At 63.3% G+C, this 54,824-nt stretch carries 58 protein-coding genes and 1 riboswitch; of the genes, 11 read left to right on the top strand and 47 right to left on the bottom strand.

What is annotated here, in order from left to right:
- Positions 1-8: 8 nt before the first annotated feature.
- From LB559_RS28380 to LB559_RS28335, 10 genes are all read right to left on the bottom strand, one after another.
- On the bottom strand, positions 9-791 hold the full coding sequence (locus LB559_RS28380; RefSeq protein ID WP_224675574.1) for an ATP-binding cassette domain-containing protein: 783 nt from the start codon (positions 789-791) through the stop codon (positions 9-11).
- Positions 788-1,768 (bottom strand): ABC transporter permease, encoded by a 981-nt coding sequence (locus tag LB559_RS28375; RefSeq protein ID WP_224675535.1) that lies wholly within the window; start codon positions 1,766-1,768, stop codon positions 788-790. Before LB559_RS28375 ends, LB559_RS28380 begins: the two co-directional genes overlap by 4 nt.
- An 82-nt stretch (positions 1,769-1,850) precedes the next feature.
- Complete coding sequence (locus tag LB559_RS28370) at positions 1,851-2,795, bottom strand: substrate-binding domain-containing protein (protein ID WP_224675534.1); 945 nt, start codon at positions 2,793-2,795, stop codon at positions 1,851-1,853.
- 64 nt (positions 2,796-2,859) lie between these two features.
- Positions 2,860-3,774: a sugar phosphate isomerase/epimerase family protein gene (locus LB559_RS28365; RefSeq protein WP_013530826.1), complete on the bottom strand. Its 915-nt coding sequence runs from the start codon at positions 3,772-3,774 to the stop codon at positions 2,860-2,862.
- A gap of 55 nt (positions 3,775-3,829) precedes the next feature.
- Positions 3,830-4,915 carry a Gfo/Idh/MocA family protein gene (locus tag LB559_RS28360; protein ID WP_224675533.1) on the bottom strand — a complete coding sequence of 362 codons (1,086 nt, stop codon included), beginning with the start codon at positions 4,913-4,915 and terminating at the stop codon, positions 3,830-3,832.
- Between the two features lie 35 nt (positions 4,916-4,950).
- A complete protein-coding gene (locus LB559_RS28355) occupies positions 4,951-6,012 on the bottom strand; it encodes an ABC transporter ATP-binding protein (protein WP_224675532.1) in 1,062 nt (353 codons plus the stop codon).
- Position 6,013: 1 nt separating this feature from the next.
- Positions 6,014-7,105 (bottom strand): ABC transporter ATP-binding protein, encoded by a 1,092-nt coding sequence (locus LB559_RS28350; protein WP_224675531.1) that lies wholly within the window; start codon positions 7,103-7,105, stop codon positions 6,014-6,016.
- Entirely contained in the window at positions 7,102-8,061 is a 960-nt protein-coding gene (locus tag LB559_RS28345; protein WP_224675530.1) for a carbohydrate ABC transporter permease, read from the bottom strand. Before LB559_RS28345 ends, LB559_RS28350 begins: the two co-directional genes overlap by 4 nt.
- Positions 8,058-8,918, bottom strand: a complete 861-nt coding sequence (locus LB559_RS28340) for a carbohydrate ABC transporter permease (protein ID WP_224675529.1) — start codon at positions 8,916-8,918, stop codon at positions 8,058-8,060. Before LB559_RS28340 ends, LB559_RS28345 begins: the two co-directional genes overlap by 4 nt.
- A gap of 81 nt (positions 8,919-8,999) precedes the next feature.
- Complete coding sequence (locus LB559_RS28335) at positions 9,000-10,613, bottom strand: extracellular solute-binding protein (RefSeq protein ID WP_224675528.1); 1,614 nt, start codon at positions 10,611-10,613, stop codon at positions 9,000-9,002.
- 336 nt (positions 10,614-10,949) lie between these two features.
- Here LB559_RS28335 and LB559_RS28330 point away from each other — a divergent pair, with 336 nt between their 5' ends.
- On the top strand, positions 10,950-11,978 hold the full coding sequence (locus LB559_RS28330) for a LacI family DNA-binding transcriptional regulator (protein ID WP_013530819.1): 1,029 nt from the start codon (positions 10,950-10,952) through the stop codon (positions 11,976-11,978).
- Positions 11,979-12,035: 57 nt separating this feature from the next.
- Here LB559_RS28330 and LB559_RS28325 read toward each other — a convergent pair whose 3' ends face one another.
- From LB559_RS28325 to LB559_RS28295, 7 genes are all read right to left on the bottom strand, one after another.
- The gene (locus LB559_RS28325; protein WP_224675527.1) at positions 12,036-13,055 is read right to left on the bottom strand and encodes an aliphatic sulfonate ABC transporter substrate-binding protein; all 1,020 of its coding nucleotides are present in this window, start codon (positions 13,053-13,055) and stop codon (positions 12,036-12,038) included.
- 35 nt (positions 13,056-13,090) lie between these two features.
- A complete protein-coding gene (locus tag LB559_RS28320) occupies positions 13,091-13,987 on the bottom strand; it encodes an ABC transporter permease (protein ID WP_024501569.1) in 897 nt (298 codons plus the stop codon).
- A 12-nt stretch (positions 13,988-13,999) separates the two neighbouring features.
- Entirely contained in the window at positions 14,000-14,836 is an 837-nt protein-coding gene (locus tag LB559_RS28315; RefSeq protein WP_013530817.1) for an ABC transporter ATP-binding protein, read from the bottom strand.
- A 17-nt stretch (positions 14,837-14,853) separates the two neighbouring features.
- Positions 14,854-15,180: a ferredoxin family protein gene (locus LB559_RS28310; protein ID WP_013530816.1), complete on the bottom strand. Its 327-nt coding sequence runs from the start codon at positions 15,178-15,180 to the stop codon at positions 14,854-14,856.
- Positions 15,177-16,802: an FAD-binding protein gene (locus tag LB559_RS28305; protein WP_024501571.1), complete on the bottom strand. Its 1,626-nt coding sequence runs from the start codon at positions 16,800-16,802 to the stop codon at positions 15,177-15,179. Before LB559_RS28305 ends, LB559_RS28310 begins: the two co-directional genes overlap by 4 nt.
- Before the next feature lie 31 nt (positions 16,803-16,833).
- A complete protein-coding gene (locus LB559_RS28300; protein WP_224675526.1) occupies positions 16,834-17,430 on the bottom strand; it encodes a thioredoxin family protein in 597 nt (198 codons plus the stop codon).
- A 280-nt stretch (positions 17,431-17,710) separates the two neighbouring features.
- Positions 17,711-18,655 carry a hemin ABC transporter substrate-binding protein gene (locus LB559_RS28295; protein ID WP_224675525.1) on the bottom strand — a complete coding sequence of 315 codons (945 nt, stop codon included), beginning with the start codon at positions 18,653-18,655 and terminating at the stop codon, positions 17,711-17,713.
- A gap of 180 nt (positions 18,656-18,835) precedes the next feature.
- On the opposite strand from LB559_RS28295, the gene LB559_RS28290 reads away from it, so the two are divergent.
- Together LB559_RS28290 and LB559_RS28285 are read left to right on the top strand one after the other, a co-directional pair.
- Entirely contained in the window at positions 18,836-20,962 is a 2,127-nt protein-coding gene (locus LB559_RS28290) for a TonB-dependent hemoglobin/transferrin/lactoferrin family receptor (protein WP_224675524.1), read from the top strand.
- A gap of 2 nt (positions 20,963-20,964) precedes the next feature.
- The gene (locus tag LB559_RS28285; RefSeq protein ID WP_224621142.1) at positions 20,965-22,050 is read left to right on the top strand and encodes a siderophore-interacting protein; all 1,086 of its coding nucleotides are present in this window, start codon (positions 20,965-20,967) and stop codon (positions 22,048-22,050) included.
- Here LB559_RS28285 and LB559_RS28280 read toward each other — a convergent pair.
- From LB559_RS28280 to LB559_RS28235, 10 genes are all read right to left on the bottom strand, one after another.
- The gene (locus LB559_RS28280) at positions 22,011-22,469 is read right to left on the bottom strand and encodes an aconitase X swivel domain-containing protein (RefSeq protein ID WP_013530810.1); all 459 of its coding nucleotides are present in this window, start codon (positions 22,467-22,469) and stop codon (positions 22,011-22,013) included. The genes LB559_RS28285 and LB559_RS28280 overlap by 40 nt on opposite strands.
- Entirely contained in the window at positions 22,466-23,716 is a 1,251-nt protein-coding gene (locus LB559_RS28275; protein ID WP_224675523.1) for an aconitase X, read from the bottom strand. The genes LB559_RS28280 and LB559_RS28275 overlap by 4 nt, the downstream gene beginning before the upstream one ends.
- Before the next feature lie 70 nt (positions 23,717-23,786).
- Positions 23,787-24,851, bottom strand: a complete 1,065-nt coding sequence (locus LB559_RS28270; protein ID WP_224675522.1) for an ABC transporter ATP-binding protein — start codon at positions 24,849-24,851, stop codon at positions 23,787-23,789.
- Entirely contained in the window at positions 24,851-25,639 is a 789-nt protein-coding gene (locus LB559_RS28265) for an ABC transporter permease (RefSeq protein ID WP_224675521.1), read from the bottom strand. The genes LB559_RS28270 and LB559_RS28265 overlap by 1 nt, the downstream gene beginning before the upstream one ends.
- Complete coding sequence (locus tag LB559_RS28260) at positions 25,639-26,502, bottom strand: ABC transporter permease (RefSeq protein ID WP_013530806.1); 864 nt, start codon at positions 26,500-26,502, stop codon at positions 25,639-25,641. Before LB559_RS28260 ends, LB559_RS28265 begins: the two co-directional genes overlap by 1 nt.
- 64 nt (positions 26,503-26,566) lie before the next feature.
- Positions 26,567-27,628, bottom strand: coding sequence for an ABC transporter substrate-binding protein (locus LB559_RS28255; RefSeq protein ID WP_224675520.1), 1,062 nt, complete (start codon positions 27,626-27,628; stop codon positions 26,567-26,569).
- A 57-nt stretch (positions 27,629-27,685) separates the two neighbouring features.
- Positions 27,686-28,657 carry a PfkB family carbohydrate kinase gene (locus LB559_RS28250; RefSeq protein ID WP_224675519.1) on the bottom strand — a complete coding sequence of 324 codons (972 nt, stop codon included), beginning with the start codon at positions 28,655-28,657 and terminating at the stop codon, positions 27,686-27,688.
- Positions 28,654-29,694: an ADP-ribosylglycohydrolase family protein gene (locus LB559_RS28245; RefSeq protein ID WP_224675518.1), complete on the bottom strand. Its 1,041-nt coding sequence runs from the start codon at positions 29,692-29,694 to the stop codon at positions 28,654-28,656. Before LB559_RS28245 ends, LB559_RS28250 begins: the two co-directional genes overlap by 4 nt.
- Positions 29,695-29,697: 3 nt before the next feature.
- Positions 29,698-30,423, bottom strand: a complete 726-nt coding sequence (locus LB559_RS28240) for a GntR family transcriptional regulator (protein WP_013530802.1) — start codon at positions 30,421-30,423, stop codon at positions 29,698-29,700.
- Positions 30,424-30,652: 229 nt separating this feature from the next.
- Entirely contained in the window at positions 30,653-30,922 is a 270-nt protein-coding gene (locus LB559_RS28235) for a DUF982 domain-containing protein (protein ID WP_224675517.1), read from the bottom strand.
- A gap of 84 nt (positions 30,923-31,006) precedes the next feature.
- Between LB559_RS28235 and LB559_RS28230 the strand changes: the two genes are divergently transcribed.
- A complete protein-coding gene (locus tag LB559_RS28230) occupies positions 31,007-31,264 on the top strand; it encodes a hypothetical protein (protein WP_013530800.1) in 258 nt (85 codons plus the stop codon).
- 779 nt (positions 31,265-32,043) lie between these two features.
- Here LB559_RS28230 and LB559_RS28225 read toward each other — a convergent pair.
- From LB559_RS28225 to LB559_RS28205, 5 genes are all read right to left on the bottom strand, one after another.
- Complete coding sequence (locus LB559_RS28225; protein WP_224675516.1) at positions 32,044-32,739, bottom strand: methyltransferase family protein; 696 nt, start codon at positions 32,737-32,739, stop codon at positions 32,044-32,046.
- A gap of 172 nt (positions 32,740-32,911) precedes the next feature.
- Complete coding sequence (locus LB559_RS28220) at positions 32,912-33,934, bottom strand: ABC transporter substrate-binding protein (RefSeq protein WP_224675515.1); 1,023 nt, start codon at positions 33,932-33,934, stop codon at positions 32,912-32,914.
- Entirely contained in the window at positions 33,927-34,694 is a 768-nt protein-coding gene (locus LB559_RS28215; protein ID WP_063168554.1) for an ABC transporter ATP-binding protein, read from the bottom strand. The genes LB559_RS28220 and LB559_RS28215 overlap by 8 nt, the downstream gene beginning before the upstream one ends.
- The gene (locus LB559_RS28210) at positions 34,691-35,452 is read right to left on the bottom strand and encodes an ABC transporter permease (RefSeq protein WP_224675573.1); all 762 of its coding nucleotides are present in this window, start codon (positions 35,450-35,452) and stop codon (positions 34,691-34,693) included. Before LB559_RS28210 ends, LB559_RS28215 begins: the two co-directional genes overlap by 4 nt.
- 92 nt (positions 35,453-35,544) lie before the next feature.
- Complete coding sequence (locus LB559_RS28205; RefSeq protein ID WP_164919913.1) at positions 35,545-36,153, bottom strand: YkoF family thiamine/hydroxymethylpyrimidine-binding protein; 609 nt, start codon at positions 36,151-36,153, stop codon at positions 35,545-35,547.
- Positions 36,144-36,257: riboswitch (TPP riboswitch) on the bottom strand. Its footprint overlaps the gene before it by 10 nt.
- A gap of 183 nt (positions 36,258-36,440) precedes the next feature.
- On the opposite strand from LB559_RS28205, the gene LB559_RS28200 reads away from it, so the two are divergent.
- Positions 36,441-36,758 (top strand): hypothetical protein, encoded by a 318-nt coding sequence (locus LB559_RS28200; RefSeq protein WP_224675514.1) that lies wholly within the window; start codon positions 36,441-36,443, stop codon positions 36,756-36,758.
- Between the two features lie 69 nt (positions 36,759-36,827).
- Here LB559_RS28200 and msrA read toward each other — a convergent pair whose 3' ends face one another.
- Both msrA and LB559_RS28190 read right to left on the bottom strand, forming a co-directional pair.
- Positions 36,828-37,346 carry a peptide-methionine (S)-S-oxide reductase MsrA gene (msrA, locus tag LB559_RS28195; RefSeq protein WP_013530793.1) on the bottom strand — a complete coding sequence of 173 codons (519 nt, stop codon included), beginning with the start codon at positions 37,344-37,346 and terminating at the stop codon, positions 36,828-36,830.
- An 82-nt stretch (positions 37,347-37,428) separates the two neighbouring features.
- Positions 37,429-38,976, bottom strand: a complete 1,548-nt coding sequence (locus tag LB559_RS28190) for a glycosyltransferase family 39 protein (protein ID WP_013530792.1) — start codon at positions 38,974-38,976, stop codon at positions 37,429-37,431.
- Positions 38,977-39,275: 299 nt separating this feature from the next.
- Here LB559_RS28190 and LB559_RS28185 point away from each other — a divergent pair, with 299 nt between their 5' ends.
- Positions 39,276-39,983, top strand: coding sequence for a hypothetical protein (locus LB559_RS28185; protein ID WP_224675513.1), 708 nt, complete (start codon positions 39,276-39,278; stop codon positions 39,981-39,983).
- 85 nt (positions 39,984-40,068) lie between these two features.
- Here LB559_RS28185 and LB559_RS28180 read toward each other — a convergent pair whose 3' ends face one another.
- The 3 genes from LB559_RS28180 to LB559_RS28170 form a co-directional block, all read right to left on the bottom strand.
- On the bottom strand, positions 40,069-40,383 hold the full coding sequence (locus LB559_RS28180; protein WP_013530790.1) for a hypothetical protein: 315 nt from the start codon (positions 40,381-40,383) through the stop codon (positions 40,069-40,071).
- A 443-nt stretch (positions 40,384-40,826) separates the two neighbouring features.
- Positions 40,827-41,168, bottom strand: a complete 342-nt coding sequence (locus LB559_RS28175) for a hypothetical protein (RefSeq protein WP_224675512.1) — start codon at positions 41,166-41,168, stop codon at positions 40,827-40,829.
- Between the two features lie 204 nt (positions 41,169-41,372).
- A complete protein-coding gene (locus LB559_RS28170; protein ID WP_224675511.1) occupies positions 41,373-41,945 on the bottom strand; it encodes a hypothetical protein in 573 nt (190 codons plus the stop codon).
- Between the two features lie 255 nt (positions 41,946-42,200).
- On the opposite strand from LB559_RS28170, the gene LB559_RS28165 reads away from it, so the two are divergent.
- Positions 42,201-42,515 (top strand): YMGG-like glycine zipper-containing protein, encoded by a 315-nt coding sequence (locus LB559_RS28165; RefSeq protein ID WP_027040217.1) that lies wholly within the window; start codon positions 42,201-42,203, stop codon positions 42,513-42,515.
- Between the two features lie 268 nt (positions 42,516-42,783).
- On the opposite strand, the gene LB559_RS28160 is transcribed toward LB559_RS28165, so the two are convergent.
- Positions 42,784-43,122, bottom strand: a complete 339-nt coding sequence (locus LB559_RS28160; RefSeq protein ID WP_224675510.1) for a hypothetical protein — start codon at positions 43,120-43,122, stop codon at positions 42,784-42,786.
- 8 nt (positions 43,123-43,130) lie between these two features.
- Complete coding sequence (locus tag LB559_RS28155; protein WP_224675509.1) at positions 43,131-43,700, bottom strand: hypothetical protein; 570 nt, start codon at positions 43,698-43,700, stop codon at positions 43,131-43,133.
- Here LB559_RS28155 and LB559_RS28150 point away from each other — a divergent pair.
- On the top strand, positions 43,687-43,935 hold the full coding sequence (locus LB559_RS28150) for a hypothetical protein (RefSeq protein WP_224675508.1): 249 nt from the start codon (positions 43,687-43,689) through the stop codon (positions 43,933-43,935). The genes LB559_RS28155 and LB559_RS28150 overlap by 14 nt on opposite strands.
- 354 nt (positions 43,936-44,289) lie before the next feature.
- Here the strand turns inward: LB559_RS28150 and LB559_RS28145 are convergent, their stop codons facing one another.
- Positions 44,290-44,610 carry a hypothetical protein gene (locus LB559_RS28145; protein ID WP_224675507.1) on the bottom strand — a complete coding sequence of 107 codons (321 nt, stop codon included), beginning with the start codon at positions 44,608-44,610 and terminating at the stop codon, positions 44,290-44,292.
- On the bottom strand, positions 44,607-46,361 hold the full coding sequence (locus LB559_RS28140) for a portal protein (RefSeq protein ID WP_224675506.1): 1,755 nt from the start codon (positions 46,359-46,361) through the stop codon (positions 44,607-44,609). Before LB559_RS28140 ends, LB559_RS28145 begins: the two co-directional genes overlap by 4 nt.
- A 314-nt stretch (positions 46,362-46,675) precedes the next feature.
- Between LB559_RS28140 and LB559_RS28135 the strand changes: the two genes are divergently transcribed.
- A complete protein-coding gene (locus tag LB559_RS28135; protein WP_224675505.1) occupies positions 46,676-47,287 on the top strand; it encodes a class I SAM-dependent methyltransferase in 612 nt (203 codons plus the stop codon).
- Positions 47,288-47,525: 238 nt separating this feature from the next.
- On the opposite strand, the gene LB559_RS28130 is transcribed toward LB559_RS28135, so the two are convergent.
- Positions 47,526-48,110, bottom strand: coding sequence for a hypothetical protein (locus LB559_RS28130; RefSeq protein WP_224675504.1), 585 nt, complete (start codon positions 48,108-48,110; stop codon positions 47,526-47,528).
- A 430-nt stretch (positions 48,111-48,540) separates the two neighbouring features.
- Positions 48,541-50,607, bottom strand: a complete 2,067-nt coding sequence (locus LB559_RS28125; RefSeq protein WP_224675503.1) for a hypothetical protein — start codon at positions 50,605-50,607, stop codon at positions 48,541-48,543.
- A 189-nt stretch (positions 50,608-50,796) separates the two neighbouring features.
- On the opposite strand from LB559_RS28125, the gene LB559_RS28120 reads away from it, so the two are divergent.
- The gene (locus tag LB559_RS28120) at positions 50,797-51,168 is read left to right on the top strand and encodes a nuclear transport factor 2 family protein (protein WP_224675502.1); all 372 of its coding nucleotides are present in this window, start codon (positions 50,797-50,799) and stop codon (positions 51,166-51,168) included.
- A 650-nt stretch (positions 51,169-51,818) separates the two neighbouring features.
- Here LB559_RS28120 and LB559_RS28115 read toward each other — a convergent pair.
- Positions 51,819-52,574 (bottom strand): terminase large subunit domain-containing protein, encoded by a 756-nt coding sequence (locus LB559_RS28115; protein ID WP_224675501.1) that lies wholly within the window; start codon positions 52,572-52,574, stop codon positions 51,819-51,821.
- 246 nt (positions 52,575-52,820) lie between these two features.
- Between LB559_RS28115 and LB559_RS28110 the strand changes: the two genes are divergently transcribed.
- Positions 52,821-53,084, top strand: coding sequence for a hypothetical protein (locus LB559_RS28110; RefSeq protein ID WP_063172565.1), 264 nt, complete (start codon positions 52,821-52,823; stop codon positions 53,082-53,084).
- A 235-nt stretch (positions 53,085-53,319) separates the two neighbouring features.
- On the opposite strand, the gene LB559_RS28105 is transcribed toward LB559_RS28110, so the two are convergent.
- Genes LB559_RS28105 through LB559_RS28095 form a run of 3 tightly spaced genes read right to left on the bottom strand, consistent with a single transcriptional unit; the run spans position 53,320 to position 54,764 of the window.
- The gene (locus tag LB559_RS28105) at positions 53,320-54,015 is read right to left on the bottom strand and encodes a terminase large subunit domain-containing protein (RefSeq protein WP_224675500.1); all 696 of its coding nucleotides are present in this window, start codon (positions 54,013-54,015) and stop codon (positions 53,320-53,322) included.
- Entirely contained in the window at positions 53,936-54,361 is a 426-nt protein-coding gene (locus LB559_RS28100) for a hypothetical protein (RefSeq protein ID WP_224675499.1), read from the bottom strand. The genes LB559_RS28105 and LB559_RS28100 overlap by 80 nt, the downstream gene beginning before the upstream one ends.
- Positions 54,354-54,764 carry a hypothetical protein gene (locus LB559_RS28095; RefSeq protein WP_224675498.1) on the bottom strand — a complete coding sequence of 137 codons (411 nt, stop codon included), beginning with the start codon at positions 54,762-54,764 and terminating at the stop codon, positions 54,354-54,356. The genes LB559_RS28100 and LB559_RS28095 overlap by 8 nt, the downstream gene beginning before the upstream one ends.
- Positions 54,765-54,824: the final 60 nt, after the last annotated feature.

Below are 54,824 nucleotides of genomic sequence, written 5' to 3'. Positions count from 1 at the left end.
CAACTTCTTCACTTCGCTCTCGTCTCTTTCAGCAGCGCCGACATGTCGGCCCCGGTGATGATGCTTTCCACGGTCAGAAGATCGGTATCGGCAACCGTCTGCTCGGCGACGATCTCGCCGCGGCGCATGACGATGATGCGGTCGGCGACCTGGAACACGTGGTGGATGTTGTGGGTGATCAAGAGCACGGAGTGCCCGGCGTCACGCACCTCCTTGACGAAGCGCAGCACGCCATGGGTTTCCTCGACACCGAGATTGTTGGTCGGTTCGTCGAGGATGATGACCTTGGCGGCGAACTGCATGGCGCGAGAAATCGCGATCGACTGGCGCTCGCCGCCCGATAGCGTCGAGACCAGCGCATCGGCGTCGAGTTTTTTCGAGATGCCGACGCGCTTCAACAGCGCCGACGCCGCGTCTCGCAATTTGGCGAAATCGAGCGGCGCGAACACGCCCAGCCATTTCAGCTTGACCGGCTCGCGCCCAAGGAAAAGATTGCGCGCGATGCTGAGATCCGGCGCAAGAGATGTATCTTGGTGGATGGTCTCGATGCCGAGGTCCATCGCATCGCGTGTCGAACGGATCGAAACCTTTTCACCGCGCACATAGATGTCGCCACGGTCGATCGGAAACACACCGGAAACCGCCTTGATCAGCGTCGATTTGCCGGCGCCGTTGTCGCCGAGCAGGGCCACCACCTCGCCCTCCTTGAGGGCAAAGGACGCATTCTTCAGCGCGCGGACGCTGCCGAAGGATTTTTGCAGATTCTGCAGCCGGAGAACTTCCATCGTCAGCCCCTTGCGGCGTTCTTCTGCAGCAAAGCGTGCAGGATGAGCATGGCGAGGATGATCAGGCCGACGAAGATATTGTAGGCGAGGCCCGGCACGCCGATCAGCACAATGCCGTTACGGATCGCGCGTAGCATCAGCGCACCGACGATGGTGCCGAGGATCGTGCCGCGTCCGCCGGTCAGCGCCGTCCCGCCGACCACCACCATGGCGATCACTTCGAGCTCGTAGCCGGTGCCGGCCACCGGTGAAGCGGCCGAAATGCGGAAGGCGCTGATCATGCCGGCCAGCCCCGCCAGAACCGAAGTCAGGATGAACAGCCACACCTTGACGGCGTCCGCCGGCACGCCACGCGCCACCGCCGCGTTGCGGTTCGAGCCGATGGCGCTGATCCAGTTGCCGAGCTTGGCATAGCGCAGCACGTAGATCGCCAGCAGCGAGAGACCGATGAACCACCACAGCGAGGTGTAGAACCGGAACGAGCCGACATTGAAGCTGCCGGCCAGCAGCGTCACGAAAAAACCCGGCTGGTCCCAGGATTTCAGCGGAAAGCCCTGTGTGATGTAGAGCGCTGCCCCACGCACCACGAGCAGCATCGACAGCGTGACCAGGAAGGACGAAATGCCGATCTTGGTGACGATCAGCCCGTTGATGGCGCCGATGGCGATGCACAGCAGAAGCCCGGCCAGAAGGGCGACACCTATATCCACGCCGCCGTTCTGCACCAGGAGCATGACGACGACCGGCGCCAGCCCGAACACGGCGCCGACCGACAGGTCGAACTCGCCCGCCGTCAACAGCAGCGTCATGCCGAGCGCGATGATGCCGAGCTCGGGCAGGAACGCCATCATGTTGGAGATGTTGAGCGGCGACAGGAAATTGGCATCGGCAATGGCGAACACCGCGAGCAGGACAATGAGGATGACGAGCGAGGAGAATTGCGGCGAGCGCATAAGGCCCGGTCTGCGTTTCCCGACAGGCATTTCGTCTTCTGCGGCGATCATCATGACTGCTTGAACCATGCTTTGAAGAGACGCCCGCGGCTTGCGCCGCGGGCACCGGTTTTCACTTCGTGTCGTAGAGTTTCAGGATCGGTTCGACGCTCGAGGCGTCGTAGAGGCTGAACGTGTGGATGTCGTAGCCGATCGGCTCACCCGAAGCGGCGAGCCCGAGCAGCGCCACCGGCATGAAGCCCTGCGCAGACGGGAACTGCCAGGCGGCCGCGTTGACGAAACCGGATTTGACGGCTTCCGCGGTTTCCTTGGAATTGCCCCAGCCGACGACCGGGATCTTGCCGGCCGGCACGCCGGCGCCGTCGAACACCCGCTTGACGCTGGCCGCGACGGAATCGCCAAGCGCGATGATCGCCGGCGGATTGTTGGCCACCATGTAGTCGGTCATCTTGGCAATGATGCCGGCCGGGTCGGTGCCGCAATCGACCACATCATATTTGATCCCCAACGGATCGAAGACGCTGGCGATGCCTTCGGTCTCCAGCTGCTGATAGCTGGCGCCAGGCACTTCCACCGGCAGGAACACCTTGTCGCCCTGCTTCACCATCTTGTGGTCGACAAGATACTTGGCCCAGATGACGCCCGCCTCCTTGAGATCGGCACCGACATAGGCCTGCCGTCCGGTCACCGGGTCGTCTGTGTTGAAGAACACGATCGGGATGCCGGCTGCCTTGGCCGCCTTCACCTCTTCCGTCCACAAGCCCGGCTGGGCCGACGTGGTGGCGATGCCGTCGGGCTTGGCCGCAAGCGCGGAATTGAAGGCCTCCTTCTGCGCCGCCATGTCGCCGCCGCTGAATGAGATCTTGCACGTCACCTTGAGCTGGTCGCAGGCTTTGGTGGCGCCGGCATTCCAGTCCAGCCAGAACGCATCCGACGGACCGCCATGCGACAGCAGGTAGAACGTCTTCTGGCCATCCTGCGCCATTGCCGGCGCGCTCAACGAGACACCGGCGAGCAGCGTTGCGGCAGCCGCCAGTTTCAATGCGAATTTCAACATTTTTTCTCCTCCCTTACTTTGGAACCGAACCGCGCCGCCGCGAACCAGCGGCGCGAGAAGGCCGTCACAGACCGTTGGCGCGGAACTTCCCGTCGAGGAATTTCTTGGCGCGCGGCACGTCGTCTTCCGAGAGATGCTCGATGATCACCGGGATGTTCGGATGCTTTTCCGCCAGCCGCTGGAGATAGAGGTCGTAGTTCAGCGAACCGAGGCCCGGTGCCGGCAACTCGATCTCACCGACGCCACGGAATGTATGGCTCTCCAGCGCGTCCTCGTCGCCAATATCGGCGTGCTTCTCGGACTTGTCGCCGCCCGAACGCTTGACGTCCTTGGCGTGAGCTATTCTGATCTTGTCGGTCAGCGTGTCGAACACCTGGTTCAGGATCTGGTCCATCCTGTCGATGTTATGCGTCTCGAAATAATTGGTCGGGTCCATCAGCAGACCGAGGCCGGGGTGATCGACCTGCGCGAACATCTTGACCGTCTCCTCGACCGAGCCGACGACGTTGTTGACATAGGTTTCGAGCAGGAAGACCGCGCCGTGGTCATAGGCCGTCTGGGCAAGGTCGGCGACCACTTTGCGGCATTCCTCGAACCCTTCCTCGGTCTTGTTCTTGGGGTGATGCACCCAGTCGGATTCGGTGTTGTAGGTGCCGGTTTCCGAGATCACATACGGGCTGCCGAAATGGCGGGCGTTGCGGATGATCTCCTTGAGGTAGCCGACGCGCTTGTCGCGCTCGGCCTTGTCCGGGTGGATGATATTTGTGTAGCCGGAAATGCAGCACACCGGCAGGTGATGATCGCGGAAGACGTCGCGCACCTTCTTGGCCTTGTCCTTGGTGATCTGCCCGGCCGACAGGTCGACATCCTTGAAGTGGAGGTCGAGTTGCACCGTGTTGAAATCGAGCCCGCGGATCTTCTTCGCCGTCTCTTCGAGGCCGTACGGGAAATAGCCCGTGAAAATACCTGCCTGCATCATGGTGTGAATTCCTCCCTGTAAGCGATTCAGTTGTCTGGTGTTTCAGCTGCGGTGATCAGGTAGCGATTTCGGAAAGCTTGACCGTGCGGCCCTCGTCGATCGAGCGGTAGCCCGCCTCGACCAGCGCCATGGTCTTGACGTTGTCGGCGACCGACAGCGCCGGCGGCGCGCCGGTCTTCACCGCGTGCTGGAGCTGCTCCATCACGCCGATGAAGGCATGCGGGAACCACATCGTGTCCCAGCTCGGGCTGACCCATTCGCCACGGGTCGTCTCGGTCGAGGCGTAAGTCAGCGTCGAGGCAGCGCCCGTCGGCCAGCCGATGGTGCCCTTCGCGACCCCCTTGCTGCCGTCGACGCGCCAGTTGATGTGCTGGTCGTCCTTGTAGCCATCCTGGCGCGGACCCGACCAGACATCCTCCAGCGACACGGCAAGCACGCCGGACGGGAAGCGCAGCGTCGACACGGTGATCCCGTCGGAATGGTCGAATGTCGTGCGCGGATCCTTGCGTGTCAGGGTGGTGATCTCAGAGGGGTCGCCGAACAGGAAGCGCAGCACGTCGAGATGATGCACGCTCATATTGGCGAGCGTCAGCCGGTCATAGTCCTCGAGGAAGCTCTGCCAATGCGGGATGGCGTGCATGTCGATCTGCGCGAAGACGATGTCGCCCAGCGCGCCGCTGTCGATGATCTGCTTCAAGACGCGCATCGATTGGTCGTAGCGCATGTTCTGATTGACCGAGAGGATCTTGCCGGCCTTGGCCGCCTCATCGCGCAGCTTGACCGCTTCGTCGACCGACAAGGCCAACGGCTTCTGCGCCAGGATCGCCTTGATGTGCTTCTGCTTCAGCGCGTGACGGATCAGCGCCGGCTGCAGGTCGGGCGGGAAAGCAAGGTCGATGATCTCGACATTTTCGTCCTCGATCAGTTTTTCCGGTGTGTCGTGGACGGTCGGAATGCCCCAGCGCGTCGCCACCTTCTCGGCGCTGGCCCTGGTGCGCGAGGCGATTGCCACCACCGGGAACCCGGCTTCCTTGTAGGCGGCGAGATGGCACTCGGCCATGATCATGCCTGCGCCGACACAGCCGATCTTGTATTCCTTCGTGCGGACCTTCACGTCCGGCTCGAAGCCTTTGCTTGCCATCTCTTCCTCCCGAAAGTCTTTCCTTGCGGCGGCCGTCATCGTGCCAACGCCCCGCCGCTCTGTTCGAAATAATGCACTCTGGCCGGCTCGCAGGATATCGCCACCATGACATCCGGCCGGATGTCGGGCTGGCCGCGCAGCAACGCCTTCAGCCGCGCCTGCCCGGCAGCGAGCGTCACCACGGTGTAGCCGCCAAGCGGCTCGACCTCGAACACTCGCGCCGGGCGGCCCGGGCCCCCATCCGCCCACGGTCTGACCTTGATGTCCTCCGGCCTCAGCCCGATCTCCACGGCGTCGGCGGGCGCTGTCTTGTCGTCGATGCGGATCGTGCCTTCAGCCGCTTCGACACCGCCATCGCCGCGCGCCGATCTGAGGATGTTCATCATCGGCGAACCAAGCAGCCTTGCCACATAGGTGCTGGTTGGGCGGTCGTAAATCTCTGCCGGCGTACCGATCTGCCTGATCTTGCCGTCCTCCAGGATGGCGATGCGGTCGGCGACCGACATCGCCTCTTCCTGGTCGTGCGTGACGTAGATCAGCGTCTTGCCGAGTTCGCGCTGGATGCGCTTCAGCTCGACGCGCGTTTCTTCGCGCAGCCTGGCGTCGAGCGCCGAGATCGGATCGTCCATCAGATAGGCATTGGGATCGCGCACCAGAGCCCGGGCGATCGCCACGCGCTGCCGCTCCCCGCCCGAAAGCTGTCCCGGCGGCTTGTGCAGGATATGGCCGATATGCAGCTTCGCCGCGACGTCCGTGACCCGCCGCTCGATCTCGGCCTCGGCGACCCGGCGTTCGACCAGGGGAAAGCGGACATTTTCGAGCGCGCTCATATGCGGGAACAGCGCCAGGTTCTGGAACACCATCGCCACGTTGCGCTCGGCCGGCGACATCGCGTTGACCGGCCTGCCTCCGATCAGGATTTCGCCGGTGTCAGGTGCCTCCAGCCCGAGCACCAGGCGCAGGATGGTCGACTTGCCCGACAGCGGCGGACCGAAGAAGCAGAAGAACTCATTGTCGTTGACGGTGAACGAGGCGTCGTCGACGGCGAGTGTATTGCCGTAGCGTTTGGTCACATTACGGAAGACGATATCGGCCATCTCAACCCGCCTTCATCGCAAGGCCGGTAGCGGCGTCGAAGACGCGCACCGACGACGTAGTGGGAGCGACGACAGCGGTATCGCCGATAGCCAGCCCGACATCATTGTCGAACACCGTTTTCACAGCCGCCTCGCCCTGGCCGAGATGGACGATGGTGCGCGCACCGATCCGTTCGACAAAGGTCACCGGCATTGCGAGGCCCTGCCCATTCTGCACCAACGTCGCCTGTTCAGGCCGGAATCCGTAAAGCACCTCGCCGCGTACATCACGCATGGCCGCTGCGAGTTCGCCCGGCAGCGGCGGCGTGACGCCCAACGGTCCGAGATCGACGACCAGTCCGCGGTCGCTCTCCGCCGGCCTGCCCTTGAGCAGATTCATGCCCGGCGCACCGATAAAGCGGGCGACGAAGACATTGGCTGGATCGTTGTAGACCTCGAGCGGCGTGCCGACCTGCTGCAAAACCCCATGATCCATGACCGCGATGCGGTCGGCCATGGTCATCGCCTCGAGCTGGTCGTGGGTGACATAGACCATGGTCTGGCGGAACTGCCGCTGCAGCTGCTTCAGTTCGGTGCGCATGACGGCCCGGAAAGCGGCGTCGACATTGGAGAGCGGCTCGTCGAGCAGGAAGATCGCCGGCTCCATGATCGCCGAGCGGCCGATCGCCACCCGCTGCAATATGTTGACCGACAGCCTGTCGGCCTTGCGGTCGAGCAGCGGCGAAAGCTGCAGCATCTCGGCGACGGCGCCGACGCGACGGTCGATCTCGGCTTTGGCGGCACCCCGCATCCTCGGCCCGTAAGCGAGGTTCTGGCGCACCGTCATATGCGTGAAGATGGCGTAGTTCTGGAAGACGAAGCCGACGCCACGCCGGCCCATCGGCACGCCGGCCATGTCGCGGTCGCCAAACAGGATCTTGCCGCCGGTCGGTTCTTCCATGCCGGCGATCATGTTCATCGTCGTCGACTTGCCGCAGCCCGACGGGCCGAGCAGCGCCATGAACTCGCCATCTGATATTGCCAGGTCCATGGTCTTCAGCGCGGTGAAGTCGCCGAATTTCTTGACCAGGTTTTGCAGGTGGATGGCGCTCATGCCGGAACCTCGCGTGCACGCGCCATGCGCTTCATGGCAAACACCGCGACGATCGACAGCACGACCAAAATGGCCAGCGCGATCGCCGCCACATAGCCCCAGATCAGGTCCTGCGTGGTGAGCTTGTAGATGTAGACCGAGATGGTTTCGGTAGCGACGCCTGGACCGCCGCCGGTCATGATGTAGAGCGTGTCGAAAATCTTGAAGTTCTCGATAACCCGGATCGCCAGCGCGATGATGATGATCGTCTTCATCTTCGGCAGCACGATGGTGACGAAGCGCTGCCACGGATTGGCGCCGAGCAGTGTCGCCGCCTTGATCTGGTCCTCCGGCACGCCAACCAGGCCGGCGAGCAGGATGAGGAACATCAGCGGCGTCCACTGCCAGATGTCGGCGACCATCACCGCGATCAGCGCCAGCGTCGGGTCCGACAGCCAGGCGATGGTGACAGGAGAGCCGGTGAGCGACGACAAGATGTCGTTCACCGGGCCGCCCGACTGGAACAGCATGAAGAACATGTAGCCGGCCACCGCCGGCACCACCATCATCGGCATCAGCAGGATCGAATAGAAGACGCGCTTGCCCGGGAAATCGTCGGCAAACAGTGTCGCCAGCGCCAGCCCAAGCAGGAATTCCGCCGGCACGCAGACGATCATGACGATAGCCGTACGCTTCAGCGCGCTCCAGAAGCGCGCGTCGGCGGCGAGATCGGTGTAGTTGGCAAAGCTGTTCCACATCGACCAGGCGTTCCACCAGCCGGTGCCCGACAGGGGCGACCAGTCGGTGACGCTGATGTAGAGCTGCATCAACAGCGGGAAGGCCGAGATGAACAGCACCAGGATCTGCGCAGGTAATGTCAGCCGGAAACCCAGCCTTGCGCCCTCATCGCGCGAAACCGGCTTTGCTCCGACGGCTTTCACCTCATCCTTGGAAGTCATGACAGTCACCGCGCTCATTGCTTGAGCGCCCCGAATGTCAACCCGCGCACCAGATGGCGTTGGATGGCGATGCCCATGATGACCGGCGGCACGGCCGCGACCAGGCCAAGCGCCGCCTTGGCGCCATAGAGCTGCCCGGTCATCGAGGAGGATAGCGAGGCCATGTAGACCGGGATGGTCACCCATTCGCGCGTCGTCAGAAGCAGCGCGATCAGATAGTCCGACCAGTTGAGGATGAAGACGAAGAGCGCGGCACTGGCCAGCGGCGCGCGCATCATCGGCAGCGTGATGCGGGTGAAGACGCGCAGCCGCGAACAGCCCTCGACAAGCGCTGCCTCCTCGATCTCGCGCGGCATGTCGTCGAAGAAGGTCTTCATCAGCCAGAAGGCGAACGGCAAGGTGACGATGCCGTAGATCAGCGCCAGGCCCCACCAGCTGTCGGTGAAGTTGAGGAAAGCCCACATGATCATCACCGGGATCATGACCGCCATCGGGGGAAAAATCCTGAGCTGGATCAGCGCCAGCGGCAGGTTCTGGCCGGAGCCGAAACGCGAGAGCCCATAAGCCGCCGCAGTGCCCGCCGACATGGCGATCACCGTGCCGAAAACCGCCGACAGCAGCGATGCGAGGATCGGCTTCAGCGCGGTACGGTCGAGCGCGACGATCAAATTGTTGGTCGACTCGCCGAAGACGAAACGAAAATTGCTGAGCGTCGGGTTCTTCGGCCACCAGGTCAGGTCGGCGCCGGTCGCCGACCATTCGGCGATCGGCTTGAACGCCATCGATACCATCCACAGGATCGGCACCAGCGTCACCGCCATGGCCGCGAAGATCGCGGCATAGCGGAATATCAGGAAAGGAACGGAACGCTTCATCTGGCGGCTTTGCTGGTGGCGTTGTGGGCGGAGGGGAAAAGCAGGCTCCTCCCCTCCTTCGATGTGATCCAGGGAGATGGATCAGACGATCGGGTCGAGAACTGTCGGCCAGGCCTCCTTGTTGGTCTTGATGGCTTCGAGCAGTTTGTCCTCGCCGGTGCGCCGCACGATCTTCTTCCACTCCGCCTCGGTATCGGCCATCGCCTGCTCCGATGTCTTGGCCTTGGTCAGCGCCGCCATGAGGTTCTCGTCGAGCGCATTGTGGAAGGCTGTCGCGCCGGGATAGTTGATGGTCGGCACGGTGCGCGCCACCGTCTCGCGCACGACGTCCATGTGGTAGGCATGATAGGTCTGGCGCACCAGCGGATCGGAGAAGTCCGAAAGCCGGAACGGGTCCAGATAACCGCCGGGATTGGCACTCATCCAGGCGTAGATACGGGCCGAGCCCAGCCATTGCAGCAGGAGATAGGCGACCTCCTGGTTCTTCGACTGCGACGAGACCATGCCGGTCAGCGAGAACCACAGCACGGAGCGGCTGATCAGCTTGCCGTCGATCTCGCGGCCGGGCGGCAGCATCGAGCCGATCTTGCCGGTGACGGCCGAATCCTTGTTGCCGGCATTGTCGAGGAATTTCGGCAGGTTGGAGAAGGCGCAGGTCATCGCCGCACCACCCTTGGCGAAGTTGCCGTATTGCTCCGGCCAGCCCCAGGAGATCGCATCCGGCGAATGATGTTCGAGCGAAGCGACATATTCGTTGGTGGCGGCGATGCCTTGCTCGGAATTGATCATCGGCTTGCCGTCATCGCCAAACAGGAATTGGTTGGGCGAAGCCATCGAGACATAGCGCTGGTACCAGTTGGTGTAGCCCCAGCCCTGGTTGCGCAGGTCGGTCGAGCCGAACAGGCCCTTGTCCGGACGCTGGAAGAAGGCGGCGATGTCGCCATGCTGCTTCCAGGTCTTCGGCGGCGCCAGATCGTAGCCGTATTTGTCCTTGAAGGCCTTCTTCTCGGCTTCGTCGCCGAACAAATCGGTGCGGTAGACCCAGGTCTGGAAGTCGCCGTCCAGCGACACGCCATAGTTGGAGCCGCGGTATTTGTTGAGCAGCGACACGCCCTTGGCGCCGTTGACATAGCCGCTGACGGGATCGTCCCATTCGGGCTTGTGCTGCGCGACAAAGTCATCGAGCTTGGCGATGCCGCCGGTTTCGGCGAGGTCGCCGAGGCGGTTCCATTCGGTCGAATAGATGTCGTAGGCCCCACCCTTGGTGGAGATGTCCTGCATCGTCTTGGTGAATTCCTGGCCGTTCGGCAAACCGACGATTTCGATCGCGATGCCGGTTTCCTTTTCCCACAGCTCCTTGATCGACGGCGCACCGGCCGGGAACGGCTGCGTGAGCTGCCCGATCGAGCCGTCGGACAGGCCGAGCACGATCTTGGCGGGCGCCTTGCCGGCGCCCTTCAGCGCCTTGGCCGCCTCGATGGCGCGGCCTTCCGGCGTGTCGGCGCCATACTGGTAGCGCTCGGCTCCATCGAAGCCCGTCGGGCCGCCGATCATGCCTGGCGCCAGCGCGTCGGCCGCATAGGCGCGGCCGGGACGAATGAATTGGGGTGCGATACCAGCGGCGGCCATGATCACAGCCGCCTTTCCTCCGGATGCCAGCAGCCGGCGCCGCGAGATGCGGATCAAGTCAGACATTGAAACTCCTCCCTCAGGGCCACGTTTCCTCCACGGCCCTTATGAGGGATATTGACGGCAGCATGGCAAGGCTGTCAACATCATAAATAATCAAAACACCTCACAACATCGCAATAGGGCAAGGAAATGCACAAAAACGGGATCCATGCATCATGCCGGGTGCTTCAATTTGAGGGCACACGACCCTTCCCGGCCCTGCGCAGCCCTGCCGGACCATTTGATTTAGCGCGGCGGCTTGCGCATGGGCTAAGGGCGGATACATCATTTCCCATCAGAATCGCCGATGGCGGGGAAGCCGTCACCAGCCGATCTGACGCATGCAGGAGATGAAAGACGGTGCGTTCCACCCTGACTGACATAGCCCGGGAAGCCGGCGTCTCGGCCGCCACCGTCGACCGCGTGCTCAACAACCGACCCGGCGTGCGGGCGCGCACGCGCGAAATCGTGCTCGAAATGGCGCAGCGCCTCGGCTACATCGCCGAAGGCCCGAACGGCGCGCCGCCACGGCCTGCGCCCGGCGAGGTCATCCGGCTCGACTTCGCGCTGCCGGCCGGCACCAATTCCTTCATCAAGATGCTGCACCGGCACATCGAGGCACAGGCTCTGGCGCGGCCCGACCTCGATGTCCATATCGCCACCATCGAGGGCTTCAATCCTGACCGGCTCGCCCGCCTGCTGCAGGACCTGCGCGGACAGACGCAAGGCGTCGGCGTTATAGCGCTCGACCATCCGACGGTGCGCGAAGCGATCCGATCCCTGTCGGCCAACGATATCAAGGTGGTGACCATCGCCTCCGACATCCTGCATGTGCCCAGGGTCGCCTATATCGGCATCGACAACCGCGCCGCCGGGCGGCTGGCCGGCTATCTGCTCAACCGCTTCATGGGATCGGGGCATCCGGGCAAGGTGGCGCTGTTCGCCGGCTCGCTGTCCTATCGCGGCCACGAAGAACGCGAGATGGGGTTCCGCCACGTCCTGACCGAGGAATCACCCAACCTGCAGATCGTCGAGATGCGCGAAATGCTCGACGACCGCGAGAAGGCCTATTCGGAGGCATCGGCCCTGCTGGAGCGGCACCCCGACCTTGCCGCGATCTACAATGTCGGCGCCGGCAACACCGGCATCGCCCGCGCGCTCAAGGAGCACGGCCGCGCCCAGTCCATGGTCTTCCTCGGCCACGAGGTGACGGACGGCACCAAGGACCTTCTGCTCGACGGCACGCTCGACGCGGTCATCGACCAGAACCCGCGCGTCGAAGCCCGCGAAGCGCTCAACACTTTGACCCATGCGGTCCGGGGATTGCCCTATGAACTGCACCAGCCAAGGCTGCAGGTGATCTTCAAGGAGAACATCCCTGAGATTTGACGGACCAGACGAACGGGGCAGCGCGGTAAAGCGCCCGCCCCGCTCGATGCTTCCAGTCTATTGGACGGCAGCGACTTCAGCCGCGGCGCCATCGACAAAGCTCTTGTCGACCCATTTGCCGTAGTCGATCGAGCCCCTCAGCAGCCCGGCGCTGGCCATGAATTTCTCCTCGCCCTGCAAGGCGGCGATCGCGTCGTCGGTGAGTTTCGGATCCTGGTGGAACACCCCGTCGGCATAGGTCTTGCGGACGGATTTTTCCGACGACTTGGTCGCCTCCACAAACGTCTTGATCGTCTCGTCCGGATGAGCGTCGGCCCAACGCGAAATCTCGATATCGACCTTCAGCAGCCGCTTGACCAGATCGGGATATTTCGCCGCGAAGGCGCCGTTGACCGAGATCACGTTCGGCACGTTCCATTCCGGATGGGTGCTGGTGTCGAACAGCACCCGCGCCTCGCCGGTGTCGACCAGCTTGGCCGCCGTCGAATCCGTCTCGACAATGGCGTCGATATCGCCGCGCAGCAGCGCCGGGCCGGATGCCTCGAAAGGCAGGTTCAGACCTTCGACGTCATTGGTGGTCAGGCCGACGCTGTTCAGTGCCTTGCTGAAGTTCGAATGCCGCACCGTTCCGGTGAGATAGGCGACCTTCTTGCCCCTGAGATCCTGCAGCGTCTTCAACGGCGAGTCGGTTTTGACGACGATGTAGGAACCGCCGGCCTTCACATAGCTCGATAGGCCGATCAGCTTGACGTCGGCGCCGGACGCAGCAACGCGCAGCGCCGGATTGTTGCCGGTATAGGTGAACTCGATGGCGCCGGTCGCCAATGCCGTCGTGGCTTCCGAGCCGCCGTTGAAGGTCACCAGTTCGACCTTGATGCCGTCCTTGGCGAATTCCTTGTCCCACCAGCCGTCCTTCTGGGCGAGGATGAATTTGAGGTGCCCCGGCGCCGTGCTGCCGATGCGGATGATGTCAGGCTTGTCCTGTGCGAAGGCAGGCATGCCGCCAAGGCCGATGACGACGGCAATGGCGCCCTTCAGCAGCAGCCGGCGAATTGCGTCGAATGGAATGTTGGGCATGGGAAAATCCTTCCTGTTTGGAATGATGGGGCCGCTTAAATGAGCGAGGTCTCGGACTGGCCCTTCCAGGCTGTTGCCCAGCGCTCGAACCAGACGAGCAGGTAATTGACGGTCAGGCCGATGACGGTGAGCGTCAGGATGCCGGCATACATGTCGGCCGTTTCCATCATCAGCTGCGAATTCTGGATGAGGAAACCGAGGCCGGATTTGGCCGCCAGCATCTCGGCGCCGATGACCGCGAACAGCGAGGATTTCACCGCCAGCCGAGCGCCGGCGACGATCGAGGGAATGCTGGCCGGCAGGATGACTTTCCGGAACAGGTCGAAGTCGGACGTGCCCATCGAGCGCGCCGCCTTGATGAGCAGCGGATCGACCGATTTGACGCCGCTGATCGTGTTGACGAGGAGAAAGAAAACCGAGGAGTAGAAGGTGATCGCGACCTTCGATTCCTCGCCGATGCCGAGCAGCAGGATGAACACCGGCAGCAGCGCGAATTGCGAGGTGTTGCGCAGCGTCTGCACCAAAAGGTCGGAAACCTTCTCGAACAGCGAATAGCGCCCCATCAACAGACCGAGCGGGATGGCCACCACCACGCCGAGTGCGAAGCCGATCGCAGCGCGCTGCAGGCTTATGCCGATATGCTCGATCAGCACGCCCGAGGCGAGCAGCGCCCACCAGGCGACCAGCACCTCGCTCAGCGGCGGAAAGAAGATCCGGTTCAGCCAGCCGAGCCGGGGCGCGATCTCCCACAGCAGGAAGAACAGGCCGAGCAGCGGCAAGCCATAGAGGAATGTGCCGCGGCTCGCTTTCTTGCTCCGGATCTTGGCGTTGGCCTTGATGGCGGGGACCCTGGCGGCGGCGACCGTTTCGCCAGCGCCGGCAAACAGGTGGAGCGCTCCAGCGGAGCCAAACTTCTCGGTCAGATAGGCCATGGGTCCAGTTCCTCAGTGACTGAAGGCTGGCGACAGAGTCCAGTCCTTCTGCGCCTTGTTGACCTCGTCGCGCAGCACGTCCCAGACGCGAGCGCGATATAGATTGAATTCGGCGCTGGCGCGGATGTCGCCGTCGCGCGGCCGTGGCAGGTCGATATCGATGATCTCCTTCACCGCGCCCGGCCGCGCCGTCATCACCACCACCCGGTCGGCGAGGAAGATCGCCTCGTCGATCGAGTGGGTGACGAAAATGACAGTCGTGTTGATCTTGCCCCAGATCCGCAGCAGCTCGCCTTGCAGAAGCTCGCGCGTCTGCTGGTCGAGCGCCGCGAACGGCTCATCCATCAGCAACACTTCCGGGTTGCTGGCCAGCGCACGCGCGATCGCCACACGCTGCTGCATGCCGCCGGACAGCTGGTTGGGAAAACGGTCCTCGAAGCCGGCAAGGCCGAACAGCGACAACAGATGGCGGGCCGTCGCCGTGCGCTCAGCCTTGGCCACGCCGCGCACTTCCAGCGCATATTCGATGTTGGCGAGCGCCGTGCGCCAGGGAAACAGCGCATATTGCTGGAAAACGTAGCCGGTCTTCGGGTCGGGCCTGGTGATGCGCCGGCCATCGAGCTTGACGTCGCCGCCGGTCGCCTGCGTCAGCCCGCCAATGATGTCGAGCAGCACCGACTTGCCCGAGCCGCTGGGGCCGACCAGCGTGATGAACTCGCCCTTACGGATCGAGAGGTCAACGCCGTCGAGCACGGTGACGCGGTCGGTCGCCTCGCCATCGACGGTGACGAACTGCCCCGGCTTGAGCTGGAAGGTCTTGCTGATGTCGCTGACGACGATACGGTCCATATCTGTCTCCGATCGGTTCACTGCGCCACGCGGATGCGGTGCGTCGGGTCGAATTCCGAGCCGCCGGCCTTGCCGCGCTTCCAGCCGAGCGCGCGGGCATAGGAGCCAAACAGCTGTCGGGCGTCGGCCTGAGCTTCCGTGATGCCGGTCGGCCCTTCGGCGAACTCGGCCACATAGAGCGCGTCGGTCGGGCAGTAGATCTCGCACAGGAAGCAGGTCTGGCAGTCCTCCTGGCGGGCGATCACCGGCACGCCGCTCTCGGTCGCGTCGAAGACGTTGGCCGGGCACACCTTGACGCAGATGTCGCATTCGACGCAGCGCGTGGCCGAGACGATCTCGATCATGACGCCAGCTCCGCCAGCCGCTCAGGCGCGCCTGCGATGCGGAACGCATCCACACCGGTGATGACCAGCCGGTGCGCGAAGGCCGGGCTCTTGCCCGGCAAATCGGTGCGGCGATGCATACCGCGGCTCTCGGTGCGGTGCAGCGCTGCGGCCACGGACCAGCGCCCGGCGGCGGCGATCGAAGCTGCCTCTCGGGTACGGACCCTATCCAGCCCGTCGCCTTGCAGATGGTCGCGCACGTCGCGCCAGACACTCTCCAACCGCTCGCCGCTTTTCTCCAGGCCTTCGCCGGTGCGGAAGAAATTCTTGTCGAGCGGCGTCACCTCACTGCGCACCGCCTCGATGACTTCGCCTGCCGAGATGTCGACGCGCGGCGATGATGCAGGACGTAATCCAGCCTGGCCAAGCGACTGCACCTCAGTGCGGAATGCCTTGCCGGTCCGGCGCTTGGCATGGGTCGAAGCGCCCTTGCCCGCCCACCAGCCGCTGGCCAGCGCCCAGGACGAATTGACGGCGCCGCCGCCCGACACCGCACCGGTCATGATCTCGCGGCTGGCCGCGTCGCCGGCGACATAGAGGCCGGGTACGCCGGTGGCGCAATCGTCGGAGACGATGTCTATGCCGCCCGTGCCGCGCACCGTGCCTTCGGCGCGCAGGGTGATGCGGAACAGCTCGCTGAAAGGGTCGATGCCGGCGCGGTCATAGGGCACGAAGCAATTCGGCTGGCCCTGGCGCAGCCAGCCCTGCAGCGCTGGTTCGGCCTGATCGAGTCGCGCGTAGACCGGGCCGTCGATCAGCGCGCGCGCCACTTCCTCCTCGCGGTCGCCGATGCCGTTGCGCAACGGCTCGCCGGTCGGCCCGACGATCGGTGAGCCATCTTCGCGATGGAACGACGCCCAGCGGAACGGCAGCCCCTTGTTCAACGAGGAGCCGTAGGGCGCCAGCGTGTATTTGCCGGTGAACTCCATGCCCGACAGGCTGGCGCCGGCCTCCGCCGCCATCAGATAGCCGTCGCCGGTCAGCCCGGTCGCGCCGAGGATGCGCTCGCGGAAAGCGCAGCCACCGGTCGCCAGCACCACCGCGTTGGCGTCGACGCGCCAATCCTGGCCGATCTGCCTGGCGACACCGGCGGCGCCGACGATGGCATCGCCGTCCGACAAAAGTTCGAGCGCGGGATGATGGTCGAGGACGGTGACGCCGGCCAAAAGCACGCGGCGGCGCATGAAGCGCATGTAGTCCGGGCCGCGCAGATTGGCGATGTAGAGCCGGCCGTCATCCTCGCTCGGGAAGGGATAGCCCCATTCGGAGAGCCTGAGCAGGTTGCGGTAGGCGGTGTCAACGCAGCGCAGCATCCAGCGCGGGTCGGCGAGTTCGCCGGTGCGCTGCCAGCGTCGCTCGACCACGGCATGCCTGTTGTCGCCCGGCGGCACACACCAGGTGCCGGTGTTGGACGGCGCGGTGGCGCCGCTGGTGCCGAGATAGCCCTTGTCGGCCAGCACCACCTTGGCGCCGGCCTCGGCCGCGGCGACTGCTGCCCAAGCTGCCGACGGACCGCCGCCCAGCACCAGCACGTCGGCCTGGAGCAGCAAGCTGTCGGAAGCGGATTTTTGCGGCTTGGGCATGGAGACCTGGCGAATAAAGTCGAAGCAGGCGCTAGGCCGCGCGGGCCGCGCTGGAAGACCACACCGGCTCGTTGCCCGCGCTCCACTTGATGTTGCAGCCGATCGACGGCGCCTGGCTGGCAGTGGGCCTGCCGCCCTCCAGCACCGTATCGACCGCCGCGCTCAGATCGGCACCCGTCACCGGCTTGCCGTTGCCCGGCCGCGCATCGTCGAACTGGCCGTGATAGGCGAGCCGCCGGTCAGTGCCGAACAGGAAGAAGTCGGGCGTGCAAGCCGCGCCATAGGCTTTCGCCGTCTGCTGCGACGCATCCTTGAGATAGGGGAAGGAATAGCCGAATTTTTCGGCCTCCTCGCCGATGCGGGCGAGCGTCTCCTCCGGATGCGCCTCGTGGTCGTTGGCGTTGATCGCCACCACCTGCAGCCCCTTGCCGGCGTAATCCCTGGCGAAAGCGGCAAGCTGCTCGCGGATCAGCACGACGAACGGGCAGCGGTTGGAGATGAAAGCGACGAGCAAGGCCGGCTTGGCGTCGAAATCGGCAAGGCGGTGCAGCACACCTTGCGCGTCGGGCAGCAGGAAGTCGGCGGCCCTGGTGCCGAGGTCGACCGGATTGGACTCTGTTTTCGGCATCGATGCGCTCCCTTGTGCAACCATTTTCACAGGCCAAGATGCGAGCGCTCCGAGCATTCGCAGTTAGTCTATGAATTTAGTATAATTATAGGCTGGAGAGCGCATTCACGGTCAACCGCGCGGCTTAGAATATCGTGCCAATGTTTCAGGCCGAGCCGCCAAGTTTGTTCGGGCGGAAGCCGATCCGGAGAAATCCGGACGGACAGCATTTATGAAGCGCAACGGGGTTCGGCGACGAAATTGTACTGCCCAGCCGAACCGTCTTGCGATTTTCGCGACGTCATTCCCCTTCCGGATAGAGCGCTTTCGCCAGGTCGCGGATCGCATCCGATGTGCGCGGGCCGAAGCCGATCATGTAGGCGCCGTCGAGCACGACCAGCGCCTTGTTGGCCGCCGCCGGCGTTGCCGCCAGCGCGCGGTTGCCGAACACCAGATCGGCCGTCGGCCCGCCCTTGCCGTCGCTCATCATCAGGATGACGTCAGGCGCCATCTCGATCAGTTTTTCCTCCGACGCCGCCTTGTAGCCCTGTACGATGTCCATAGGGTTGAGGCCGCCGGCATAGCGGATGATGGCGTCGGCAGAAGTACCCGCGCCGGCAGCGCTCAGACGTACCAGGCCATGGAAGAACACCACCTTCTTGCGCCGCTCCGGCGGAATTTGCGACGCCAGATCCGCGGCAGCCTGAAAGGCGGTGAGCACCTCGGCGGAAACCGCCTTGCCCTTGTCCTCGAGCCCAAGGCTGGCGGCGATCAACGTGATCTTGTGCTCGATGCCTTGCGGGCTGTTGTCCTGCGGGACCAAGACGATCGGGATTGCCAGCGACTTCAGCACCTCGACCGCTTCAGGAGGCCCGCTGTCTTCTGCGGCCAGGATCAGGTCGGGACGCAGGCTGGCCAGCCCCTCGACCGAAAGCTGGCGGCGGTAGCCGACATTGGGTTTTTGCGCGACTTCAGGCGGATATTTGCTGCCGCGATCGATAGCGACGATTCGCCCGCCGGCGCCCAGCGCGTGGACGATCTCGGTGACGTCGGAACCGAGCGTCACGATCCGGGTCGCCGCGCCCGGCACGACGGTTCGCCCCAGCGCATCGACAACGGTCTCGGCGGCCAGCGCCTTGAAGCCGCAGGAAGGCGCCAGCACCGACAGTGCCAGAAGCAGCACCGCCGCGATCCTGCCCGGTTGCGACAAGTGGATCGTCTTGCCTTCGCCTAAACTGCCGACCATGCCGCTGTTCCCGTGCCAGATGCTTCTCGAGGATGGTCGGCTATAAATTTAAAGTTGACTTGTGTCATCATGTTTTAATATGTGACCCGTGCCCTGACCTGCCTGGTCGAGGGATTTTCAATCATGCCAGCCAAGGCCGCTCAGCCACCGCCAGCAGTTTTGCTTTTGCTTGGGGGCTGCATGACAACGACAACAAACACGACATTGATGGCGAGCACGGCGCTCGCCTTCGTGCTCGGCCTCTGCGCCGTGCCTCTTGCCAGCGCGCAGGAACAGGACCGGGAGAAAAAGGCCGCCGCCAAGACCGGCCGCCTGGCGCCGGCCAGTGTCGCGCAGAACCAGCCGGCGACGATGCTCGACGTGATCACCATCTCGGCAACGATGATCAAAACGGCAGTGATCGAATCGATGGCCGCCATCAGCGCCGTCGATCAGGACGAACTCAACCGCATCCAGCCCGACACAGCTGCCGACATCTTCCGCACCACACCGGGCGTCGCTGCCTCGATGAATGGCGACGATCCCGCAACCGCCATCAACATCCGCGGCCTGGAGCAATATGGCCGCGTCGTCGTCACCCTCGACGGCGCCCGCCAGGACTACTGGCGCGTCGGTCATGGCTCTGGCTCGTTCTATGTCGAACCCGACCTGATCAAGGAAGCCACCGTCATTCGCGGTCCGGTCTCGAATGCTTATGGTTCCGGCGGCATCGGCGGCGTCGTCTCCTTCGAGACCAAGGATGCCGGCGATTTCCTCAAGAAGGATGAGCGCTGGGCGCTGAGCGAGAAGCTCGGCTACGAGGACAATGGCGACGGCTTCACCACCAGCACCACCGGTGCCTACCGCTTCAGCGACGATGCCGATATCATCGGCAACCTCATCTACCGCGACCGCGACAGCTACACCGATGGCAATGGCGACACCGTGCCATGGAACGGCGAGCGGGTGACCAGCGGCTATCTGAAGGCGACGTTGCGGCCGGCCGATGGCCATGAGCTGAAGCTCGGCGCCATCCTGCAGCGCTACAACGACCAGATCACCGGATCGAGCGGCTCGGCCTCGCCGACCCTGAGCCGCTATGACACCGACACCACCAACCAGACCTACACCGCCGCTTACACCTGGAAGCCCGACGACAACGCGCTGATCGACTTCAGCGCCAATGCCTATCACAACCGCACCCGCGCCGAGCAGACGCAGGTCTGGCCAACCTCGGCGATCGGCAATTTCCGCTTCTACGACGTGGCCACGACAGGTTTCAATGTGAAGAACTCCTCGCGTTTCGACGCCTGGGGACTAGCACATACGCTGACCTACGGACTCGACTACTACTATCTCGAGGCCTCCTCGGAAGCGGCGCATTTCGGCGCTGGCCAACAGCAGGGTTATGGCGGCTTCCTGCAGTGGCAGGGCGATTACGAGGATTGGCTGCAGGTCATCGCGGCGATGCGCTATGACGGTTACCAGCTCGATGGCGAGACGCGCATCCCGTCACCGCAGGAAGCCTCGATCTCCGGCGATCGTTGGTCGCCCCGCCTCACCGTCGGCGTCACGCCATTCGATGGCTTCCAGCTCTATGGCACCTATTCCGAAGGCTACCGGGCGCCGGGTCTGCAGGATGTCTTCCGTGGCGGCGGCGCGCATGGCGGCGGTGATACATATCGGCCCAATCTTCTGCTGCAGCCCGAGACGGCAAAGAACTGGGAGGCCGGCGTCAACGTGAAATATGACGATGTGCTGACGGCGGGTGATCGGCTGCGCGCCAAGGTCAACGTTTTCCACACTGACGTCGAGGATTACATCGACGTCGACCTCACCGTGCTGCCGCGCACGGCAATCAACATCGGCGACGCACGCCTGAAGGGCGTAGAGGCCGAGATGGTTTATGATTATGGCTGGGGTTTCGTGAACCTCTCCGGCGCGCTGATCGACGCCAAGGTCGTCAGCGGCGTCTATTCCGGCCAGGCGTTGAACAACACGCCGCTCGACCGCTTCTCGGCCACGATCGGCTTCCGCATGCTGGAGGACCAGCTCACCGTCGGCGCGCAATATCTCAGCGTCGGCAAGATCACCCGCACCAGCCGCACCAATCCCAACGCCGTGCCGGTCGCCGATGACGGTTTCGATCTGGTCAATGTCTTCGCCAACTGGCGCGTCAACGACAACCTCAAGCTCGATTTCGGCGTCGATAACATCTTCAACACCGCCTACACCGATCCGCAAAGCGCATGGTCGACCTCGGCGGCAACAGAACAGGGCAAGGGCCGCACCTTCAAGGTGGCCCTCACCGGCAGGATCGGAGGCTGACAATGAACGAAGCATCGGTGCGTGAACTGGCCTGCGAGGCACGGCTCAACCTGCGGCGTCTGCCGGACTACATGGACAGCATCTCCGACAGGCTGCGGAGCTTCGAGGCCGATGCTTCGCATCAGGGACAGCGCATCGATTTCCGCTTTGCCTTCGGCGGCGCCTCGTTCGACATGGAGCGGCTGGTGATGCGGGCCAATGCTGCCGACCGCGACGGGCTCGCCCGTATCAAGGACCTGCTCGCCACAGCCGTACAGGTCTACGCCAAGGAGGAAAACCCCGAGATCGTCTGGACCGGCGATCTCTCAGGCGAAACCAGCCTCGCCCAGTTCCGCGAGATGGTGGTGACCGATGTTCGCGACCTCACTCCGCATATGCGCCGCATTCGTCTGGCCGGCGAGAATCTCTCGCGCTTCGCCAAGTTCGGCGGCATGCATATCCGCATGCTGTTTCCGACCAGGGACGTCCCCGATCCGCTGTGGCCGGTGCTGGGCGGCAATGGCTTACCGGTCTGGCCCACCGACGACCGGCGCCCAGTGGCGCGCGTCTACACCATCCGCGCGCTTGACGTGGAAAAGGGCATCATCGATGTCGACTTCCTGATCCATCCCGGCGAGAGCGTCGGCTCCGCCTGGGCCATGCAGGCCGCGCCCAGCATGAAGGTTGGCATCATGGGCCCGGTCGGCCGTCCGGTGCGGCAGGCAGAATGGTACGTCATGGGCGCCGACGAAACCGGCTTGCCGGCGCTGGCTCGGCTGCTGGAGACGCTACCGGCCGGGACAAAAGGCGTCGCCTTCGTCGAGATCGCCAATGATGGTGAAAGACAAGCGATCAACAATGGCACGGGCATCGAGGTTCATTGGCTGACACGGGATGGCGTGGCGGCGGGCGAGGACAGACTGCTGGCCGAGGCTGTCCGCTCGGTGGCGTGGCCGCAGGACGGTTCGGCCTTCGGCTGGTTCGCGGCGGAAGCCGCTGCCGCCAAGATCGTGCGCGAATGTTGGCGCGACACGCTGGGGCTTGGTCGCGATCAAACGCTGGCGGCGGCCTATTGGCGGCGTGGCTCTGCCGGATTGATGGCGGGGTGAACTCTGATGATCGGCCCGCGGTCTTTGCCGATGCCGATATCAATTTGATCACCGGAGACAAGGTTCGAAATATCGCACACCACCAGCGGCATGCGGATGTCATAAAGAAATTCGGCAACGATGGCACCGACCGCCAGGATCGGGTCCGGCCGCTCCAGAAGAATACCGGCCGGCGCCGTGCCCCTGCGGATCGCCTCGGCCAGGACCGAGGATGAAGACGACGAGCCGCGCCCGCTCGGCATGACCAAAATCCTGCCAGCGACATTTCGGCCGAGGCCGGGGTGCGAATGGTCTGTTATCTCGCCGGTCTCGGCATCGATACCGCCCCAGAAGCTGAGCGGTTGCGAAAACACCAGCGCCTGACCCTCAGCGTCACCGGCCAGCTGGAAAGTGCCGGTTCGTTCCACCGGTCGCGTCATGACGCGCTCCGCACAACATGCCCGGCCGCAGCAGAGTGGATGCAATCCCGCATCTCGGCGAAGGCGACGGACACACCGATATTGCCGGGTGCGTAGTGCGCCCATTTGCCGGAATTGGTCATCACCACGCCATCGAGGCGTTCCAGGATCGATGTGACATAGGTGCAGGTATCGGCGACCGGGATCAGGCCGAACGCCTCCATACCGGCCAGCGCGCCCTCCTCCTGCAATCGCGTCAGCGTCGCGCGGCCGGTGTTGACATAGATCGGAATGCGCCTACCCGGTGCTGCCTCGCGCAGCAACGGCAACAGTCGCATCCATTCCTCATGCGAAAAATGCGGCGTGCCGAGCGACACGGCCGCCAGCGGCGCGCCATCGGGCACGGTCGATAGCCTGGCCAGCGCATGATCGATGTCGGCGCGGCTGATGCGGATCGTCTCGTCAGGCGCATGACCCTGGAACGCCTCGTCGAGCGTCATCGCTTCCGGCGTGATGCCGACCGCATGGAACAGCGCCACAGCACCCGTCGTTGCCGCCGCCGCGCCCAACGCCTTCAGCTGGTCCTCGTCGCGCGGTTGCGGCAGGCCGGCAATCACCGGAATGCGGTCGCCGCTCGCCTGCCCGATGACAAGTCCGATGCCGACGAACAGGCTGTCGCTCGGCTCGGGGTCGGCAAAGGCCAGTTCGAACAAGATCCGGCCGCGCCGGTTCTCGCTCAGATGCAGCCCCCAGGCCGGCGCACGTCCGGTCATGGCGCAGCACAGATCGATGAAATCGCCATAGCGGTTGGTGCGCGCGCCAATCACCGAATTGGCAAAGACGATGGCGTTGGACTCACCCCAGGCGATCTGCTGCCCAAAGCTCGGCCGGAAGCGCGTCTGGTAGGGCGCGCAGGTGAATGTCGCCTGGCAGCCGAGCTCCAGATGCGCTTTCATCAGCCGGCGCGCCGGCACCTCTTCCGCCGCCGGCATTTTCACCATGCCGGGATGGATGAGATCGAACGAACCGACATTGAGCGTCGTCGGCACCTGCACGCGGCCACCGCCTTCGACCAGCCGCTCGACGAAGTCGAGACCGGCCTTGCCGTGGTAGAGACAGCCGTCGATATGGGCGCCGGCAATGTCGAGCAGGCTGCCCGCGCCGATCGCGTTGGAAAAGGCGACCAGGATTTTCATGGCAGCAGCCGCTGACAGGCCATGCTCGCCGTCGAGCATGGATCGGTCGCGTGCAGTCAGTTCCAGGGTCATCGGTATGCTCCGGGTCGTGCCCGTCTATGCTGTCCCTGATTGCGGACGGTCTGGCAAGACCCGGTGAGGATCAGTTCGCCGCGATCAACACCGTACTTTCAGGCGACCAGCGCAGCACGACATCCTGACCTTCTGCCAGCCGTTCCATGCCGGTATTCTGCACAATCACTTTCAACGTCTGACCAGCACGCTCGACGAAATAGGTGCTGTTGCTGCCGGCGAAGATGCGCTTGGAAACCTGTCCCTTGAGCATGTTGGCGTTGCCATCCGGTGCTCCGGCATCCCTGGCGATGCGGATGCGTTCGGGCCGCACGGCGCAGCTCGCCTTGGCGCCGGCGGCAAGCTTGGCACCCACACCAGCGGCAATCGCCGTTCCGTCCGCAAGCCTGATGCCATCGCCCGTGCTGTCGCCGCGAAAAATGTTGGCGTCGCCGAGGAAGGTGGCGGCGAACTCGCTCTTCGGCCTGTCATAGATCTCCTCCGGCGGCCCCTCCTGCACCAGCCTGCCGTCGCGCAATATGCCGATGCGGTCGCTCATCGTCAGCGCTTCTTCCTGGTCGTGCGTGACGAAGATGGTGGTGATGCCGATCTCGCGCTGGATGCGCTTGAGCTCGATCTGCATATCGACGCGCAGCGCCTTGTCGAGCGCGCCGAGCGGCTCGTCGAGCAAAAGCACGCGCGGCTTGGTGACGATAGCGCGGGCGAGAGCCACACGCTGCCGCTGCCCGCCGGAGAGTTGGTGCGGCCGGCGGCCACCAAGCTTGCCGAGCTGCACCAGATCGAGCGCGCGCTGCACCTCCGTTGCAATCACCGCCTTGGCCTCGCCGCGCACCGACAGGCCGAAGGCGACATTGTCGGCGACGCTCATATTGGGAAACAGCGCATAGTTCTGGAACACCATGCCGATGCGCCGCTTTTCGACCGGCACCCGCTCGACGCTCTCGCCGCCGATGGTGATGCGGCCCGAATCGGGAAAATCGAAACCGGCAATCTGGCGCAGCAGCGTGGTCTTGCCGCTGCCCGACGGCCCCAGCAGCGCGTAGAATCCGCCATCGGCGAAATCGATGGAGACATTGTCCAGCGCCTTGTGTGCGCCGAAACTGCGCGAGACATCAGATACCTGCACGCCGGCCATTATTTCTCTCCGCCGAATTTGAAGAACCGCGCCGTGAGCAGCATCAGCGCCATCGACACGACAATGATGATCGTCGAGACCGCATTGATCTCGGGCGTGAATCCTTTGCGGATCGCGGCGTAGATTTCCACCGGCAGCGTCGTCTGCCCAGGCGTCGCCAGGAAATAGGACACCACGAACTGGTCGAACGACACTGCAAACGCAAACAGCCCTCCGGCAATGACGCCTGGCATGATCCAAGGCAGCGTGACGCGCCTCGTTATCTGCCACTGGTTGGCGCCGAGCGAGCGTGCCGCCTCTTCCAGCTCCGGCGCGAAGGTCTGCAGCCGGGCCGAGACGACGACGATGACATAGGGCAGCGCCAGTGCGACATGGCCAAGCAGGATCGCATGCAGCCCGCGACCGATGCCGACGCCGAAAAAGAAGATCAGCATCGCCGTGCCGGTGATCAGCCACGGAATGGCGATCGGCGGAAACAACAGCGCCTGCAGGAATTTCTTGCCGTGAAACTCATAGCGATAGAGCGCCAGCGATGCCGCCGAGCCGAGCACGACACAGATGACGGTGGTGATGACGGCGATCTCGACGCTGTTCCAGGTGGCGGCGATCAGCTGGTCGTTCTGCCACAGCGAAGCGTACCATTCGGTCGTCCATTCGAACGGCAATTGGTAGAAGGGCGAGACGTTGAACGACATCAGCGCCATGATGATGATCGGCAGATAGAGGAAGGCGAGCAGCAGGCCGATGTAGAAGCGGCCAAGCCATTCGAGGACGCGGGTCGTCGCCATCACGCGGCCCTCCGCAGCACCGGCGACGCCACCGCCAGGATGACCAGCACCACGGCCAGCAGGATGAAGGAAAGCGCGGCACCGAGCGGCCAGTTGAACACGGCGACGAACTGGTCCTCGATGACCGTGCCGTAGAAGGTGCCGGTGCGACCGCCGAGGATGCGCGGCTCCATGAACGAGCCGACGACGGGGACGAAGATCAGGGCCGCACCCGCGACCAATCCGGGCATCGACAGCGGGATGATCACCCGCTTCAGCACCTGTAGCCGTGAAGCGCCAAGCGAACGCCCGGCCTCAATCAGGGAGTCATCGATCGCCTGCAGCGTGAGATAGCAGGTCAGCACCATGTAAGGCACGTAGGAATGCACCAGCCCGATGATGACGGCTGGATAGGAATACATCAGGTCGATGTTGATCTTGAACGGCAGCACGGCGTTGAGCGCGGTGTCGAGAATGCCGCCCTCGCGCAAAACCATCGCCCAGGAAAAGATGCGCACCAGCCCGTTCGACCAGAACGGCAAGATGACGAGCAGGAAGATCGCCTCGCGGCTGCGCCCCTTCAGCACTTTGGCGAGCACGTAAGCGGCGGGATAGCCGATGACGACGCACCACAGCGTCACTTCGAGGCCAAGCCGCAGCGAGGCCAGCAGCAGTGTCAGATAGAGGCTTTGCGAGAAGAAGGTGGCATAGTTGCCAAGGGTGAATGTCCACGGCTTTCCCGACAGCGGCAGCTCGGTCATGAACGAGAAAAAGACCATGGCCGAGAGCGGCAGGAAGATCGCCACCGTCAGCCAGAGATAGGCTGGCGCCAGCAGCGGCAATGCCGATCTCAGCCCGCTTCGCGACGCTGTCGCAGCTGCCATGATACCCTCCCCCAGGATTGAAACGCCAGCCGGCGCGAACCGCCGGCTGGCCGGGATGTCGGCTCTATTTCACGTCGACCTTCAACTGCTGCCACAGCGCCAGATAGGCTTCGCGCTGGGCATCGGTGATCGGCGCCTGGAACTGGATGCGTTTGGCCACCTCGGGGTCGCCCATGACCTTGCGGTTGAAGGCATCCTCGGGCAGCGCTTCCACCGCCTTGGTGTTGGCGGAGACAGGAGCACCGACCTTGGTGACCCATTCGACGTAGAATTTCGGGTCGATCATGTAGTTGATGAAAGCCTCGGCGCCGGCGACGTTCTTGGCGCCGACCGGAATGGAAAACGCGTCGAGCCAGGCGACGGCACCCTCCTGCGGCACGACCAGAGAGACCGGCAATTTGAAATGCGTCTTGGCGCGATCGGCCGAGCCACTCCAGTAGGTGCCGATGTCGATCTGGTTGGAGGCGACCATCTGGTTCCAGTCGTTCTCCGAACTCCAGAAGGTCTTGATCTGCGGCATCAGCGAGGTGAGCTTCGCCTTGACCGCATCCATATCCTTGATGTCGTTGATGTTCTGGCCCGTTGCGATGGCGCCGAACTGCACCGCTTCGACGGCATCGTCGCGAATGACGACGCGGCCCTTATGGGCGGCATCCCACATCTCGGCGATGCTCGTCGGCGGCTTGTCGAAGGATTTGTCGTTGATGGCGAGCGCGGTGAGGCCCCACACCCACGGCACGCCATAGACCTTGCCGTCATGGACGAGCATCGGCGATCCCGCCTTGTCCTTGCTGATGTCGGCGTAGTTCGCCAATTTGGAGACGTCGATCGGCTGGATCAGTTTGCCGTCCATCGCCTGGTCGTTGAAGGCGGCATTGATCATGACCACGTCGTAGAGACCGGGATTGGTCCGGATCTTGGTCAGCATTTCCTGTTCGGAATTGAAGAAGTCGTTGACGACCTTGTTGCCGGTCGCTTTTTCGAAAGCCTCCACCGCCCATGGTTCGTCCGCGCCGTATCCCTTCCAGTTGAGCACATGCACTTCGTCAGCCTTGGCGGCGAACGCGAGTGCGGAGGTAAAGACGGCAGTCGCCGTCAGCAGAGCAGTCAAGTCAGGCATGCGCATGGTTGGTTCCTCTCTGTGGGTTTGCCCGGTTCCCGGGCTTGTCAGGCTTTCCAGCTGTTATGCATTGGCCTTCTGTGTCCGGCCTGCTCCCGCCGGATCGGCGGCATGGCTCAGGAATGTCTGGATTTGGTGGTCGGTCGGCGCCGACGAGCCGCCATGGCGGGTGACCGATATGGCCGCTGCCGCATTGGCATAGCGCGCTGCCTCGAAGGGCGGGATGCCGCGCGCCAGCGCGCTGACGAAAGCACCGATATGGGTGTCGCCGGCGCCATTGGTGTCGATGGCGGTGACCTTGAAGCCGGCAACGGTCTGCGCCGTGCCGTCGGCCAACCTGATATGGCAACCCTTTGCCCCGGAGCGGATGACCACGCCCGCTGCTTTCGGGCAGTGGTCGCCCAGCAGCCGTACCGCGAGGCCCTCGACATCGCCTGGGCCGGCAATCTCGGCGGCTTCCGTCGTGTTGCAGCTCAGCCATGTGGTGCGGGCAAGCACCCGCGACAGGATGGGACGCGGAATGTCCGTGATGACCGGCGTCGGGTCGAAGACGAAGGGAATACCTGCCGGCAGCGCCTCGATCCAATCAGTGAGCGCATCGCGACTCTTGGGGTAGCTCAGCGTGTAGCCGGAGGTGAACACCCAGTCACCCGGTGCCACCGCGACCGGCGCCATCATGTCGAGGCTGAGAACGCTCTCCGCACCAGGCCACGACACGAAGGTGCGTTCGGCGTCGCTCGAGATCATGGCGACGCAGTTGCCGCTGTCCATCACGGGCGACGGCGGCGTCAGTGTCTCGATACCCTCGGCTATGAAAGCAGCGCGCAGGAAATCGCCATTGGGCCCGCTGCCGAGTTGGCCGCCGAACACCACCCGCATGCCGGTGCGGCTGGCCGCGACCATCATGTTGAAGCCGCCGCCGGCGACCTGGGCAAAGCTCGATGCCGTCTTTTCCATGCCGGGCGCCGGCAGGGCGTCGATGCGGTAGACATAGTCGACCACGGCACTGCCGACATGGACGAGACGGCCGCTCATTCCGCCGCGTCCTTGCCGGAACCGATCTTCGCCATCCTTGCTGCCACGAGATCGGCGGCGAGCGCGCGAACCTCCGACATGTCGAGGCCGACAAGCCGGGCGATATGCTGTTGCGGCAATCGGGAAAAACCGCTGCAGGCGCCGGCCATGCCGGCGGCGATGGCGCCGATCGTATCGGTGTCGCCGCCGAGATTGGCGCTGATGACGGCTGCTTGCCATGGGTCGCCACGCGCGACTTCCAGCACGGCGAAGGCCGCCGGAACGGATTCCTGGCTGGCGACGCCGGTGCCAACCAGATCGGTGATCAGCCGGATCGCATCCCTGATCGCCTTGCCGCGCACGATGTCTTGCGCCCAGACGATGCGCGCGGCGATGTCGCCGCCGGTCACCCAATGTCCGAGTGTCGCCCCTCGCCTCGCCGCCGCGACCCCGCTGGCGGAAGCGTCGCGCCAGCCACCGCCGGCGACGCCGCGGCTGACGGCTGCCGCAACGGCAGCGGCGGAGGCGATGGCAATCGAGGTGTTGTGCGTGGCCCGGCAGGTCTCAGCCACCTTGCCGACGAACCCTTCCAACGGTTCGAGCGGCATCATGATGCCGACCGGCGCGATACGCATCGCCGCACCATTGGTGTCGCCGCTGCGCCCCGCTTCCTCAGCCGGCACACCATTGTTGATGGCATCGATGGCGCGTTTGGTCGATGGCCCCAAAAGGTCATAGCTGCCACGCGCCTTAACCTCGCGTTCCCAGTCGAGCAGCGCATTGACCCAGCGCGCGTGGTCGAAACGGTCGCCGGATTCGACCAGGATGCGGCCGAGCAGCAACGCCTGCTCGGTATCGTCGGTGATGGTGCCGGCGGCCAGTCCCTTCGATACCGGATGATCCGGGAAAGGCTCGATGAAATCCTCGACATGGCCGTAGAGTTCGGCAATGCGAACCGGCGACAAAAGCTGCGTCGGCATGCCGAGCGCATCGCCCAGCGCTCCGCCGACAAGCGCCCCCATGGCGCGGTCAATAGCCTTGCTGGTTGCATCCGACATCGCTCAGAACCTCATATGCAGCGCAAAATGCGCCGGATTGAGCAGGCTGGTGACGTACTCGATCGGCCGGTCGTCGGCGGCGCGCGTCAGCCGGCGGCCACGCAGGAAAGGCGTGCCTTGCGGGCAGCCGAGGATGGCCGCATCCTCGGCATTGAGCATCTCGATCTCGACCCATTCCTCGCCATGGTCGGGAATGAGGCCGGCGACGCGCAGCGTCTGGTGCAGCGAGCCCTCGCGCAATCCGCGCAACGGTACGTCCTCGAGCTCGGAGGACAATGGCAACCGGCTGCGCTCGATGGAGATCGCATGGCCGTCGCTGGCGTTGGTGCGCACCCGGTCGACGGCGATGAAGAACGGGCTTTCGATGCCAAGCAGCGCAGCCAGATCGGGGTCTTCGATGACCTCCAGCCGCAGCGTCCGCGTCTCGGCATTGGCGCCGGCATCGGCCAGCGCGCGCGACCAGCCGATCGAGTCGTCGACCGGCTTGCCGTCGAAGGTGACGAACGAGCCGATACCAACCTTGGTCGTGATCAGCCCGCGGCTGGACAGTTCCTCGAGGCCTTTGCGGACCGTATTGCGGCTAACGGAGAAGCGCTGGACGAGTTCGTTCTCGCTTTGAAGGCGGTCGCCGAAACCGAGGACGCCGGAACGGATCTCATGTTCGAGGACGGTGGCGATCTGCTCGGGCTTGCCCGTGCCGGGAGACAGTTGAACCGCGCGCCGCTTCATAAGGGTACCTGTTCAATGAACCTGTATAATCCTGTTCAATACCGAGGCCCGGATGCTATGTCAACAGATGCCGAAGACTGACCAACAGGCAGCGAAATGTGCGGGATAACCGTGCAGGGCGTGCCGAGAGGCAGGTCAATAGCCCTGAAAAGCCGGTCGGCGATCGCCAAAAAGAGGCATACATCAAGGGTATGGAGCCAGATCCTGATTCAATTTCAGCAGGGGCAGGCTACGGGATCGACACCTCACGCGGTTCGACGAGGATGTCCGCCTCGATAGCGGCGTTGATGAACGCCGCTCTTGCCGCCGAGACTTCTTTCTTTCCCTCGAGCACGGCCAGACAGGCCTTGCGGGCAACCATATGCTTTTGCCCGGTCGCAACCGGCCAGCGGTTCAGCAGGATGTCGGCAGCCTGAGCGACCCGCTCCACGTTGAAGATCGAGTTTCGCGATCGGCCGAGCACAATCCTGACCGGCTCATCGAAACGCTGATCTTGCACGATGCCACTCCCCAAAGTCGGCATTCATCGATTCGCGGCCTTCAACCCCGAGCAATGTGATAGGTTCTGCGCCAAAGGTGCAAGATGTCCGATTCCAGTGGCCAGAAAAATCCCAGGCTGATCGTCGTGGTCGCGTTCGATCGCGGTGAGGATGGCGAGTTGTTCCCAGCCTTTGGACCCGCCGACCAGCAGAGCGAGGATCGCGCCATACGCACCGCCAGGGCTCTGACGGCAAAGCATTCCGGCGTCATCGCCTGGAGCCGTGAGGCCGATCCGACGCTGGGCGAATATGGTCCGCCGAACACGCTCTTCGTCAGCGGTGACGTGCCTGACATGGAGTAGTCGACTGGCGCCAGCATCTGAACGCCTCGCCCATAGGGTTTGATGCGAGCCGGTTTTGCCTCGCCAGCAAGCAAAAGCCCGCTACGGTGAACCGGAGCGGGCCTTGGAGGAGGACAAGGGGTGGGACCCTCTCCTCTTGTTTCCACGGGGGGGTGTGGACCGCAATGACCATACGAAAGTTTTGCAGAGTGCAGGATCACAAGCCGGCTTGCCTGCATCACAATCCGGTGCACGCCGACATTGGGGCGCTCACGAGATTGCGATCAGTTGGCGATAACCCGGCTAGATGCACCCGAGTACGACAAGCACGATGACAATGAGCAGCACGAGCCCAAGGCCGCCGCCGCCATAGGAGCCGGCGCCGTAGGATTGAACGTCGCAGCTGCGATGTTCAAAAGACGAGCGCTCCAAAGGCCTACCGTTCCGCGATTGTGGCGGGCATCGCGCGGAAGAAGTCACGCCAGCAACAGAACAGCCATCCAGGTGATGGCAACCAGAATTTAATTCCGGCACGCCTGTGGACCGCAGAAAGCCCACCAGTGTGGCGGGCTTTCCGATCGGCCGGAGATGGCGAGAAGCCGATTGCAGAAGCAATTACGCGAGGTAGTGAGTTTCAGCTTCACAGAGAGAATACTGAAATTGAAGTGTGTTATATATATCTCAAAATTTCTGAAATAATAAAGTTGTAATATTAGTTTGCACAAACAATGCGCAGATCTATTGACGATCAACGTTACCAGGTGATTGCAGACCGAACGATTCTGCGCGCCGGGGCGCTGTTAAACGACGCCGTAGAACAGCCTGTAGTGGACGCGCTTCATATAGTCCCGGTACTCCGGCGTGGCGGCCAGCAGCGCCTCTTCACGCAGGATGCGGTGCACCTGGAAGAAGGTGATCACCGCGTAGACGGCTAGATTGTAGAAGGAAAAGGCCGATAGCAGGAACAGGAGATGGCCGGCAAGATAGCCGGCATAGATCGGATGCCGCACCAGACGGTAGGCACCGCCTGTCATCACGCCGCGATTGCCCGGCAGAATGGCGAAAGAACGCCCCAGCGATATCTTTCCCCAGATCACGAACCCCAACGCCAGGGCCTGCAGCGGCGCCGCAACATGGACCGGGATGATGGCCACGCCCGGCTCCAGGTCGATGAAACCGACACCGAAGCTGGCGATCACGGAGACAACCACCGTGAGCGGGTTCCAGTCGCGAACCTTCGGCCGACGCGACAGAAGCAGCCAGGTAAAGGTCAGGATCTCGGAAATCGCCACCAGCGCCACATTGATGCGCGTCGGGTCGAGCATCAGGTGATACACGCCGCGGTAGACGAACATGCCCGCGAAGGCCAGCGCGCAGATCCGAAAGAAACCTTCGCGCAAATCCACCAGGATCTCACGCTTTCGGGCTGCGGACAGAATCGTGCCGTCACTGACGTGCGAAAGCGCCTCGCTTTTTGATATGAGCAATGCAGACACCCCAATGATCCCTCAGGGCGACCTTTGCACGCAACCATTGCCGGGCAGTTAATCAACAAGATCAGATCGGTCTTAAATTGGCTGTCGGGGAGCCAGGGCGCCACTTCCAGACGACCTGCTCCCCGCGGTCGCCCAGAAAGACTGGCGACCCATGTCATTTGGTTTTGCCAGACTAGCTCAGATAGTCGTTGCGGAAATAGCTCCCGAAATCCGGGCGTCGAGCAACCAGCTTGCCGTCGGAATCGCGCAAAATGCCGGAGGCGAAGAGATAGTCGCCAATCGCTTCCATCTTGGCCGGATCCATCGTCCCGATGGCCCCGCTTTGGCTGCGTAGATAATGGCCGTCGATCAATGCCTTCAGCGAGGCGTGGATCAGCGCCGGATTGGTCAAGGCATCCTTGTTTGCAGCGATCAGCAGGGTTGCCGCATCGTCGGGGTGGTCGACAGCGAACTGGTAGCCGCGTCGCGTCGCCTGAACGAAGTCGGCCGCAGGCTTAGGATTGGCCTGGAGATAGGCTTCGCTCGAAGAGATCAGCGTCGTGTGCTCGTCAGGCACGCCATAATCGGCATAGACGAAGCTGCGCTGCTTGACGCCCCTGAGTTCGGCTTCGACACCCTCCCAGGTCGAGACTTCGAGCGTGAAATCGACCGACCCATTGGCCAGCGCCTCATAGGCTGAGGTGCCGAGCGTCACCGTCTCGAAATTGCCCTTGCCGCCGTCGTGGCGGATGATGGTCGATATCAGCGCGTTTTCCCAGGCACTGCCGAAGCCGCCATAGATCAAGCCGTCGAGGCTTCTTGGGCTTTTGATCTCGTTGCGTGCCGCATTGAAGACCACGCGGCCTGTTTCGGACTGCACCACCGCATAGACGCCCTTCAGATCCGCCCCGGCGGTTCTCTGGGTGAACAGGCTGATGGTGCCGTTGATGCCGAAATCGGCGACGCGGTTTGCGACCAGCGTGCCAGCACCGGTATCGCTGTAGGGCAGGATGTCGACCTCGAGTCCGGCCTCGCGATAAAACCCTTTGTCGCGGGCGACGAACAGTCCGATGTGGTTGGTGTTGACCGTCCAGTCGAGGGCGACGGTGACCTTTTGTGCCGCCGATTGTGCTCGAGCCCGACGCGTTCCGGCAATCAAGGGAAGGCCGGTGGCAAGGGTCAGCAACAAGGCCTGCCGGCGCGTCAAGTCAGTCATGATCGTGTCCTTTGGATGGATTGGGGTTGAGGATGATGTCGAGGATTTCGGCCTCGAGCGCGCTTGCCTGGCGCGCGGCATCGCCGCCAAGGCTGCGCGGGCGCGGCAACGGCACCCTGATTTCACGCACGATGCGGGCCGGGCGCGCCGACAGCACATAGATGCGGTCGGACAGGAACACGGCTTCGCGCACGTCATGGGTGATCAAGAGCGCCGTCCAGCGATGATGCCGCCACATCTGTTCGAGCCAGCGCTGCATGGCGGTGCGGGTCAGCGCATCGAGCGCGCCGAACGGCTCGTCGAGCAGGAGCATGTCGCGCTCCTGCACCACGGTGCGCAGCAAGGCCGCGCGCTGGCGCATGCCGCCGGACAGCTGCGCGGGAAAATGCCGCTCGAAGCCGGCAAGCCCGAATTCGGCAAACAACGGCGCAACGCGCGCCCGCGCCGCCTGTCTCCTCATACCTTGCACTTCGAGCCCGAGCGTCGTGTTGTCGAGGATGCGCCGCCATGGCATCAGCGCGTCGCGCTGCGGCATGAAGGCGAAGTGCCTGCCGTGGTCGTCGAGCCGCGCGCCGTCGAACAACATCTCGCCCTCGCCATGCTCGGCGCCGGTCAGAAGCTGGAACAGCGTCGACTTGCCGGCACCCGAGGGTCCAAGGATCGAGACGAACTCACCAGCGCCGACGCTGAGCGAAATATCGGCCAGCACGTCGAGCCCACCGAACGCCTTGTGCACATGCCGCAGTTCGAGCCGGCTCATCGCCAGGCCCCCGTCCCGGCAGTTTCCCTGCCGGCTCGCTCCCAGGGCATGGCAAGGCGCTGCAGCAACACGGTCAACCCGAACAGGACAAGGGTCACCGCCGCGCTGACACCGACGGCGGCAAGAACCAGATCAGGACGGAAATTGTTTTTGGCGTTGAGCATGTAGATGCCCAGTCCCTTTGCGGCACCGGCATACTCGGCGAAGATGGCGCCGACCACCGCATAGGTGATGGAGATCCTCAACCCGGCAAAGAAGTAAGGCAGCGCCGAAGGCAGCCGCGCGAGCAGGAAGATGCGCCAGCGCCCTGCCCCCATGGCGCGCAGCATTTGCCCGATCTCGGCCTCGGTCGCCTCATAGCCTTCGACCAATGCGACCAGCATCGGAAAGAAGGTGACCAGCGCCACCAGCATGATCTTGGGCGCCAGCCCGAAACCGAACCACAGCACCACCAGCGGCGCGATCGCCACCAGCGGCAAGGTCTGGCTGACGATGAAGACGGGAAACAACGCACGCCGCAGCGGCTGGAAGAAGTCGACCAGCATCGACAGCACGAAGGCGGCGCTGAGCGAACAGGCAAAGCCAAGAAGCGTGGCACGGATGGTCGGAACGGCATTGTCGGCCAGCGCCTCGCGATTGAGCATCGCTTGCTCGAAGACGCGTGACGGCGCCGGCAGTATCGTGGCCCTGATGCCGGAATAGGTGGCATAAAGCTCCCACGCCAGCAGGAGCAAACCGGCCGAGATCATGGCCGGCATTGCCTTGACGAGAAAGCTCGCGATCGGGCGCGAAGCGACTGATGATGAGACCACGGGAGATAACCTTTGACGGCCGCGAGAGCGGCGCGGCTTCAGACGGCCGACGGGCTGTTGGCCGAGACCGTGACGTCGAGGGTTACGTGGCCAGCGCCTGGTCCGAAACGGCAGAAAGCCTCGTCCAGCGCCGAAAAGATCGCACCGGCATCACCGCGCAGTTTCGTGCAGAAATGTTTGGAGCGCTCATAGACGCCGGACTGCTTGAGAAAGTCTATGCAGCCGTAGATCTCGTCCATGTGGTCGTCTGTGCCCATCACATAGAGCGAGAACTGCGCCGCCGCAGGCTGGCCGGTGGCAGCAGCATTGCGCACCGCCGCGATGGCCGCGTCCTTGCGCGGGCCGAGTGGACCGACGGGCCCGCCAAACGCATCGGAGCGGCAGATCGGATCGTCCGGCTCGCCAGGGCAGCCGCGCGAGATGGTGGCCGACAACACGCAATGTTTGCCGCTGCGTGCCGCCGCCACGAAGAGGTCGCGCATGGCAGGAAACAGCACTTCGGGCGGCCCGACCAGCAAGGTCGAGATGTCGTCGGTCTCGATCCTGAGTTTGTCGCGCCAGGGATCGAGCGCACCGAGCGCGCCAAGGATGACACCGACGAAATCGTCGGTCATGGGATATAGGGAAATCTGTGCGCCTGAAAACATCGCCCGCCTCGCTCCGCTGGTATTACCCAGATCAGCTTCTAGGGTCTGTGGGCTTGCCGCCCCCGTCTCAGCCCCGACCGTACGGAGCACCCCTGTGGATGTGCGCCTTAAAGCATCATTCGAGTTGAAGGAAAAGCCGTTTTTTTATCGCACTGCGCCAAAAGCATTGCGCCAGGGCGGGAGCGGTTGGCTCTGCCGGCGCGAGAATTTATCGGGAACCTTCACCAGGCCGCGAGGTTGTCCCACCAGTCGCTACGCGACGAGTTCACAGACAATGGAGACAAACCATGTTCATGAAAATCCTCGCAGCTTCGGCGCTCACCATTGGCCTGGCGACATCGGCCATGGCGCAGAACAATGGCACAAGCGGCACCGACGGATCCGGCGGCAGCGGCAAGTCGGTCACCGTCGACCCAAATACGCCGGCTTCGCCGAACACGGTAGACCCCGGCACGACCAACAGTACGACGGTAGCACCGGGGGTCACGAATTCAAACGCGGATGAAAATTGCCCTGCCCATCCGCAGGGCGCACAGCCCGATGCCAGTGGTACGTCGCCGGGCACCACCGCGCCGACAGTTAACGACAACCATTGCGGCAAGTAGGAATTGCAATGAAAAGAAGCCGCGGAGCGAGCGCTCCGCGGCTTCTCAAATCCTGTCGTATCAGTGTATCTACGGCACCGCTTTTTCCCGAACCGGCAGCTTCCACCCCGGCCTGACGAAGTGGCAGGTGTATCCGTTGGGATATTTCTCCAGATAGTCCTGATGCTCGGGCTCGGCTTCCCAGAAGGGGCCAACGGGTGCGACTTCGGTGACGACCTTGCCCGGCCACAGGCCCGAGGCATCGACATCGGCGATCGTGTCCTCGGCGATGCGCTTCTGTTCGTCGCTGGTGTAATAGATCGCCGAGCGATAACTCGTCCCGACATCGTTGCCCTGGCGGTTGCGGGTCGTCGGATCGTGGATCTGGAAAAAGCGTTCCAGCAGCGTGCGATAGCTTATGATGGCCGGATCGAAATTGATCTCGATGGCTTCGGCATGGCTGCCGTGGTTGCGGTAGGTGGCGTTGGGCACGTCGCCGCCGCTGTAGCCAACACGGGTGGAAATGACGCCGGGATAGCGCCGTATCAAATCCTGCATACCCCAGAAGCAGCCACCGGCAAGGACTGCGCGTTCGGTCGAAGTCGCCATATCACGTCTCCTCAAAGGCAAGTTTGTCTGGACATAGATGGGCATTGTCACCTGCTTCGTCCAGCGGACCGGCGGATCTGCTTCAGTTGCTCGGTCGGGCGAGGCCGTCGATAGCACCCGGCAACTGCCGCGCGCCAGGCGGAATGGCGGCGAAGCTGATCGCCACCGGCGGCGCCTTGAGCGACCAGTCGAAAAGAACGGTTTTGACCGGGATGTCGCCCACCCATGCCTGCAGATAAGATGGCACATCGCGCCCGGGCCAGACCAGCAATATGCCATGCTCGCGCAGCCGCTCCTTGGTGATCCAGGGGGCGTACTGCATGTTCAGTTCGGTGAAGATCGACGGCTTGTCATAGGCATTGAGGCCCGCCAGCGGCGCAATAAGGGCATGGCCGCCGACGATGTCGAGCCGATCGGGCGTCGCAGCGTGCCAGACAGCCTCTGCCTCATCCGAGATCTTTTGCGCCGGCCAGCAGACGGCGTCCATGCGCCCACGCAGATTGCATTTCGTCCAGCGGATGCCCGCATAGGCACCGGATATGCCGACAATGGAGATGAGCGCGCAGATCGCCAGCTTTCGCATCTCGATGGCGCCGAGGCGATGGCCCAGCAAGGCGAGCGCCACAACGCCAGCAAGATTGTACATCGGCGCGCCCCAGGCCTCGCCGGCGCCGGTGAACAGGGACGCCACCATGACGAGGATCGCCGGGCCAACCCCCATCCACAAGAGATAGACCAGCGTGCCGCGCCCGACGGGCTTTTGCGGCGCGGGCGAGCGCCGCAGCAGCCCTGATATCGCCAGCACCAGAAGAAAGCCGCAGAGCCCAGCCATCTGGACGCCGATATAATAAAAGCGGGAGCGATGAGCCACCACCCACTGATCGCGCCAGGCGGCATAGGTCAGCGGCAGGAAATCGACGCGGCAGAGTTCGGCGGCCAGTGGAGCGGCGACAGCGCCGAAAACCGCGAGCCCGAGCCATGGCCAGGGCGTGGCGAGCCGACTGCGTGCGCGTGTGTCCGACAGCAGCCAGATCGCCCCGAAAAGCAATAATAGGCCGGTGGAAAGCTTGGCATAGAGCCCGACGCCCGACACCAGCCCGAGCGCCAGCCACCAGCCCGGCCCACCACCACGGCCCGCACGCCACAACAGCCAGCAGATAGCGGCCCAGAAGGGCATCTGCGCGTAGTCATGATTGAACTGTGGGGTCGGCCAGCCGAAGAAATAGAGCGACGGCATCAGAAGCACGGCGGCCAGCGCGCGGGTTCGCCCGAGCATGTCGCGGGCCAGCAGATAGACTAGCACGAAAGTGGCCGAGATCGTTAGCTGAGCCACGAGATATTGCGGCCAGCGGAACGATCCGGTCAGAAGATGGCTGATCTCGAGCAGCCAGCCGGGAAGCTGTGGATGCTTATAGGTCAACAGCACCCATTCGCGGCCCCACATGAAGCCTTCGACGACATCGTTGGGCGGTGACACGTCGACAAGCGCGGGCGCCACGGTCCAGCACAGGATCTGTGTCAGGCATAAAAGCGCTAGGCCGGCTTCTGGATAGCGCGTCAGCCCCTGCCAGATCGACGACTGCCGCCAGTCGCCTGGAACAGAACTGCCGACCGGCAGCCAACCGTTCATGGGTTCGTCGATTCGCGTCATGCGGTGGATAAATCACACCGGACGGTTTTTGGAACAGCCCAGAACTCGAAGCTTACGAAAATGTATACTTGGGCGACCATGGCAAAACCAAGATTGAGGCAGAGTTTCGCGCCACCATGCCGCCTCTTTCATCATCACATGCCAGCAGGACAACAATGGAACACGCCGTCCCGGGGCGCCCTGAACATGCCGGGCACGGCGCATCGGGCGTGATCGCGGCAGGCGTCGCCTACGCCTGACCGGTTCCCGTCCCCAAAAAAGCATCCAGGATTTGATAAATGCGCCACCACCATGCCGTCATCCACTACCGTGCGCTCGATTTCTGGATGGCCCGTGCGGCCGTTCTCGTGATCATCTGCCTGCAGCTTCTGGTCATCAACAATCTCTCATTCGGGCCGCGCTGGCTAGCGCCCGCGCTGGAGGCCGCTCTGCTGCTGCCCTTGTCGGTGGCCACCGCCTGGACACAGGCCGCCACCCGCAAGGCGGTCGAGAACCACGAGTGGCATGCGATCGGCCAGTTTCGGGTCATGATCCGCAGAACAGCCCTGACCATGACCGCCATCATCAGCATCATGAACTGCGGTTCGCTGGTCCTGCTGGTGCGTGCCTTGCTGGAGGGCCATGCCGGCAACAGCGGCACGACGCTGCTGATCGACGCACTCAACATCTGGGTCACCAACGTCATCGTCTTTGCCTTGTGGTTCTGGAGCACCGACCGCGGCGGCCCGCCGACCTGCGGCCTCGTCAAGCTTGCGCAGGCCGATTTCCTGTTCGCGCAGATGACGTTGAACGACCGTGACCTCCGAGATTGGCTGCCCGGTTTCGTCGATTATTTCTTCCTCGCCTTCACCAATGCGACAGCGTTTTCACCCACCGATACCTTGCCCCTTTCCCAGCGCGCCAAGCTGCTGATGATGGCCGAGGCCATGATCTCGCTGCTGACCATCGCGCTGGTCGCGGCACGCGCGGTCAACATTCTCGCTTGATCGGCCCGACACGCGAAATAGCCCGCCCGGCGCACCGGAACGGGCTATTTTGGGTTGCCTTCGACAGTTGAAATGCAGCGCCGGACTAGTGGCGCTTGCCCAGCCTGTAGCTGTTGCCGCCCAGCAGGTTCACGCCGAGCCCGCTCAGAACGCCACCGACGATGCCGGTCTTGTTGCCGTTCAGAATGCCTGAGACGACATTGCCGCTCAGGATGTTGTTGCCGCTGAGCACGTCGTTCAGCGCGGTGATCTTGCCAAGGTCGATGGACGGCGAAACATTGATCAGGCTGCTCGAATTGCCTCCCCAGCCGCCCGAACCTCCGCACCCACAACCTGCCTCGGCGGCTCCAACGGACGATGCAACTGCAACAGCTGCGAAAATAACAGTGAACTTGTTCATGAAAGCTACTCCCGTTTGATGATGGAGATGGCTTCCGTCTTCTGTGGTCTACCTCTTGCTTAACAATATATGAACACTTCATCCGCTCAAGTCTTTATCTAGTTTCGGTGCTTCAATCAAAAATTAACAATAATCATTATGCATAACCGACATGATTAACTTGCTTATCACAACGGACGATGACGAGACCGGTCAACTCGAATGCCGCTCAGCAATGGCCGATCGGAAATGCAAAAAAGCCCGCCCCGGCGTGAGCCGAAGCGGGCAGCGGTCGGTCCTGAAAATGGGAGCCACGCCGCGCCAGGTCCACCTGTCTCGGTAATTCCGTCAGGCAGCAGCCAACAGACGACGCGGTGCCAACAGCTACTCCTCCACCCCCGGTTTGAATCTCCGCACCACAAACTCGAACAGCACGTCCGAAATCCACATCGCACAGACGCCGATCAGGAAGGCGGCCGCCAGTGTGGTGGTGTCGTCGGCGGGATCGGGCATTGGGCATGAAACCGCTCCCAGTCTTCCCGAGGCGCGTCCGGGGCGGGAACGCGCAGGCTCTCACCCTGCTGCCGCTCCAGTTCCGCATAGGATGTGAAAACCCGATCGAGGCTTTCAGGCTTGGTCCAGCCCTTGGTTTCAGCGAGCTTGCGGTTGCCTTCGGAAAGACCGTCAAACCAACTTTTGCCGCCAGGCGCGGCGGACCCGTTGTCCGCGCCTGCCGGTGACTGTGCCGGATTGCCCGCCGGCAGCGCACGCGCCGCCACGGACCCGGCGTCTGCCAGATCTGTCATGTGATGTTCCTTTGTTGAGGTGTTAGAAATGGACCGGGCAAAGCTTGTCATCTCCCCCCTCGAGGGGGAGATGGCCGGCAGGCCAGAGGGGGTCGGTTCGACTGGACGCGACCTCTTGTGACAGATGAAGGTTAGCGCTCTACGCGAGACGACCCCCTCTGTCGCCTTCGGCGACATCTCCCCCTCGAGGGGGGAGATTAGAGCCTAGACATTATCCCCCCAGTTTTCCCAAAGCAGCGTGATCGTGCCGGTCACCGCGATCGTCCCATCAGCGTCGATATCCGTGCCGGTGGCAAACGCCAGGTTGAGATAGAGATCGACCGGCGTCGCCGTGCCATCCAGCGTCGCGGCGGCGGCGATGTCGGCGGCCGAGGCGGTCGACAGCGCGGCGCCGACACCGTCCAGTGTGCGCCCGGTCGAGGCCAGCACATTGACCATGGTCGAGGCCAGCGTCGCGCTCGATGCCGCCGCTGAGCCGAGCGACCAGGTCAGTGCCGCATTGTCGTTGATTGTCGCGGCGCGGGCGCCGAGCACTGCGAATTGCAATCTCGCAGTGCCGCCCTTGATGCGCACCTTGCCGTCGGCGAAGTCGAAGATCTTTTGGGCAGCATAGGCCAGCGCATCAGTGACCGGCACCTGCATGCCGGCGAAGGTGAAGACGGTGCGATACGATCCGCCCTGCCCCGTGGTCACGACTTTCAGGCCGAGTTTGGGCGGGGCAAGGCCGGCCTCGCGGGCGGCGGCACGGGCAAGGGTGCGGGGAAGACCACGGGTCATGGCATTTCTCCATTTTTTCAGTGGCAATTCTGGCACTCGACCCATCGAGCCCCAGCAGGGCGAGCCGTCGAAGGCTGAATCATTTTGACAAGGAGCACCGCTAGCGCCTTGTTCGAAAGAGATGTTTTCGGCCGCCGGTCTATCAACGCCCGAGAAACCATGTCTTATATCGTGAGGCCTCGTGCCCCCGTTCCGCCGCAATGCGACCGCACGTGGCCAGCCATAGGGATTTCAGGCCTTCAAGGGAGACCGCACATGAACTTTCACAAAGCCATCGCCGCCGTGCTGATGACCGCAGCACTCGCAGGCTGCGCACAGACCGAAGGCCAGCAGCGGGCCGGAACCGGCGCGCTGATCGGCGGCGCCGGCGGCGCCCTCGTCGGCCAGGCCATCGGCGGCAACACCGAAAGCACGCTCATCGGCGCCGGCGCCGGCGCCCTGCTCGGCGCGGTTGTCGGCAGCTCCACCACGCCGCAGCGCCGCGGCGAACAGATGTGCCGCTACCAGGACCGCCGCGGCCGCATCTACACGGCACCTTGCGACGACCGGTATTATAACGGCGATTATTGAGGCGACCGCAGTGGAACTACCAATCTCCCCCCTCGTGGGGGAGATGTCCGACAGGACAGAGGGGGGCGCCGTAGAACGCCAGCCATCACCGCAATTCTAATCAGAAACGAACCCTCAACCCGCGAAATTCTCGTCCACGAACATCTCCGCAAATTTCTCGGGCGGGAGGGTCGTGCCGTTGACGCGAGCGATTTCGACATTCCTCACCCACATATCCCGGATTGCTGCCGGCACTCCCTCGGGCATGTGCATGGGTTGGGCGACTGCGTCATGCCACCGTCCATCGCCACCAAACAGAGATTGCAGTTTGGGGGCCATTCTTTTCAAGCCCTCTTCCGACTCCTGAGTCTCGAAACGCCTGCGCCAGTATTTCATCCGGCGTCTGCCTACCGACGCGGTCACCTTTCCCGGCTGCCATCTTTGAGTTGCCCGGGATAGAGCTGTCAGCCGCCTGCGAGGCATCGCTGCCGGAGACCGGCGTCCCTCCCCCGAACATCTCCAGCGCCCGCTTCGGATCCTTGGCGATCAGCGCCTCGAACCGCGTCTTGGCCGCGGTGCCGAACCAGTCCTTGACCTTCTGCTGTCTGATCCCCGGGTCGAGCCCCATCTTGTCGATCAGGTCGAGCCCTTCCTGCCTGGCCGCCTCGAAGGTGACGGGATCGTCGGGATCGGCGTTGCCGATGGCGATGGCGCTGGTCTTGAGCGCCGTGCGACCTGCGCCTGCTCGTAGTCCTTGCGCTGCTGGAGCTGCCGCTGCGCCATGCGCCGCGCGCCAACCGCGCGCATCGCCTCCTTCTGCCTGGCGAAACCGGCGCGCTGGCTCTCGGGCATACCAGGCAAGGCATCGTCGAACAGCGTGTCGAACAGGCCCGTCTTGACCACCCGGCCGGTGCGCGGATCGACCTGGCCATACATGGCCTCATGCAGGCCGGCGCCGTCGGGCGGCGCATTCGCCGCCACCTCGTCTTCCGCCTGCGCGATCCGGCCGTTGAACCGGCGGCGCGCCAGCTCGGCGTCGAACGCCTCCTGCTGGTCCTTCATCTGCTGATAGCGCTCGGCGACAGCGGAAAGCTGGTCACCAAGACCCTGCATGGCGCCGCCGACCGGCGATCCCTGCGGGTATTGCACCGCGTTGCCGGTATCGAGCCGGCGCTGGGCAATGGAGAGGGGGATGATGCTGACCATTGGCTGGTTTCCTGCCCAACTGGCTTTGAAAAAAAGGGCGCGGCGCTGGCGATCACGGCACGGCCGGGCCGCACGCACGCTGGCTGTCGCGTTCGCGGGTTTTGTCGGATCGATTTCTCTGGAAAAATCCTGGAGCAGCGGTGCTGCTCGGGTAGGTCAGTGGATCTTCCCAGCAGCGCTACCGCGCCGTAGCGGTGCGGCGGTGGGGATCACAGTTGGTTTGGGCAAACTTTAGAGATTCACACCTTCGGAGCATTAATGGGTACGTCAGCGGGACAGCGCCCCCCTCTGTCCTGCCGGACATCTCCCCCTCGTGGGGGAGATTGGCAGCTTCGCGGCCTCGCTCTTCCTGCAACGTCCACAATTAGCGAAGGCAGTCGCGACAGCCGATCTCCCCACTTGAGGGGGAGATGGCCGGCAGGCCAGAAGGGGCGCCGTAGAGCGCCAACTTTTGCGTTAAGCTGCTTTCTAAGTGATGGAGGCAAGTATGGGCAGCGTGATCGTTCGAGCGTCGGCGTGACAGCGCCCCCTCTGCCCTGCCGGGGCATCTCCCCCTCGTGGGGGGAGATCGGCAGCTTCACCGACGGCCCTACCCCTCCGCCCGTGCCGCCTTCTCCAGAGCCACCAGCTGCGCATCGTCCAGCGTCAGGAACCCCATAATATGCTGCACCACCTCGGCGCGCGCATTGCTCAAGGCGCTGTGCAATTCGAACCCATTGGGCGTCCTGGTGCGCGCCATCCATTCGCCATAGGACGGACGCCGGTAATAGCCGGTCGTCGCCGCGAGATCGGCGAGCACCATCTCGCCGTCCTCGCCGGAAAACACGCGGAGATAGGCCTTGGCCAGCGCGTCGCGCGCCCTGGCTGGGCTGCCTGCCTGGCCGGAATGAGCGAAACGTTTCCGGCTCATGCGCCGCCACCCGTCGGGCCGACGGGCTGCCCGCTTTGACCACCGCCGCCCAGCATGTCTTGCAACCCATCGAGCAAGCCGCTGTCGCGCGCCTGCACCGCCGCCGGCACAGCGTCCTTGGCGGCCTTGCCGGCCGTGGCAATCGCCGCCATGCCGGCCTGCGCCTGGCTTGCCTTGGCTCTCGCGCCGCGCAACTCGTCCACCTCTTCCTTGCGGCGAAAGATGCGCTGCGGGCTGCGGCCGGCGCTCTGCACGATCTTGATCGCCTCGTCGCTGTCGATGTTGTCCATCACGCCTGGATCGAACTGAGCCATCTGCATGGCTGTCGTCACCACCTGGATGGTGTCGCGTGCCTCGGCCGAACGGCGCAGCACGTCGAGCGGGCCGGTGAAGGTCGGCCGCACCGCCTTGCCGGCCAGGCTCTCCGGCGGCACGAAGCGGCTGTCCTCCTCATAGAGCCCCTTGTCCTCCAGAATGCCGAGCTCGCGGTCGAGATTGCCGGCAAAGCCGGCCTGGATGATCGAGCCGGACGGCCCAAGCAGCGCGCCCTTCTCCTCCTGCCTGATCAGCGCTTCGGTCGCCGTCATCTGCGGGTTCTGAACCAGCGTCTGGAACAGGTTGACGAACATCATGTCGCGGATCTCGTCGGCGCGGCTCTGCGCGTAGTTGAAGGCATAGGTCGGGTTCTGCCCGGTCGAGATCGGCGCGATCAGCGGCCTGCCATTGTCGTCGATCAGCCCGGGATAATTCTCGCCGGGGTTGAGCACCGGCACATAGTCGAGTCGGGCCTTCGAGGCGGTCGCCGGATCGGTGATCTGCTGCAGCGCGCGAAGCCCCGAGCGGCGCACCGCGTTCTCCTCGCGCACAGTGGTCAGGGCCTCGATAGCAGGCGAAATGCCATAGGGGTCGCCCTCGTAACGGCGCCAGTTGAAGGTCGACACCGGAAACGTGCGAAAGCCGCTTTCCCTGACGATTTCCTCCTCGTCCTCGATGACATGGTAGGAGGCGAAGGCCGTGTCGAGATATTGGTACTGGCCGCCCAGCCGATACATCTTGCGTTCGTCGCGCGGCTCAATGCACTGGATCAGCGAGATTTTCGTCTCGCATTTGGCCGGATCGTCGACCAGAACCTTGATGCGCGCCGGCAGTCTGTCATAGCCGAGCAGCTGTGCGGCCTGGCGCGCCGTGCGCTCGTAGCGTCGATGGAAAATGTCGACCTGACCCCAGCGGTTGCGGCTCAGATACCCTTCGACCACGGGGATCGAGGCATAGCGGATCAGCGTCGCGCCGAACCCTTCCTCGGCATAGAGATAGGCCGGGCCATAGCGCACGACATTGCGCAGGCAGGCTTGGGTCGCCGGCACGAAATTCGAATTGGCGGAGTAGCGCAGCGCAAACAGGAAATCGCGCAGGGCCTCCGCCCATTCCTTTTCCTCGTCGGTCTCCTCGTCGTTCATGGCCGCGGTCGACAGGCCATGCCATTTTTCCGATTGCGGGATGATCAGGCTTTCCAGCCCCGCGGCCAGCCGGTTGGCGGCCGAGTTGATGGTGTTGGCATAGACACGGGCGCCGCGCCGCTCCTGCCGCTCGGCCTGCGAGTCCGGGCCGCCGGTTCGGCGGCCGCTCCAGATATCGGGCGCATCCGGATCGCAGAACTCCGCCACCTGCTCCCACACAGCCTCATATTGACTGCGCTCGCTCTCGAGCTCGGACTGGCGGGACAGGATATTGCGGGCGCGGGTGTCGGTCATAGGGGTCTCGCTGGGGTATGAGATGAGGTTGATAAGGGCGCGCGGCGCCGAAGCTGCCAATCTCCCCACCTGAGGGGGAGATGGCCGGCAGGCCAGAGGGGGGCGCCGTAGAGCGCCGACTTTTGCGTTAAGCTGCCTTTCCAGGGATGGACGCAAGTATCGGCTGCGTCGGCGGGCCAGCGCCCCCCTCTGCCCTGCCGGGCATCTCCCCCACACGGGAGGAGATCGGCAGCGTCGATGTCGCGCCCCTGTCATCTTTTGCCCACTTGGCGGTGCTACGAACTTGCTCGCGGTGGGTTTTGGAGGAGGTCGATGTGACGACAAGCCTTGCCGCCCTGAAGAGCCAAAGCAAACGCGCCGTGAAACGGCTCATCGGTTACGATTCCCGCAACTGGCTGCGCATCCGCCAGATCGAGGCGTTCAGCCTGTTTCTCGAAGCCGGCAACCGCAAGGCCGCCGACGTGATCGAGATATCGCCCGGCTGGAACCGCACCTGGCGGGCGATGTGCCCCAATTACCGCTCGGTCGATTTCCCCGCCTTCGACATCTGCAAAGACCGCACCGACGAGCAATATTCCATCGTCATCGCCGACCAGGTGCTGGAACATGTGCAACGGCCGCAGGCGGCGGTGCAGAACATCCACGCCATGACCCGGCCCGGCGGTTGGGCGATGGTGGCGACACCTTTCCTGTTTCGCGTCCACGCCAGGCCGCACGACTACAACAGATGGACGCCCGCCGGCCTCAAGCAGCTGATGGTCGAGGGCGGCTTCGCGGAAGCCAACGTCAAGGTGCACGGCTGGGGCAACAAGGCCTGCGCCAAGGCCCATATCGGCGGCCCCGTCCGCGCCTACGGCCTGTGGCGGGATTTGAGCAACGACGAGGAATACCCGCTGATGGTCTGGGCGTTCGCGAAGAAGGGTTAAGAAGAGCGGCGGCGAAGCTGCCAATCTCCCCCCTCGTGGGGGAGATCGGCTAATTACCCCGCCTTTTCATCACCCGCGCATGCCGTCGCCACACCCACCAGTCCCACACGCGCTTCCTGAAACTGCGTTTCATCGCGGTCATGGTCAAAGCCCCAGCAGCACGCGGCGCTGGCCGGTGAGGCTGCCTGGCGCGAGGTCGGTCTTGATGGTGCCGGCGGTACCGTTCCGCTGTTCAAGCTCAGCCCGCAATGCCGCCTCGCGCGCCTGCACATCCTTGTCCTGCGCCGTCGGTACCGGCGGCAGCGGCTTCAGTTCCGGTGGTTTTTGCAACAGGCACATGGTTCCAGCCTTCTCCAAGATTAGAGGTTCTTGTCCAGTCGTAGAGGAAAAAGTCTTCGCCGTTGCGGCCGTAACCCGGCAACAGGCAGCGTCGCGTGGCGCCGAGCCGGCCAAGCCAGCGCAGCGCCAGTTCATTGGCGGCCAAGGCGCGGGCCTCGACACGCCAGGCGCCCCGCGCCGCGACCTGAGGCCCAAGCACGGCGTGAAAGAACCCGGTGATCCCAGGCACGCAGCGCTTCATGCGGCGCGTGCCCCAGCTCCAGGCGATCCACAAACCGCCGCGCTGTTCGGCAGCGCCAAAGCCGGCCTCCGGATTGCCGTCGAGCTCGGCGACATAAGCAAACCCCTGCAGCGCCGTCAGCGCCAGCAGTGCCGGCGACCAGTGGTCGAGCTGGCAGTCGATCTCGGCCCGGTCCTCAGGGCGCAAATTGGCTGCGATGTAACTGAGATCGCGCAAGGTTGCGGGGATGATGCGAGGGTGCATGCCTGGCCCTTCGTCCTGCTGTGGCGAAGCGGCGTTCGCAAGGACTTGGGACGCCAGCCGTGACGGTTGTTGAAGAATGCCGCTGTCCGGGGTTTATTCATCGCCACGACGCTTGGAAGTCGCGGCATAATCTCGGATCAGCCGAAAAGCAGACGCATCCCGTTGGTTCCTACTGAAACAAAACCACTACAAATATAAGCATCATATACACAGCAAATAATCCGGGAACACTAAGCAGTGCGGCGCAAAAAATAAGCGCCACTCGCTTCTGTTGGCTGATATCTCTAGATTTAACAGCAGCTATCCCCATGGCGATCGCGAGTGACAGCGCTATAACTCCGAAAATAGTGAAAAATAACATCGGAATCTCAAGGCTTATTGTGAGAAAGATTCGCTGCAAGGTCGGATGATGGATATAGCATTCAGTGATTTACCAATCGCCAAACGACATCGTATTCTCGAAATGCGCCCGTCCGACAGCTGACTGTGCATCGTCGTAAGCCTTTTGTGCTTCGTCGCGAATCGCCACGTAGGCAGCAATTTTACGCTCAAAAACTATCGTTGCGTTCATAGCATATCTTACCGCCTCATCGCGCGCTCTATCAGTTCCCAAGCCCGGGTCTTTCAAGTAAACTCCATTTTTGAGATATGCTCTCAAAGATACCACAAGCTTCTTATCAGCTGCGATTTTATCATCTAAAGTGATCGCGTCACGATAGTCCGTATCATGCTGCTTATAGAAGCCGTCCTGAATATCAGCCGGTGGCATTTTGAAATCGCCACGCCAAGCCCCGCCAGTCCAGCCCGGTCCGCCGTAGTTGCCATAAGTAGGCACAATTCTGTTAGCGATGTCGGATAAGCCTAAGGCCTGACCGCCACCTCGTTGATTTAGTGGCTCCCTGCCGTCGGCCAGCGGCTCTTCCATCACCTGACGCGACCTGGCCGCCATATTGTCGGCCACCCCGGATACGCTGGCCCGAAGCAAGTGATCGAGTACTGCTGGGCGTTGCTCAGGAGGCGTTGCTATGAGCACATTGCGCAATGCCACGCCCGTCTCTTGTGACGGTCGGTTCTGATCGCGGAGCGTGTCGGCAATCCCTTCCGCCACGGAATTCGGCAGAGGCTGGATCTTCTCCAGGCCCAACTGCTGTTGAGCGGCGATCGAGCCGATGATCGCCGCCTGATAGTCTTCCGGCTTCGACAGATTGTTCCACGCAGCATCCAGCGTCGCGAAAATCTTGCGAACATAGCCGCCCGGATCGTCTTGCCTCGCTTTGAACGTCAGTTCCGCGGCCGTGGCGATAGCCTCATGATGCGCTTTGTCTTCCTCCAGCTTCGTGCTGCCCTCTTTAGGAGCAGCATCCCTGATCTTGGTCTGCACGGTCTCGTTCGACATGCCGCGCATGCTGTAAAACTGCCGACTGACGTCGATCGCTCGATTGAAGGCCTGGAAGCGCCTGACACCTTCGGGAGCGCCGTAGAGAGCGACGAACTGCTCTGGGGTCGGCATCAGGCCGGAATAGGTGCCAGTGTCGCTGATGATAGCGGGAGCGTTTTGCTCGGCAAGACCGAGACTCGTGCGCGTCTCGATCTGCCGCGCGGCATCTGCGGCTCGGGCCTGATCGGCCAAGGCTGGTCGATCTGCAGCCGAAATGTCATCCCGAACGATCTGCGCTACTCGCTCCTCCGGCGTAGGCTTGCCGAGCCGGTCGCCTTTTGACGCCGCAGAGCTTGTGGTGTTTGCGTGCGGGTCACCAATAGCCTCAGCCATATCGTCCTTGGTCCGCACCCCAACTTGCGCCGTGCCCAGCATCTCGGCGGCCCGCTTCGGGTCCTGAGCGATCATCGCCTGGACCAGCGCCTTGGCCGTGTTGCTGCGCCAAGCAAGCTCAGCCGTTTGCCTAATAAGCGGGTTGCCAATCTTGGAGATCAGGTCAAAGCCGTTCTGCCGGATCACTTCGAAGTTCGCGGTATCGTTCGGGTCGCTTTGTGCAATGGAACTGGTGGAGATGTTGTCGACCTTGGTCCACTCGGTCAGTTCATAGTCGTCGCGCCGCTGAAGCTGCCGCCGCGCCATGCGCCGCGCGCCAACCGCGCGCATCGCCTCCTTCTGCCTGGCGAAGTTGGCGCGCTGGCTCTCGGGCAGGCCAGGCAAGGCATCATCGAACAGCGTGTCGAACAGGCCTGGTTTGACCACCTGGCCGTTACGCGGGTCGACCTGGCCGTACATGGCCTCATACAGGCCGGCGCCGTCGGGCGGCGCATTCGCTGCCGCCTCGTCTTCCGCCTGCGCGATCCGTCCGTTGAACCGCCGCCGCGCCAGCTCTGCGTCGAACACCTCCTGCTGATCCTTCATCTGCTGGTAGCGCTCGGCGACAGCGGAAAGCTGGTCGCCAAGCCCCTGCATGGCGCCACCGACTGGCGATCCCTGGGAGTACTGGACAGCGTTGCCAGCATCGAGCCGGCGCCGCGCTATGGAGAGAGGTATGGTTGCCATCGGTTTGTTTCCTGCCACAGGGGCGCTTCGCTGGAGATCACGGCATGGCCAATCGTGCCGGACCGTTGGTCAAACCGGCAGGCGACGTCGTCACGGTCTTGGAGCGGCGTCTCGGCGGCCTGCGCACTTGACCGGCCCCGTCGCCAGTGACCTACTTCAGACATCGACGGCTATCCAGGAGACGGGCGAATGGACATTCGAGCGACACTGACGGAGCTATGCGAAGCCTTCAACGCGCACGATCTCGATCGCATCATGGCGTTCTTTGCCGACGACTGCGTCCTGGAGATGCCGAGGGGACCCGAGCCCTGTGGAACGCGCTGCGAGGGCAAAAGCAACGTACGGGATGCGCTGGCGACACGCTTCGAAGGCCTGCCCGATGTTCACTACGGCAAGGCTGAGCACTTTGCGGACGAAGCTGCCAACACCGGCATGTCGAAATGGACCCTCACCGGCACCACCCGCGACGGCGTGAAAAAGGAAGTCCAGGGCTGTGATTTCTACACGTTCCGCGACGGCAAGGTGATCCGCAAGGATTCTTATTGGAAGATCGTGGAGTAGCCACTGGAAATTACGGTGACAGTGCACTCTTCTCAACTATTCTCCATCTTTTAGCCCGGAGGTTCGCTCCGGCCGCATGGGTGCGACCGATACCAGTTCCGCGTCACCGTCATTCTTGTGGCCCAAACGCAGGTCGAGCTACGAACATGGCTGATAATTTGGCTCCCCAACCCAACATGCGCGACTTGATGGCTGCAGTGGCATATGTGCTGCTACATTGGGGATGGCTGGAAGCAGAAATCCGCGAGCGCATCGAGTCAATCGAGCCAGACCGCCAGTTGTTCAAGGGATCATTGTGGGGCCACTGGCGCTCAGTTGAGCCAGAGGCCTGCCAAGGGGTCCAGAGTGACATCCAGACACTTGCCGATATCCGAAATTGCCTAGCGCATGGGCTATGTGGTGCAAGGGCGGACGCGCGCACCGCTGGTGAGCCGCACGTTGTTTGTCACACCTCAGCGGGCCATCGCCTGTTCACAATGTCTGAGTTGGAAAGAGCGGCTGATGCGCTTCACGTGGCAAGGAACAACGTGCGCGACGGCCGCTTTGACCGCCTTGGCGGGGAAACTGGTGGGAACGACCGCCCCTCCTAGAGAGCGGAGTTCCACTCAGTCGCCGTAATTCCGGCACTTTCCGCCGAAGCACCAATTCAATCACCGAAACGCCCCCAGCGGATCGCTCTGCCCCGCCGGCCGTCTCGCCGCCTTGAACTCCGCCGGATCGACCACCGCCTCGCGCAGCATCATCACGCCGTAGCGCGTCGCTGCCATCAAATCATCCCGCAGCTTCACCACCTGACCGTCCTTGCGATGAAACAGCCGAAACTCCTCGAACCAGTCGGCCAGTGTCGAGAACACCTTGAAACGGCCGGATTGCATGCGGTCGAGCATCTCCATCAGCCCGGCCTCGACCGAGACCGAACCGTCCGGGAATTGCGCGTGGCGGGACAGCATGTTCAGCCCATGCGCCGAATATTGCCGGGCGAGCGCCACGCCTGCCCCTTCCAGCGTCTCGCGGCGGCCGTCGCGCGGCCAGGCGAAGGGCAGCCATTCGCCCCACGGTTTCAAGGTCAGCGTCTGCATCGCCGGCGTCTGCTGCGAGGCCCGCGCCGCCTTGGTGACATAGACGACATCGGCCTCCGTATCCCAGGCGAGTTCGACCGCGGCCGACGGATGGTCCCAGCCGAAATCGAGCGCACCGAGCCTTGGCCAGTAGCGCGGCAGCCGGAACGGCTCGCAGGCGATCAGCGCCTCGGCCACCGGAAAGATGCGACCGGAACCCAGCACCGGAATGCCGCGGGCGCGGGCCTCGCGCTCATGCTCGGGATAGGCGGCGACGATCGCCGCGCGCTCCTGCGGCGTGTAGTGCGCGGCATCGTCGATGGTCATGAAGGTGACGTGTCGGGACATGGCGGATTTCCCTCTGCGCGGTTCGACCATTGTCGCCGCACCTCATCCATTCATTGCGACCTTTGACGGGGGCGTACCGGTGCAATTCACGCTGGCATCACGCTGGGTATCGCAAAAGACACACCAGAAAGGAGGACCGCAGCATGACGCTCGGCAACCGCCAAGCGCGACACCAGTCAAATGCCAACCTATGGCCTTTCTTGTGAACTGACAGAAATTTCCTGCAACCCAATCGGAGTACGACAGATGAAAAAAATGCAGAGCAACACATCCGTAATGCTGTTGAATACACCGCCGCGCCCGGCAAGTGGCGATGGCGACGTCATCATGCAAGTCGACGGCCGCGAATTTTTGGTGAAATGGAAGAATGGAATCCCGGACGTGTCGTCCGGCAGCGAGCCAGCGATCATGCTGAGGGCGGAGGAGAAGACCCTTGGCGCTGTGCAGTGCTACAAATGCTGGGTGAATACCGAAACCGGGGCCTGGGCTTGTCTTCCAACAACATGTTGACACGGTAGTTCCTTGCCTGACGGGTGCAATTCCAGAAAGCGAGCGAGCCGCAATGGTTGCGGCTCGCTCCTGCGGCGTGTGGTGCGCGGCATCGTCCATGGTCATGAAGGTGACGTGTCGGGACATGAAGGGGTCCTGAATCAGCCTGGGAGATGCCGACTGTACCGTATTGTTCGGATGGTGTTTTTCGGATCAACGCGACGGTTCTTCTCCCTTGTGGGAGAAGTCGGGCGCATCACCCCTTCCCCATCCGCTCCACCTCCCCTGCCGACAAAAACAGCAGCACCACGTCCGACATCCCCAGCAGCGGCGTGAACGTCACGATGGTGATGCCGCCCGTCGCATTGGTGCGGGTCAGGCCCTCGGAATAGATGTCGAGCGGCGGTTCCTCGTCGAACCAGACGCCGTGTAAAGTCTCGCCCTGCCATTTCTCGCGGCCCTTCTCGAAACTCTTGAACGACAGCACCGATTCATCGGCCTGCACGTCGCCACCGCCACCCCAGCGCACCACGACGCTGTCGAGCGCGCCCGGTGCGCCGCGGCCCATGAAGGTCTGCACAATGGCGTCGGCCGGGATCATGCCGGTGCCCCAGGCCGCCTGCTGTTGCGGCGGGCCGACCAGCACGCGCTGCGGATTGTCACGCGTGCCTTCGCCGGTGACGCCGGCCGCCCATAGCCTGACGGCCGAGTCAAACACCTTGCCTTGCCACCACTGGGGATAGCGGCCGGTCAGGTGCATGGCCCATTCGGCGCCCCCTGCCCTGGTCTTGCCGAGCTGGTTGCCGGCCATGAACAGGCGCTCGCGGTTCTGGGCGCCCGCTGCGTGAAACTCGGCCTGGCGCTGATACGGTCTATAGGCCGCCAGTTGATTGGTCCGGCGCCGTCTGTCCAGTTCCGTCAGCAGCGCCAGATATTCCGTCTTCACGGACATCGCCGGCCTCTTCGAGGAACGGCTTGACGACGGCCTCGAGGGCGCGGATGCGGCTGCGGATTTCGTCATCGCTCAGGCCGTCCATTTGGTTGATCTTGGCATCGAAATCCTTGGGCAGCACCGACAGCACGATCTTCAGATACTGGTCCGGCTTGTCGGCCCGCACTTCGGCGATGACGCCGGCGCCATGTGTACGGAAATCGGCGCGCACGGCGGCCAGGAAATCGTCGCCCAGTGTTTTCTTGGCGCGCTTGCGGGGCGGCTTCTGTGTCGCGGCCGGTTTGGCGGCGGGCCTGCGTCTCGCCGGCTTGCGGCGCGTCGGCCCGGTTGCGGTTTTATCAGTCATGGACCTGGTCCATGGCGCTGGCACCGGCAGCGGAAACCATTTCGGCCTTGGGCGCCGCCGGTCCGGGCCGGCTGGCTCGCTTCTTCGAACGAACCGTTTTCCTCTTAGCCTTCTTGGCGCGCTTCGGCCCTGTCACCTGGGCGGGATTCGCCGCACCGACAGGCTTTGCCGCACCGGCCCGCGCCTTGAGCCGCGCCATGAAGAGACCGAGGGGTCCGGCAATGCCGGCCTGCGGAAAACAAAAGCCGCCGGCCGCATCCCGCACCATGCCGATCTTTACGCCGGGTGCGACCTGCTCGACACGCCCCAGGCGTGGCTGCGGTGCGGCGCCTTCGAATTCGCCGATGGCGCTGACGATTTCCTGGCCGTCAGCATCGGTGATGATGGTGGCGTAGCGGGTCATGGGTGTCTCTCGGATTGCGAAATGAGTCATCGGGCGAAGGATGGCATTCCTTGGCGCCCC

Source organism: Mesorhizobium sp. BR1-1-3 (assembly GCF_020165455.1).
In the GTDB taxonomy this organism is placed as follows: domain Bacteria; phylum Pseudomonadota; class Alphaproteobacteria; order Rhizobiales; family Rhizobiaceae; genus Mesorhizobium; species Mesorhizobium ciceri.
The sequence above is the reverse complement of the archived record's forward strand: the minus strand, read 5'-3'. Positions and strand labels throughout refer to the sequence as shown.

What these genes read in the sequence shown, in the direction of transcription:
- LB559_RS28375 (WP_224675535.1), bottom strand. Translation starts at nt 1,768, where the DNA reads ATGCCTGTCGGGAAACGCAGACCGGGCCTTATGCGCTCGCCGCAATTC.
- LB559_RS28370 (WP_224675534.1), bottom strand. Translation starts at nt 2,795, where the DNA reads ATGTTGAAATTCGCATTGAAACTGGCGGCTGCCGCAACGCTGCTCGCC.
- LB559_RS28365 (WP_013530826.1), bottom strand. Translation starts at nt 3,774, where the DNA reads ATGATGCAGGCAGGTATTTTCACGGGCTATTTCCCGTACGGCCTCGAA.
- LB559_RS28360 (WP_224675533.1), bottom strand. Translation starts at nt 4,915, where the DNA reads ATGGCAAGCAAAGGCTTCGAGCCGGACGTGAAGGTCCGCACGAAGGAA.
- LB559_RS28355 (WP_224675532.1), bottom strand. Translation starts at nt 6,012, where the DNA reads ATGGCCGATATCGTCTTCCGTAATGTGACCAAACGCTACGGCAATACA.
- LB559_RS28350 (WP_224675531.1), bottom strand. Translation starts at nt 7,105, where the DNA reads ATGAGCGCCATCCACCTGCAAAACCTGGTCAAGAAATTCGGCGACTTC.
- LB559_RS28345 (WP_224675530.1), bottom strand. Translation starts at nt 8,061, where the DNA reads ATGAGCGCGGTGACTGTCATGACTTCCAAGGATGAGGTGAAAGCCGTC.
- LB559_RS28340 (WP_224675529.1), bottom strand. Translation starts at nt 8,918, where the DNA reads ATGAAGCGTTCCGTTCCTTTCCTGATATTCCGCTATGCCGCGATCTTC.
- LB559_RS28335 (WP_224675528.1), bottom strand. Translation starts at nt 10,613, where the DNA reads ATGTCTGACTTGATCCGCATCTCGCGGCGCCGGCTGCTGGCATCCGGA.
- LB559_RS28325 (WP_224675527.1), bottom strand. Translation starts at nt 13,055, where the DNA reads ATGCCCAACATTCCATTCGACGCAATTCGCCGGCTGCTGCTGAAGGGC.
- LB559_RS28320 (WP_024501569.1), bottom strand. Translation starts at nt 13,987, where the DNA reads ATGGCCTATCTGACCGAGAAGTTTGGCTCCGCTGGAGCGCTCCACCTG.
- LB559_RS28315 (WP_013530817.1), bottom strand. Translation starts at nt 14,836, where the DNA reads ATGGACCGTATCGTCGTCAGCGACATCAGCAAGACCTTCCAGCTCAAG.
- LB559_RS28310 (WP_013530816.1), bottom strand. Translation starts at nt 15,180, where the DNA reads ATGATCGAGATCGTCTCGGCCACGCGCTGCGTCGAATGCGACATCTGC.
- LB559_RS28305 (WP_024501571.1), bottom strand. Translation starts at nt 16,802, where the DNA reads ATGCCCAAGCCGCAAAAATCCGCTTCCGACAGCTTGCTGCTCCAGGCC.
- LB559_RS28300 (WP_224675526.1), bottom strand. Translation starts at nt 17,430, where the DNA reads ATGCCGAAAACAGAGTCCAATCCGGTCGACCTCGGCACCAGGGCCGCC.
- LB559_RS28295 (WP_224675525.1), bottom strand. Translation starts at nt 18,655, where the DNA reads ATGGTCGGCAGTTTAGGCGAAGGCAAGACGATCCACTTGTCGCAACCG.
- LB559_RS28290 (WP_224675524.1), top strand. Translation starts at nt 18,836, where the DNA reads ATGACAACGACAACAAACACGACATTGATGGCGAGCACGGCGCTCGCC.
- LB559_RS28285 (WP_224621142.1), top strand. Translation starts at nt 20,965, where the DNA reads ATGAACGAAGCATCGGTGCGTGAACTGGCCTGCGAGGCACGGCTCAAC.
- LB559_RS28280 (WP_013530810.1), bottom strand. Translation starts at nt 22,469, where the DNA reads ATGACGCGACCGGTGGAACGAACCGGCACTTTCCAGCTGGCCGGTGAC.
- LB559_RS28275 (WP_224675523.1), bottom strand. Translation starts at nt 23,716, where the DNA reads ATGACCCTGGAACTGACTGCACGCGACCGATCCATGCTCGACGGCGAG.
- LB559_RS28270 (WP_224675522.1), bottom strand. Translation starts at nt 24,851, where the DNA reads ATGGCCGGCGTGCAGGTATCTGATGTCTCGCGCAGTTTCGGCGCACAC.
- LB559_RS28265 (WP_224675521.1), bottom strand. Translation starts at nt 25,639, where the DNA reads ATGGCGACGACCCGCGTCCTCGAATGGCTTGGCCGCTTCTACATCGGC.
- LB559_RS28260 (WP_013530806.1), bottom strand. Translation starts at nt 26,502, where the DNA reads ATGGCAGCTGCGACAGCGTCGCGAAGCGGGCTGAGATCGGCATTGCCG.
- LB559_RS28255 (WP_224675520.1), bottom strand. Translation starts at nt 27,628, where the DNA reads ATGCGCATGCCTGACTTGACTGCTCTGCTGACGGCGACTGCCGTCTTT.
- LB559_RS28250 (WP_224675519.1), bottom strand. Translation starts at nt 28,657, where the DNA reads ATGAGCGGCCGTCTCGTCCATGTCGGCAGTGCCGTGGTCGACTATGTC.
- LB559_RS28245 (WP_224675518.1), bottom strand. Translation starts at nt 29,694, where the DNA reads ATGTCGGATGCAACCAGCAAGGCTATTGACCGCGCCATGGGGGCGCTT.
- LB559_RS28240 (WP_013530802.1), bottom strand. Translation starts at nt 30,423, where the DNA reads ATGAAGCGGCGCGCGGTTCAACTGTCTCCCGGCACGGGCAAGCCCGAG.
- LB559_RS28230 (WP_013530800.1), top strand. Translation starts at nt 31,007, where the DNA reads ATGTCCGATTCCAGTGGCCAGAAAAATCCCAGGCTGATCGTCGTGGTC.
- LB559_RS28220 (WP_224675515.1), bottom strand. Translation starts at nt 33,934, where the DNA reads ATGACTGACTTGACGCGCCGGCAGGCCTTGTTGCTGACCCTTGCCACC.
- LB559_RS28215 (WP_063168554.1), bottom strand. Translation starts at nt 34,694, where the DNA reads ATGAGCCGGCTCGAACTGCGGCATGTGCACAAGGCGTTCGGTGGGCTC.
- LB559_RS28210 (WP_224675573.1), bottom strand. Translation starts at nt 35,452, where the DNA reads ATGCCGGCCATGATCTCGGCCGGTTTGCTCCTGCTGGCGTGGGAGCTT.
- LB559_RS28205 (WP_164919913.1), bottom strand. Translation starts at nt 36,153, where the DNA reads ATGTTTTCAGGCGCACAGATTTCCCTATATCCCATGACCGACGATTTC.
- LB559_RS28200 (WP_224675514.1), top strand. Translation starts at nt 36,441, where the DNA reads ATGTTCATGAAAATCCTCGCAGCTTCGGCGCTCACCATTGGCCTGGCG.
- msrA (WP_013530793.1), bottom strand. Translation starts at nt 37,346, where the DNA reads ATGGCGACTTCGACCGAACGCGCAGTCCTTGCCGGTGGCTGCTTCTGG.
- LB559_RS28190 (WP_013530792.1), bottom strand. Translation starts at nt 38,976, where the DNA reads ATGAACGGTTGGCTGCCGGTCGGCAGTTCTGTTCCAGGCGACTGGCGG.
- LB559_RS28185 (WP_224675513.1), top strand. Translation starts at nt 39,276, where the DNA reads ATGCGCCACCACCATGCCGTCATCCACTACCGTGCGCTCGATTTCTGG.
- LB559_RS28180 (WP_013530790.1), bottom strand. Translation starts at nt 40,383, where the DNA reads ATGAACAAGTTCACTGTTATTTTCGCAGCTGTTGCAGTTGCATCGTCC.
- LB559_RS28175 (WP_224675512.1), bottom strand. Translation starts at nt 41,168, where the DNA reads ATGACAGATCTGGCAGACGCCGGGTCCGTGGCGGCGCGTGCGCTGCCG.
- LB559_RS28170 (WP_224675511.1), bottom strand. Translation starts at nt 41,945, where the DNA reads ATGACCCGTGGTCTTCCCCGCACCCTTGCCCGTGCCGCCGCCCGCGAG.
- LB559_RS28165 (WP_027040217.1), top strand. Translation starts at nt 42,201, where the DNA reads ATGAACTTTCACAAAGCCATCGCCGCCGTGCTGATGACCGCAGCACTC.
- LB559_RS28160 (WP_224675510.1), bottom strand. Translation starts at nt 43,122, where the DNA reads ATGGGGCTCGACCCGGGGATCAGACAGCAGAAGGTCAAGGACTGGTTC.
- LB559_RS28150 (WP_224675508.1), top strand. Translation starts at nt 43,687, where the DNA reads ATGATGCTGACCATTGGCTGGTTTCCTGCCCAACTGGCTTTGAAAAAA.
- LB559_RS28155 (WP_224675509.1), bottom strand. Translation starts at nt 43,700, where the DNA reads ATGGTCAGCATCATCCCCCTCTCCATTGCCCAGCGCCGGCTCGATACC.
- LB559_RS28145 (WP_224675507.1), bottom strand. Translation starts at nt 44,610, where the DNA reads ATGAGCCGGAAACGTTTCGCTCATTCCGGCCAGGCAGGCAGCCCAGCC.
- LB559_RS28140 (WP_224675506.1), bottom strand. Translation starts at nt 46,361, where the DNA reads ATGACCGACACCCGCGCCCGCAATATCCTGTCCCGCCAGTCCGAGCTC.
- LB559_RS28130 (WP_224675504.1), bottom strand. Translation starts at nt 48,110, where the DNA reads ATGCACCCTCGCATCATCCCCGCAACCTTGCGCGATCTCAGTTACATC.
- LB559_RS28125 (WP_224675503.1), bottom strand. Translation starts at nt 50,607, where the DNA reads ATGGCAACCATACCTCTCTCCATAGCGCGGCGCCGGCTCGATGCTGGC.
- LB559_RS28120 (WP_224675502.1), top strand. Translation starts at nt 50,797, where the DNA reads ATGGACATTCGAGCGACACTGACGGAGCTATGCGAAGCCTTCAACGCG.
- LB559_RS28115 (WP_224675501.1), bottom strand. Translation starts at nt 52,574, where the DNA reads ATGTCCCGACACGTCACCTTCATGACCATCGACGATGCCGCGCACTAC.
- LB559_RS28110 (WP_063172565.1), top strand. Translation starts at nt 52,821, where the DNA reads ATGAAAAAAATGCAGAGCAACACATCCGTAATGCTGTTGAATACACCG.
- LB559_RS28105 (WP_224675500.1), bottom strand. Translation starts at nt 54,015, where the DNA reads ATGTCCGTGAAGACGGAATATCTGGCGCTGCTGACGGAACTGGACAGA.
- LB559_RS28100 (WP_224675499.1), bottom strand. Translation starts at nt 54,361, where the DNA reads ATGACTGATAAAACCGCAACCGGGCCGACGCGCCGCAAGCCGGCGAGA.
- LB559_RS28095 (WP_224675498.1), bottom strand. Translation starts at nt 54,764, where the DNA reads ATGACCCGCTACGCCACCATCATCACCGATGCTGACGGCCAGGAAATC.